Here is a 57671-nt window from a genome sequence, read left to right as displayed (position 1 = left end):
GATGAATTTATCGGTGTTGGCAAACCTGGCGTCGGCGCCTGCCGCGCCGGCAGGCGTAGGGGTAACCACCACCGCGCTTACCAATAATACCACGCTGAAATGGGAAGCGCCTAAAACCGGCAGAAAACCCGCAGGCTATTATATCCTGATGCGCGAAACCACCAGCCCGTTTTGGGAGAAGAAGATCTTTGTAACCGGCAATGAAGCTACGTTAGACTACTCGAAAGATAATTATTTTTTTGCCGTGCAATCGGTAGATGCCGAAGGGCATGAGAGCCTGCCGGTATTTCCGAAACCGGTGAGATGAGTTGTGAGTGGTGAGTTTTGAGTTGTGAGTAATGAATGAGGTCTTTAACTCAAAACTCACAACTCATTACTCAAAACTACTTTTAGTAGTGAGGTCTTTAAACTCAAAACTCACCACTCAAAACTACTTCACGCTCTTCCGCTGCACAATAAAAAATCCGGCAACAAATACCACCGCAAATACCGCCAGGCTAACAAACACATCCTGGGTAAAAATATCAATCGCCATTTTATTGGGATCAAAACCTTTGGTATGCGGTATCATGCTTTTAAGGGCAAGCATAGGATGGGCATAGGGGATCAGGTAAGCATATTCCCAGTTAACACCGACACTAATAACGCCGATAATAAAACAGACGAAGCCAATCCCCATCGGCTTTAAAAAGTCTGACCAAAGCAGACTCAGTAAAAACTGGATGGACAGGATGCCCAAGGCTGAAAGGAACAATTTAAAATAGATCTGGAACAGCGTTAATTCCATGTGGGTCCCGGCAAATTTGAGTTCGGGTTTTAGCAATCCCAATAAATTGCCGAAGCCTATAGTAAACAATGCAAATAACAGCAGCGATATAAAAACCAGCAGCAAAGCATAAGCAAACTTGGCCGAGTAAACCGACCATTTTGCGATTGGCAGGCTGAACAGGGTTTTCCAGGTATCGGCCTTATGTTCGATGGCGTTTACCGAATAGCCTATAAATATTACAAACATCGGCAGTAATAAAGCGCCCATGATATTTAGCACAGCGCCGGCAAACTGCATCCACAACATTAAGCCAGGTAAATGTGCCAGTTTGCTGCTATGGGTATAAAAGCCCAGGCTTATTAACGTTATCAGGATTAACGGCAACAATATGGCCGACCAAAAGCCTAACGTTTTGCGGCTCTTGTAAAATTCTGACCGGAGGGATAGTAAGAAGCCTTTCATTTTGCCGCGGTTTGGGTAATGTCTAAAAATAGTTTCTCAAGGTCCTTCTGTACTTTGTGTATGCTGTAAACGGTGTAGCCGTGCTGGTTAAGCAAAGCATTGATCTCGCCCGTTTTTTCTTTTGATTGATAGATCACCGAAATAGCATCCTCATTAATATCGGCAACCGTATAACTGTTTTTGGTAAGCAGGTTGGCGGCGTCAACAATGTTGCTGGTTTCAATGTATACCAATGGCTGGCTTATAGCTTCAAGGTCCTTTACATCACCCTGAAAAAGCAGTTCGCCATTGTTAATGATACCTACGTGGGTAGCCATGCGCTCAATCTCGGCCAGCAAATGGCTTGATATAAAAACAGTTTTATTGTGCTCTGCAACCAGTTTCTTTAGCAGTTGGCGGATCTCGATGATCCCGTTAGGATCAAGGCCGTTGGTGGGTTCGTCAAGGATCAGCAATTTAGGATCAGACAATAACGCTAACGCGATACCCAGTCGCTGTTTCATCCCCAGCGAATATTTACCGGCTTTTTTGCCTGCTGCAGTAGTTAACTGCACCAGTTCAAGCATTTCATCAACACGTTTTGGTGATACCTGTAAAAGGATGGCCCGGTTCAATAAATTTTCTTTACCGGTGAGGTGGGCGTAAATGGCGGGCTGCTCAATAAGCGAACCTACCTGCGATAATATTTCTTTGCGGTGCGCCCGGAAATCCAGGCCGAATATTTTGATGCTGCCTTCGTGCGATTGCAGCAGGTTAAGCAGTAATTTAATAGTAGTGGTTTTCCCGGCGCCGTTAGGGCCAAGAAAACCATATATACTTCCTTCCGGAACTTGTAGTGATAGTGATTTAACAACCGTTTGGTTGCCAAAGTTAAAGGTTAAACCCTCGGTTTGTATTACCATACGTCGGGTTTGCTGATGGAGCAAACGGTTTTTACTAAATTAACACCTTTAAAAAACAAAGAAGTTGCGTGTACTGCAGAGGCAGCGGTATTTTCGGTTTCGTGCTTTTTTTGTTCAAACTGATAACTGACGCCCATAATTAATGCAAACATTACCGGAGCAAGTAACAGTATAAAGGGATTGGTATTGGTGAACAGCTTTTTCATTGTGATTGTTTTTTTTTTGATGCAACAAAGGAATATTATTTTTTTTTCCTGCTAAAAACAATTATACCAACCCCCCTAATTTCTAGATGAACGCCCGTTTATATTCAACGGTTGGTTCGTCGGGTTAAAATGCCCGTTCATCGATAAAATGCGCGCCTGTATATAAATAATGCAGCGCCGTAAATCAAAATACTAATTTTGAGGTGATGAAAAAAATCTGGCAAATAATAGCACATATAGTTATTTGGACAAGTATTATTCTGTTTTTTTTATTTGTTGTGCACAACAATACCAAAATGAGCACGCAGAGCATGCTGGTTATCATTGTGCTTTTTGGTGCAATCAATATCAGCCTTTTCTATCTCAATTACCTTTTTTTTATACCGCAGTTTTTAAATAAAAAGCGTTATGGTGCTTATATTTTTATAGTTATAGTCACGATGGTGATTTATGGCGTTGGTAAATATGGCATAGGGCTATTGTTTAAACAGGATGTCTTGACCCATATGGCCGGGCCAAACGAGACAAAGCGGGTTGTAATAGGCTTTTGGTCATATTTTACAAGTACACTGTTTAACAGCGGCATATTTATATGCCTGAGTGTGTTGTTAAAGTTTAGCGTAGATTGGTTTTTAAATGAACGTATCCAGCGCGACCTGGAGAACCAGCGCCTTACCGCCGAGCTTGCCTTTTTAAAATCACAGATCAATCCGCACTTTTTATTTAACTCATTAAACAGCATTTACTCCCTGGCCTACCAGCATTCAGAAAACACGCCGGGGGCCATCCTCAAGTTATCAGAAATAATGCGGTATATGCTGTATGAGTGTAATGACAATAAGGTTGATCTGTCAAAGGAGCTTCAATACCTGCAAAATTATATCGACCTGCAAAAAATACGGTTTGGCAATAATGCTTATATTGATTTTAAGGTTGATGGCGAGATAACCGATCAGCAAATAGTGCCTTTGCTGCTTATCGCCTTTATTGAAAATGCGTTTAAACACGGTATAGCCAATGATTCCCTGTCGCCCATCACCTTGTTTGTTAATGTAAATCAGCAGCATTTACAGTTCTATATCCGAAACAAAAAGCACCGCAATAATCGTGATCCGTTAGGCGGTATAGGCTTAAACAATGTTAAACGCAGGCTTGACCTGTTATATCCCGGAAAATATAATTTAGATATCCGTGATGAAACAGATACCTATACTTGCGAATTATCCTTAGTTTTATAGCATGATAAGATGCCTTATAGTTGATGATGAGCCTTTGGCGCTACATATACTGGAAGACTATATATCCAAAGTGCCTTTTATGGAGTTAGTTAAGTCGACCACTAACCCTATTGAAGCCTTAACACTGGTACAGGATGGTAATATTGACCTGGTGTTTCTTGATGTGCAAATGCCCGAACTTACCGGCATCCAATTTTTGCGCATAGCCAATGGTAAAACCAAAGTTATTTTAACCACAGCCTATCCGCAATACGCGTTAGAGGGTTATGAGCTTGACGTGGTTGACTACCTGCTTAAACCTATCGCTTTCGACCGTTTTTTTAAGGCCGCGCAAAAGGCACAGGGCATTATTCAGCCGGCAAAGGTTGCGGCGCCCGAACCTGTGCAGGTACAACAACAGCAAAATGATTTTTTAAGCGATTTTATCTTCGTTAAAAGCGAGCATAAGATCCAGAAGGTTTATCTGCACCAGATCCTGTTTATTGAAGGATTAAAAGATTATATCTCTATTTTCACTACTGCCGAGCGGATTATCACCCTGCAAAACATGAAGAAGATGGAGGATACCCTGCCCGAGAAGCATTTTATCCGCGTGCATAAATCATACATTGTGGCACTTAATAAAATTGACAGTATTGAACGCAGCCGCATCCGCATTGGCGATAAAATTATCCCGGTAGGCGATACTTACCGCGATGATTTCTTTAAGATCATTGACGGGAAAAACGTTTAGCCCCAGGCCCCTTCCAACAGGCGGAGGAGTTGATAAGCAAACGGGTAAATAAAAAAAGGGGTGTCATTTCGAAACGAGGTACGAGTGAGAAATCTTATACACGCGAAAAATGTGGAACTATAACTTCTAGTATATATAACAACCAATTCTGAAAAGACAGTTTTGTATATAGGTGTCACTAACGATTTGAGTAGGAGACTGTATGAGCACACTGAAAATAAAGGAAATCCAAAAACGTTTGCAGGTAAATTTTCTGTTATAATTTAGTTTACTTTGAGCATTTTAGCCATATAAATTATGCTATAGGTCGCGAAAAGCAACTGAAAAAATTGCGTAGAGAAAAGAAAAATGCTTTGATTGATTCTTTTAACCCTGATTGGAAATTTTTAAATGCCGAGGTAAGCGGATAGATTGCATAGCATATAAGATTTCTCACTCGTACCTCGTTTCGAAATGACATCTTGGTTAAGGTTCTTATATCTTAACCGGCCTAACCTTATACCCTTTTAACCTCAACTGATTAATTAAACCGTATTGCCCCACCAAATGCGGGGCGCCAACTGCTATAATAGTTGATGGTTCTTTTAAAGCCAGCAGTAATAAGGTTGCTTTTTCATGGTGATTTAGGTTCGGTTTGATCAGGCTTGGTTTAATGCTTTTTTTATCCTGTTCTCGGCTTCTTTAACCAGTTCGTCAACGCTACCGGTTCCGGGCTCAATTGGCTCCAGTACCTCCCATGTCATTTTGGTAAAGGTATTAAGCGGGTATGAGCCGTACCTGATCATTTTCCAGGAATTATTTATGGCGATGGGCACCAGCAGCGCGTCCGGGCATTTTTTCAGAATAATGGCAATACCGCCCGCCTGGAAGGATTTAACCTTGCCGTCTTTAGAGCGGGTGCCCTCGGGAAAAATCACCGCCGACCATCTATTCTCTTTCATGCGGGTACCCAATTTGCCCATTTCCATTAACGACTGGCGCGGATCATTACGGTCAATATTAGCGCCGCCGCCATATTTTAAATTGTAAGAGATGGAGGGGATACCCTTTGTCAGCTCAATTTTCGAGATGAACTTAGCATGGTATTTGCGGAGATAATAAATAAGCGGTGGTATATCCAACAGGCTCTGATGGTTGGCCATGAATATCATGGGGCGTCCTTCCGGAAGATTTTGTTTATTGATAAACGTAACCGTATTACCCAATAAATAAACAGTACGGGTAAGGCAAAGGTTTAAAATATCAACTACATTTTTATGTGCTTTGTATCCAAAAAGGTTATAGCTTATCCACTGGATCGGCTGAAAAATAATCAACACCAAAAAAAAGGCGGCGATGGCAAATGGCGATAAAATGTAGCCCAGAAATTTTCTCATGCGTTAGTAAATGCCCCGAAATTAAAAATATTTTAACAATTACAACGGCAACCGGTTTTCAAGCAGCAGTAATTTTACTTTTAAAACTGCCGTTACGGTAACCGCATCGGTAATTTGGCCGGCACATACCATTTGATAAACTTCCTCAAAAGGTAATCGTTTAACAACCAGCTGCTCGGTGTCCTCAGGTTCAGATTCAAACTGTTCAAGGCCGGTAGCTACATAAATGAAACAAAGCTCATCGGTTACAGAGTTGCTTAAGTGCAATTGCTGTATTTCCGTCCAGTTGGTGGCGGTTAGCCCGGTTTCTTCCAGCAACTCGCGTTTTGCGGCGTCAAGCGGGGCTTCGGCCAGCGGCCCGCCGCCTTCCGGGATCTCCCAGCTGTATTGGTTTAACACAAAACGATATTGCCCCACCAGGTAGGTGTTCCTGTCGGCATCCAGCGGAATAATGCCAATAGCCCTGTTTTTAAAATGCACTTTGCCATAAATACCTGGATTTCCCGACGGATTGGTAACCTGGTACTCGGTTAAGTTGATCCATGAATTATCGTAAACGGCGCGTGATGATGTTATCTGCCAGGGATTTTCTTCGGGATGTTGCATATCGTAATAACTTTTTAACGTTGCGGGTTAAACCTGTTTCGTTCTCCTTAACAAATTTTTGCGGACAATAACTTGAAGGCAATAAAAAGAGCGATAGTTTAGCTATCGCTCTGAGTAAAAATCAAATCAGGTCTTTAATTATAATCCAAAGGCTGCTTTCACCTTGTCTACATAGTCCAGTTTTTCCCAGGTAAACAATTCAACTTCACGGGTAATAACAGTGCCGTCATGATGCGTAAAGCTTTTGGTTACAACTTGACTTGGTTTACCAAAGTGGCCGTAAGCTGCGGTTTCGCTATAAATAGGATTACGCAGTTTAAAGCGTGTTTCAATAGCATATGGGGTCATGTTAAAAATGGCCTCTACTTTTTTAGCTATCTCGCCATCGTTTAAGTTAACTTTTCCGGTTCCGTAAGTGTTGATGTAGATACCCATAGGCTGGGCAACACCAATAGCGTATGACACCTGTACCAACACTTCACTGCAAACACCGGCCGCAACCAGGTTTTTAGCAACGTGGCGGGTAGCGTAAGCAGCAGAGCGGTCAACCTTTGAGGGGTCTTTACCAGAAAACGCGCCGCCACCGTGTGCGCCCTTACCGCCGTAAGTATCCACAATGATTTTACGGCCGGTTAAACCGGTATCGCCATGCGGGCCGCCGATAACAAATTTACCGGTTGGGTTAATATGGTATTTAATATCGCTATTAAAGAAGTGTGCGTATTTTGGATATTTAGCTTTTACGCGTGGTATTAATATACCGACGATGTCTTTGCTGATCTTGTCCAGCATCGCTTTTTCTTCATCAAAATCATCGTGCTGGGTTGAAATTACAATGGCATCAATGCGGGTTGGCACGTTGTTGTCATCATATTCTAACGTAACCTGCGATTTTGCATCAGGGCGCAAATATTTAATGTCGGTGCTCTCGCGGCGGATGGCTGCAAGCTCAATTAATAAAGCATGGGCAATATCCAATGCCAATGGCATATAGTTGTCGGTTTCGCTGGTAGCATAACCAAACATCATACCCTGGTCGCCGGCGCCCTGCTCTTCTTTCGACTGGCGGTCGACACCCTGGTTAATATCCGGCGACTGTTCATGTATGGCTGATAACACACTGCATGAACTTCCGTCAAACATGTACTCGCCTTTGGTATAACCAATTTTATTAATAACCTCGCGGGCTATTTTTTGCACATCAAGATAGGCTTGTGATTTTACTTCGCCTGCCAAAAAAACCTGGCCGGTGGTTACTAATGTTTCACAGGCAACTTTCGATTCAGGGTCATGAGCCAAAAAATTGTCAATTAAGGCATCCGATATTTGATCGGCAACTTTATCCGGGTGTCCTTCTGATACGGACTCTGATGTAAATAAATACGGCATTTTTTTTAATGATTTTACGTAAGATAGTATAGAATAATTTAGCTTAACGTTGTAAAGAAGCAGGGTTTTAGCACTTTTTTACGTGGTTGCAATCCGGCCGTAATGTGTCACGGCAACTAAATCAGTCCACTACTGTGCGCCAAAAATAAAACAATTTTTACAAAGCCGAAAATACATTTACTTTTGACAGCTAAAAATATATTGTTGAAACGGAAAACGTTATTTATAATAAACCCGATATCCGGCGGTAAAAAGAAGGATGGGGTGCCTGAATTGATCAATGCCTGTTTTAAAGGCGATGCTACAACCATATTTACCAATGGGGTGTCGCACGCCAGTGAAGTAGCGGCCGGCGCAGTTGATGATTATGACTTGATTGTTGCGGTTGGGGGCGACGGTACGGTTAATGAAATAGCATCGGCGCTGGTGGGGAGTAAAGCTGTCCTGGGCATCGTCCCGTGTGGGTCTGGTAACGGTTTATCGCGTTTTTTGGGTATCCCGATGGATATTAAAGAAGCAATTGAAAATCTTAACGAGGGTAAAGTGGCTGTTATTGATTCTGCGCGGGCAAATGGCAAGCCTTTTTTTAATATGGCCGGGATGGGTTTTGATGCCCATATCAGCGAAGTGTTTTCGCACGGAAAGAAGCGTGGCTTTATAACCTATATCAAATCGTCGTTACAGGAAATCTTTAAGTATGAGCCGCAGGCTTATCATATTGAAATTGATGGCACCAGTTATGAGCGTAAGGCTTTTATGCTGAGTTTTGCCAACTCTTCGCAATATGGAAACAATGCGCATGTGTCGCCACAAGCCTCAGTACAGGATGGCTTACTGGATGTTTGTGTTATAAAGCCTTTTCCATTATACCGGTTTATAGAACTTGGGATCCGTATGTTTACAAAAACCACAAACAAATCCCGTTTTGTTGAAATTATTCGTGGTAAACACATTGTGATCAGGCGAAACAGCCCGGGGCCAATGCATTTAGACGGCGAGCCTGAAATGGCTGGCACCGAAATAGAAATTAATATCTTACCCCAATCCTTAAACGTAATTGTTGGTAAAGATTTTAAGTAAGGAAACATAAACTTAACATTGGACACCTGCAATCATATTGAAAACAATGTCAAAGAAAAATAAAAGTTTTACGGGGATAATGTACTCTACCGATCCCGGCTTTAAGCCCGATGATAACAGCGGCGTTGCTGCTAATACTTTGCCTCCGCAACAACAAAACCTGCGAATATTTCTTGACCGTAAAGGTGGAGGTAAATTGGTTACAGCCATAGCCGGCTTTGCCGGCGCCGTTGCTGATCTGGAAGCGCTGGGTAAAAAATTAAAGACCAAATGCGGCGTAGGGGGTACTGTTAAAGATGGCGAAATACTTATACAGGGGGATTTTAGAGATAAAATCTTACTCTTATTACAAGCCGACGGCTATAAGGCAAAAAAGGCCGGCGGATAATAAATTATTATAATATTAAGGCAATTGTAAGATTTTGAAAAAAGATTGATCTGCTGCGGATTAAAATAAATGTTTATTAACAAGTGTCTTATTATCAGTTAATTAATGAATATAGCGGACTTGTATTCCGACTGTTTTTTGTTTGTTTAAATCCGCGATAAATAAAAAAAAAAGGATCAATTGCTTGTTTTGACACACAAACCTGCTAATATTGCGTTACCATTTATAAATAATACCCCAGACAGCACCCTGACATGTAATAAGGTAGATTTGAAATCTCCATGTTATACAAACTGGTTGTTGTTATATAATATTGTTTAACATCGATATGAAAAACCGGCCCCTATTTGAAGCTACAGGTAACCTGTGTAGCAGCAAAGAAAATTATAACAACATAATTACAGAATTATAACAGTATAATTACACAACTTTTACAGCCTAATGCTTGCTATTATAAAAAATAATAAGTTTTATTGTAAAAAATTGTTGTAACAAGTAATGATTTTGAGTTTGAAACGTTTAATACCGTTACCAAAAACTGAACATTAAATAATTGTTAAAGAATAATAAAAGTCTTTTTTTATTTAGGTAAAATTCTATTTTTGTTATCCGCTTAAAAAACGCATATAATTAACTAACTAAAAATAAACAAAAACTAAAAACTAAAATTTAAAGTAATGGCAAACGCACCAACAAAACCAACTACCGTTAAAAAAGAAAGCTCAAGTGCATCTGGCATGTTTGCGACCTTGACTATCCCACTTTGTATTCTAACAACAATATTGATTTTCATTTTCATATTAGCTGATCCTAGCCACTACAAAGGTGGTGATGTTGCAGCCGGAGAACCTGAGGATGTATTTGGTATCGTACACAGAGGCGGATACCTGGTGCCTTTGGTAATGGCTTACGTATTAATGGTAATTGTATTCTCTATAGAGCGTTTTATTGTAATCGGTAAAGCATCTGGTACTGCAAGCATTGACACTTTTGTTAGAAAAGTACAAGGCTTTTTAACTGCAGGTAACATTGATGCTGCTTCAGCTGAGTGTGATAAACAAAAAGGTTCTGTAGCTAACGTTATAAAATCAGGTTTAAAAAAATACCGCGAAATGGAGTTAGAGACAACTTTAGACGTTGATCAAAAAACTTTAGCTATCCAGAAAGATATCGAAGAAGCTACCGCTTTGGAAATGCCTATGTTGGAGCAAAATTTAACCATTATCGCTACTTTGGTATCAATTGGTACATTAACAGGTTTGTTAGGTACGGTAATCGGTATGATCAAGGCCTTCCACGAATTAGCAGGATCTGGCGCTAACACAGCAGCATTATCATCAGCTATCTCTGAAGCATTGGTTAACACTGCGTTAGGTATCAGTACTTCAGCGATATCAATCGTAATGTACAACGTATTTACTTCAAAAATCGATGGCTTAACTTACGCTATTGACGAAACAGGTTTCAGCATTGTATCTACATTTGCTGCAACCCATAAAAATAAATAAATTTTAGTGTTAATATTCAGGCCCCGATAAGGTTGGGGCCTGAAATTAATTATTTAATAACACTATATATTTAATCAAAGATTATGGCTAGAGTAAAAGTTCCGAGGAAGAGTACAGCAATTGACATGACCGCCATGTGCGACGTTGCCTTCTTGCTGCTAACCTTCTTTATATTATCTGCAAAACCAAAGACTGAGGATCCGGTTCATGCCGACATCCCTGCTTCAACTACTATACAAGCCCTGCCAGAGAATGATTTTTCAAGTTTGCTGGTTGCCCAGGGAAAAGTTTTTTTTAGTGTGGAAGGCGCCGAAATACGCGTTGAAACGCTAAAGGGAATGGCTGATCAGTATAAAATTTCATTTACACCGGAAGAGATCAAAGCATTTTCAAGTTTGGAAAATGTTGGTGTGTCAATTACCTATTTAAAACAATATTTAAATATGACACCCAAAGAAAGATCAACTGTAGCGCAACCTGGTGTACCGGTAGATACTACTGACAACAATGAATTGTTCTGGTGGGTTAAAAACGCCCGTAAGGCTGATAAGCTTGTTCATAACAAAGAGCTTAGAATAGCTATTAAAGGCGACAGCAAGGAGGAGTATCCTACCATTGCAAAAATTATTAAAACACTGCAGAAGCAGAAAGTTAACAAGTTTGGTTTAATCACATCGTTGAAAACGGTGACAAAATAAAAAATTATGGCAGAATTAGATACCTCCGGCGGGGGTAAAAAAGGCGGCGGTAAGGTTAGGAGTAAAAAAGCATCAACGCGGGTGGATTTAACCGCGATGGTGGATTTGGCCTTCTTGCTCATCACCTTCTTTATCCTTACCACTACGCTGCAAAAGCCAAAAGCAATGGATTTAACCATGCCGGATAAGGATGATAACCACAACCAGTTACCTGTACCTGAAACCAGGACAATGACCGTGTTGCTGGGTAAAAATAACAAAGTAGAGTGGTACATGGGCTTACCCACTAAACCATTAACCGCACCTACAGTTACCGGTTTCGGTAAAACAGGTATCCGTGAATCATTATTTGAAAAAGGTAAAGAGGTTATGGCGAGATCAGGTAAAGAAATGATTGTGCTGATAAAACCGAGCGACAAGTCGACCTATTCAGATATGGTTTCTATGATGGATGAGTTAAACATTGTTGGTAACCAACAGCGTGCGATTGTTGACATTAGCCCTATGGAAGTTGATCTCCTGAAAAGAGATAATATTTATTAATAAAAATTAACGTAAAATTTAAAGCTTCAAATAATGCTGGGATCTAAATTAGACATATTAAAGCAGGAATGGATCGACGTTGTTTTTAGCGACAGAAACAAAGCTTATGGTGCGTACGAGTTAAGAAAGAAAAACGGGGGTAGAACCAGCCGTGCTTTTCTATACGGTGCAGCATTCTTCATATTTGTTATATCGTTACCAACAATCATCAATAAACTTGAAGGGTTTATTCCGAAGGCACCCGTAAAGGTGAAGATCACCGACGTGGTACTTACACCGCCGCCGGTTGATGCGAAGAAATTACCGCCGCCGCCGCCGCCCGAACCACCTAAACCAAAAGTGGATCAGGTTAAATTCCCTCCTCCGATTGTAAAACCGGATAACGAGGTGAAAGAAGAGCCGCCTACACAAAAGGACTTAAAGACAGCCGACCCCGGCCAGAAAGATCAGAAAGGTGATCCTACTGCCGACGTAAGGATAGACGAGCCCGTAGGTAACTCTGACGTTAAACAGGTTACAGAAGACGAAAACAAGATCTTTAGCCAGGTAGAAAAACAACCGGAGTTTCCGGGAGGTTTGGATGCTTTTGGTAAATACCTGGGTAACAACATTAAGTTCCCTGCTGTTGACAGGGAGAACGGCGTAAGCGGTAAAGTTATCTGTACTTTCGTTGTTGAAAGAGACGGTAGCTTAACCGATATTAAAGCCGTGCGCGGCCCAAGCCAAACCATGATGGACGAAGCCATCCGTGTTTTGAAAAAATCACCAAAGTGGAAGCCAGGCATCCAGAATAATCGCCCGGTTCGTGTATCATACACCGTACCTATTAACTTCCAGTTAGGGGAAGAGCAATAGTATGTCACCAGGTTTTCATAATAAGCAGAAATCGCCCCAAAGGCGGTTTCTGCCTATTTTAAGAGCAGCGGTATTCTTCGCTGCCGGTGTCACCGTCATTTTATGGGATAAAGTATTACCAGATTATGGCTATAAAAAAATATTATTTGGCTGCCTGCTTATTGTCTATGCTATTGTGCGATTGACGCTTTTGTTAAGAAAAGAAGATAATGAAGAATAAGTTTGGATTGATTATTGCAGCCTGGGTAGCCTTTGCCGGCTTGCAATCCTGCAAACAAAAGGATACAAAAGCCACAGCCGAGGATACAGTTAACTCAGGCACCGTAAAATTTGCGGCAGACGAGTCGTTTCAGCCCATCGTTGATGAAGAGGCTTATGTTTTTAAACAGTTAAATACAAAAGCTAATCCTCAGATTTTATACCGGTCAGAAAACAGCGTTTTAAGAATGTTGTTGAATGATAGTGTACGATTTGCTGTTTTATCAAGGCTGTTAAAGCCTGACGAAGTTAAGATCTTAAAAGATCGCACACTACCGCCTGTTATTAACCGGTTTGCGGTTGACGCAGTGACATTTATAGTAAACCAGTCATCGGCTGATACCCTTATGACGGTAAACGAAATTAAAAAAATGTTAAACGGGCAGACTAAAACGGGTACGGATATCGTTTTTGATAATCCAAACTCAAGCCTGGTAAGATATTTGAAAGAGTTTTCAGGAAATAAAGACTTTAAACTAAAGAACATTTTTGCTGTCAAAACCAATAAAGAAGTAATAAGGTATATTAGCCAGCATCCACAGGCCATAGGTATAACCGGCTTTAACTGGCTTAATGATCCGGATGATGATTATGCCGATGCGGTTAAGAAAGTTAAAATAGTAGCCGTAAAGGACGAAAGCAGTAAGGATGCCCCTAACCAATACTTTAAACCATCACAAACAACATTAGCATTGAAACAATATCCTTTCGCAAGGAATTTGTATCTGGTGAATTGTAGCGGTAAACTTGGGCTTGCTTCGGGTTTTGCTTATTTTATGTTGGGAGAACGGGGGCAAAGGGTAATATTAAGGTCGGGCATATTGCCTGATTCAATACCCCAAAGAGAGATTAACATTAAACACAACTATTAAACATATATCTAACTAAAATTATAACAAGCATGAAAATGATCAGTAAAATAGCTAAGGTAGCATTCGGGCTGGTATTTATCGGATCAGCAGTTTTTGGGCAAAGTCTTGCTGACGCTAAGAAAGCTATTGATGCCGAGCAATATCAGAAAGCAAAGGGAATGCTTAAAAACCTAACGGTTACACAGCCAACCAACGATGAAAATCTTTTTTTCCTTGGCTGGGTATATTTAATTCAGGATTATCCTGATTCTGCAAAAACTGCCTTTACCAAAGGTATAGCGGTTGATGCAAAATCAGCTTTAAACTATGTGGGCCTTGGTGCTGTTGCACTTTCAGCAAACGATAATTCAGGTGCCACTTCAAACTTTAATACGGCGCTTTCACTTGCCGGTAAAAAAGACGATCAACCTTATTTATATATTGGTAAGGCCTATTTATTAGATGCTAAGGACGGAAAGTTCCCGCCTGCCAAAGCTAATGCCGCTATTGATGCATTAACTAAGGCTAAAACGGTAAATCCTAAAGATGCAGAGGTACAAGTTGTATTGGGTAACGCTTACCGTTCGCAGTTAAACAGTAACTCGGCTTATGATGCCTATCAGGCAGCTTTGGCCCTTGACCCAAAATCGCCGGCAGCAAACGTAGCAACCGGTGTATTGTGGAGATATGCGGATAATTTTGAAGATTCAGAAAAACAATTCCAGGCAGCTATAGCTATCGATCCAAATTATGGACCGGCTTACCGCGAATTGGCTGAAACTCAAAAAACCGAGGCTCAGTCTAACATTAAAGTGGCCTCAGTTAAAATTAAAGAAGCGGTTGGAAACTATAAAAAGTTTTTAAGCTTAACTGACGAGTCAGTAGAGTCATTATTACGCTACGCGGATTTCCTGGTAAACGCAGGTGATTACGTAACCTTGCAGGAAGTTGCCACCAAATTATCAAAAGATGCTTCGGTTAATGAGCGTATATATCGTTATTTAGGTTATGCGGCTTATGAAAATAAAGATTACCCGGCGGGTTTATCTGCGTTGAATAACTGGTTTGCCAAAGCAACACCTGCCCGTATTTTACCACGTGATTATGCCTATTTAGGCCGCTTGCAAGTTGCAACAGGCGATACGGTAAAAGGCGTTGCAAATCTTAAAAAATCAGCAGAGCTGGATTCTTCAAAAGCAGAAGATACTTACAGAGAAATAGCTACGATGTATAGTGGCAAGAAAAAATGGCTTGATGCGGCAAAAGCTTATGACGAATTGATTAGCAAGACTCATGGTAAGCCACTTTTGTTGGAGCATTTTTATGAAGGATACTATTATTACTATTCTTTCAATTCTAAAAATCCTGATTCTACTTTATTGGTGAAAGCCGATTCTGCAATGAGCTATGTTATCAAGATAGCTACAAAACCTATCCCGGAAACATTTTTAACCCGCGGCAGGATTGCAGATTTAAGGGATAATCCTGATTTGAGTAAAATGCAGGGTTATGCCAAGCCATTTTATGATAAATATATTGAAGTGGTAACTGCACTGGGAGATGCTGCTACAGCCGCTCAAAAAAGAGGTTTGGCAGAGGCTTACGCTTACGAAGGCAACTACGCGGTGTATCATGATAAAGACGATGCAAAGGCACAGGAAGCCTTTACAAAAGCTAAAGAAATAGATCCGAACAACAAACAGGCGGCATTTTATTTCGATAAGAAAAACGGACCGGCTACGCCGACACCGCCGGCAACACCAGCCAAACCAAAAAAGACCGGGACTAAATAAGTTCACAGCTAAATAACATTTAATAAAAAAGGCCTCAATTGAGGCCTTTTTTATTAATCCGTCATTTGTATATTTGCACCCATGGAAGTACAAAGTTTACCGGTTAATTATTTGCCTATCATTTTTCAAATGATAGTAGCTATAGGTTTTGTGGTGGGTACCATGTTTGTAACACACAAAATAGGCCCCAAGCGCGTAACTAAAGATAAATTAACACCATTTGAGTCGGGTATTGAAGTTATAGGTAACGCCCGCACACCCATCTCAATTAAATATTTTTTGGTGGCTATCCTGTTTGTCCTGTTTGATGTTGAGGTGATATTTATGTATCCCTGGGCAGTGAATTTTAAGGAGTTGGGCATGAATGGTATGCTGGAAATGTTCATTTTTATGGGTACCCTGCTGTTGGGCTTTATTTATATCATAAAAAAAGGCGCTTTAAACTGGGATTAGTGCCAATATTGTAATATTAAGCTCTTTTAAAGCTTTAACGATAACCCCGCGTTTAAGCTTAACAATTAACTGATTTTTAACGTAGCTTGTAACTACAAGCTGATTTGTTTAGAATTATTCTAAATATATTTCCGGGCGTTATAGTGTATCAAATACAAGGTTTTTATCATAAATTTGCGCTGTCTATCTACCTTTTTGGATAGAGATTTGTAGTAATAGATTTCATGAGTGATATTCAAATAGTTGGTGCTCCTGCCGGTGTAGAGGGATCAGGATTTTTTGCTACTTCGCTGGATAAAGCGGTAGGGTTAGCCCGTGCAAATTCATTATGGCCATTGCCTTTTGCAACATCATGCTGCGGTATTGAGTTTATGGCCACCATGGCTTCGCATTATGATTTATCAAGATTTGGTGCAGAGCGTTTAAGCTTTTCGCCACGCCAGGCAGATCTGTTGATGGTTATGGGTACCATAGCCAAGAAAATGGGGCCGGTGCTGCGCCAGGTTTACCTGCAAATGGCCGAGCCGCGCTGGGTAATGGCTGTTGGCGCCTGTGCGTCAAGTGGTGGTATATTTGATACCTATTCTGTTTTACAGGGCATAGATGAAATTATACCGGTTGATGTTTACGTACCGGGATGCCCGCCAAGGCCGGAAGCTATCATTGACGGCTTTATGCATATCCAGGAATTGGTTAAGACAGAATCATTACGCAGGCGCAACGAGCCTGAGTACCAAAAACTATTAGCTTCATACGGAATTCAGTAATGGGTAAAATAACTAACGAAGAGCTTTTAAAAAGCATCAATAGTAAATTTGAAGGACAAGTAACTGTAGCAGGTGAGCCTTATGGTTTGTTAACTATAGAAACCAGCCCCGAAAACATCATAGCGCTTTTAAGCTTTATAAAAACAGACCCTGCACTGCAATTTATCTATTTAACCGATATTACCGCGGTACACTATCCTGAACAGGAAAAAACTATAGGTGTAATTTATCATATCCACAGCCTGGTAAATAATGTGCGTATACGTATAAAAGTGTTTATTGACGGCGATAACTGCCATATCCCTACAGCTACAACTTTATGGGAGGGCGCTAACTGGATGGAACGCGAAACTTATGACCTTTTTGGGGTGATATTTGACGGCCACCCTGATTTACGCAGAATATTAAATGTTGACGACATGACGGCTTTCCCGATGAGAAAAGAGTTCCCGCTGGAAGACCCTAACCGTGTTGATAAAAAAGATTATTTTTTCGGAAGATAGCAAATGCAGAACCATCCCGTATATACAGATAACGATCCGCAGAGCGAAAATTCAACCCTGAATTTGGGCCCGACCCACCCGGCAACGCACGGTGTATTCCAAAACGTACTGCAATTAGATGGCGAACGAATTGTTAGCGGGGTATCCACCATTGGTTACATTCACCGCGCTTTCGAGAAAATTGCCGAACACCGCCCGTTTTACCAGATCACACCGTTAACAGACCGTTTAAATTATTGCTCATCGCCCATCAATAACATGGGCTGGCACATGACGGTTGAAAAACTATTAGGCATCACCACCCCAAAGCGTGTGGATTACCTGCGTGTAATTGTGATGGAGCTGGCCCGGATTTCGGACCATATTATCTGTAACGGTGTATTGGGTGTTGATACCGGCGCATTTACAGGTTTCCTGTACATGATGGAGTATCGCGAAGCCATATATGAAATTTATGAAGAAGTTTGCGGCTCACGCCTTACTACCAACATCGGTCGGATAGGTGGTTTTGAGCGTAACTTCAATACCATAGCTTTTGACAAGTTGCGCAAGTTTTTAAAAGACTTCCCGCCGGTGTTAAAAGAATTTGAATCATTATTTAACCGTAACCGCATCTTTGTTGATCGTACCCGGGACGTAGCGGCAGTTACTGCCGAGGAAGCATTAGCCTATAGCTGGAGCGGCCCGCTATTACGCGCTGCCGGCGTTGATTATGACGTTAGGGCTATGAACCCGTACTCATCATACGAAGATTTTGACTTTGAAGTACCCGTTGGCGACAATGGTGATGTTTACAGCCGCTTCCTGGTACGTAACGAAGAAATGAAACAAAGCCTGCGCATAATTGAGCAAGCCTTGGTAAAGCTGGAAAAAGAACCAACCGACATTTTCCACGCTGATGTGCCCGAATTTTATCTGCCTCCAAAAGAAGAGGTTTATAATAACATGGAAGCGCTGATCTATCACTTCAAAATTGTGATGGGCGAGATCCCTACCCCCAATACCGAAGTATATCACTCGGTTGAGGGTGCTAACGGCGAGTTGGGTTTTTACCTGATCAATGATGGTGGCCGCTCGCCATACCGTTTGCATTTCCGCAGGCCAAGTTTTATTAATTATCAGATGTACGCCCCGATGAGTAAGGGCATGTTATTGTCTGACGCGATTATTAACATGAGTAGTTTAAACGTTATAGCCGGAGAATTAGATGCTTAGAGTTGAAGATACCGAACAAGTTCCGGTTGAGTTTTCAGCCGCGCTAATAGCTCAGTTTGCTGATGTGGTAAGCCGTTATCCCGAAGGGAAACAAAAATCGGCCCTTTTACCAATTTTGCACCTGGTACAAGCCGAATTTGGCTGGACCAGCCCGCAGGCAATGGATAAAGTTGCCGAATATCTACAACTGCAGCCCATCGAAGTTTATGAGGTGGCCTCATTTTACAGCATGTACTTTTTGCGCCCACAGGGTAAATATGTGTTAGAAGTTTGCCGTACCGGGCCATGCTGCCTGGTAGGTGCCGAAAAAATAATGGACCATATTGAGCAGCAACTGGGTGTTAAGGAAGGCGAAGTTACTGCTGACGGCTTGTTTAGCTGGCGCGGGGTTGAGTGTTTAGCCGCCTGCGGTTTTGCGCCTGTGCTGCAAATAGGCCCTGAATATACTTTTTACGAAAAGCTAACCAATGAATCTGTAGATCAATTAATAGCAGATTTAAAGGCCAGGGGAAAATAAATTACAGATGGAATGGACAATGCAAATTTGATAATTGGAGATTCATTATTTGCATTAGGTTTAATTTTAGTATTTGTAACAGGCGGATTAAAAGAGAATGGGATTATACTGGTGCCGCTGCTGGTAGTAGCATTTGCCAGCTGTGTGGTAAGACATATTAATTATTATAACGAAACCGGGAGATATTTTTAAGCTGATGACACCAAGAACGATGATGATAATAAGGGATGTAATGTATACAATACTGGTAGTATTGTTATTATTACCGTTAAGCCCTGTACCATTATCACTTACCGTACGGATACTGATAGCCGTTTTGGCTATTGCTACACGGGTTTGGCAGCACATTAACTATTACAAAGCAACCGGTAAAATATACTAAGGATGGGACGCAAATTACTATTAGAACATATTAACGTACCCGGCATCAATACTTTTGATGTTTATCGCCAAAAAGGCGGCTATGCATCGGTAGAGAAAGCTTTAAAGACACTTACGCCCGATGAAGTGGTGGAAGAAGTTAAAAAATCGGGCTTGCGTGGCCGTGGTGGCGCGGGTTTTCCTACCGGGATGAAATGGGGCTTTCTGGCTAAGCCTGAAGGTGTTGCCCGTTACCTGGTTTGTAACGCTGATGAGTCTGAACCCGGGACATTTAAAGACCGTTACCTGATGACCCATATCCCTCACTTATTGATTGAGGGGATGATTGTAGGTAGTTATGCCCTGGGTGCAAAAACATCCTATATCTACGTTCGCGGCGAAATGATGCCACAGATCAGGATCCTTGAAAGGGCAATCGCCGAAGCTAAAGCTGCCGGTTTCCTTGGAAAAAATATATTGGGCAGCGGTTATGACCTGGAGCTGTACGTACAACCTGGTGGTGGTGCCTACATCTGCGGCGAAGAAACCGCACTTTTAGAATCACTGGAAGGCAAACGTGGTAACCCGCGTATTAAACCGCCATTCCCGGCTATCGCCGGTTTATATGGCTGCCCAACGGTAGTTAATAACGTGGAGTCAATTGCTGCTGTGGTGCCTATCATTAACGAAGGCGGCGAAGAGTATGCTAAAATAGGTATCGGCCGTAGTACCGGTACCAAATTAATATCAGCAGGCGGTAACGTGGCTAAACCGGGCGTTTATGAAATTGACCTTGGCCTGCCGGTTGAAGAATTTTTATACAGCGACGAATATTGCGGTGGTATAGCCAATGGCAAACGCTTAAAAGCGGTTGTTGCGGGTGGTTCATCGGTGCCAATTTTACCGGCTAACCTTTTCTTTAAAACAGCAGCCGGCGATGCACGCCTGATGAGCTATGAGTCTTTATCAGAGGGTGGATTTGTTAGCGGCAGTATGATGGGATCGGGTGGTTTTATTGCTTTTGATGAAGATCAGTGTATTGTTAGAAATACCTGGAACTTTGCCCGTTTTTATCACCACGAAAGCTGCGGACAATGTTCGCCCTGCCGCGAAGGTACCGGCTGGATGGAGAAAGTATTGCACCGTTTAGAGAACGGTCATGGCAGCATGAGCGATATGGACCTGTTGGTTGATGTAGCTAAAAAGATTGAAGGCAATACCATTTGTCCGCTGGGTGATGCGGCAGCCTGGCCGGTGGCCAGCGCAATACGCCATTTCAGGGACGAGTTTGAGTGGCACGTGTCGCATCCGAATGATGCAATGACAAGGAATTACGGAATAGCACATTATGCTGATCCGTTGCCTGCGCCGGTGGCCGGTTAATTAAAAAGTAAAAATTCAAAATTTGAATGATAAGCCGTATGATATTAAGCACTGATGCTACCAGTTTTCGAAAGAAATTGTGCTCTTTATCTCAGCAGCTAAATATGAAAGAATATACTTTTCGATTTTTGACCAGCTTCTAAGACTTCGATTGGAGCAAATATAGTTGAGGCGAAAGCAGGAAGCTCGCCTAAGGATTTTAGGAATTTTTATACAATAGCCCTAAAGTCAGCAAACGAAACCAAATATTGGCTTTGTTTAGTAAGATACAGTACTGATTGAAGAAAAAGATCAGATCAATAAATTAATAACAGAGGCGGATGAGCTTTCAAAGATCATCGCTTCAATAATAATTAGTTTAAAAAGTAATTTAAGTTAGTCACTTCAATAAGCAGTTTTGACTTTTGAATTTTTAATTTTGACTTAATAATGAAGGTTACAATAGACGGAATATCAGTAGAAGTACCAGACGGAACATCCATCCTAAACGCCGCAAGGATAATAGGTGGTGATATTGTGCCGCCTGCTATGTGCTATTATTCTAAACTGGCCGGTAGTGGTGGTAAATGCCGTACCTGTTTGGTAAAAGTTAGCAAAGGATCAGAAAAAGACCCGCGCCCTATGCCTAAACTGGTGGCGTCATGCCGTACCAACGTAATGGACGGTATGGAAGTGCAAAACATTACCTCGCCCGAAGTGATCGAGGCGCGTAAAGGCATAGTGGAGATGTTATTGATTAACCACCCGTTGGATTGCCCTGTTTGCGACCAGGCAGGCGAATGCCACCTGCAGGACCTGGCTTTTGAGCATGGTGTTGCTAAAACCCGTTACGAGTTTGACCGCCGTACGTTTAACCGTATAGATATTGGCGATAAGATCCAGTTGCACATGACACGTTGCATCCTTTGTTACCGTTGTGTATATGTTGCCGATCAGATCACCGACCACCGGATCCACGGTATCCTGAACAGGGGCGACCTCTCTGAAATATCAACTTATATCCAGGCTGCTGTTGACAATGATTTCTCAGGCAACGTTATTGATGTTTGCCCGGTAGGTGCGTTAACTGATAGGACCTTCCGCTTTAAAAACCGGGTTTGGTTTACCAAACCGGTTGAGGCTCACCGCGATTGCGACCACGAAAAGTGTAATGGCAAGGTAACTCTTTGGTATAAAGGCGATGACGTTTTACGCGTTACGGCACGTAAAGATGTTTATGGCGAGGTGGAAGAGTTTATTTGCAATACCTGCCGTTTTGAGAAAAAGAGAACTGCCGACTGGATTATTGAAGGCCCGCGCAAAGTATCGCACCACTCTGTAATCAGCTCAAATCATTATGATTTTACGCCGCTGCCGGTTGTTAAAACTAACCCGATGCTGCAGGAAGCCAACAAAGAACAATTTGAACGCGAAACACGCTTATAATGGAATTAGCAGAAATAGGAATTAAATTTGCGCTGGTAACTATCATTTTTGCCATAAGTTTGGTAATAGCAATGTACTCTACCTATGCCGAACGTAAAATAGCGGCGTTTTTTCAGGACAGGATCGGTCCTAACCGAGCCGGCCCCTGGGGTATTTTACAACCCCTTGCCGACGGCGGTAAAATGTTTTTAAAAGAAGAGATCATCCCAACTAATGCCAGCGGTTTCCTGTTTATAGTAGGCCCTTCATTGGCAATTATGACCGCCTGTATAGGTTCGGCGGTTATCCCCTGGGGGCAAAAGCTGGTCATCGGCTCGCACGTTATTGATCTGCAGGTTGCAGACATCAATGTGGGGATTCTTTACATATTCGGGGTGGTATCATTAGGCGTTTATGGCGTAATGATAGGCGGCTGGGCATCCAACAATAAATACTCTTTATTGGGTGCTATCCGCGCTGCCTCACAAAATATCAGTTATGAAATTTCAATGGGTCTATCCATCATAGCTTTACTATTGGTTACCGGTACCTTAAGCTTACGCCAGATTGCCGAACAGCAGCATAGCTGGCACTGGAATATTATATACCAGCCTGTTGGCTTTATCCTGTTCCTGGTTTGTGCTTTTGCCGAAACTAACCGCACACCGTTTGACTTGCCTGAGTGCGAAACCGAGCTTGTTGGTGGTTACCATACCGAATATTCATCCATGAAGCTGGGCTTTTACCTGTTTGCCGAATATATTAACATGTTTATTTCGTCGGCAGTAATGGTTACACTTTACTGGGGGGCTTATAACTATCCGTTTATGGATTGGATGGCCGCTCATATCGGTACCAATGGTGCGGTGATACTGGGTGTTGTTTTAATGTTTGCGAAGATATTTTTATTTATATTCTTCTTTATGTGGGTACGCTGGACAATCCCGCGTTTCCGTTATGACCAATTAATGGACCTGGGTTGGAAAGTTCTAATCCCGCTGGCCATTGCCAATATTGTTGTCACCGGTATTGTTATTACTTTAATTAACAGATAAGATGGAACCGCTAAGTAATAAAAGAAAAGTAGTTGAAAATAAGCCCCTGAATTTTTTAGAGCGCGCTTATCTGCCCGCAATTTTGCAGGGTTTGGCAATTACCATGAAACACTTTTTCAGAAAGCCGGTTACGATCAGCTATCCGGAAGAGAAGCGTGAGTTTTCTGAAAACTTCCGCGGCATGCACTCACTTAAGCGTGATGAGAACGGTAAGGAGCGTTGCACCGCCTGCGGTTTGTGCGCACTATCATGCCCCGCAGAAGCGATCACGATGACCGCTGCGGAGCGTCAGCCGGGAGAAGAGAACCTTTATCGCGAAGAAAAATATGCTGCAGTTTACGAGATTAATATGCTGCGTTGCATTTTTTGCGGTTTATGTGAAGAGGCCTGCCCTAAAGAAGCTATCTATTTAGATGGCGACATAGTGCCGTCTGATTATTTAAGAAAAGATTTTATATACGGCAAAGACAAATTAGTTGAGGCGCCGTTAAATCAATAAAGAAGTTTTATACCTTTGCCCAACTCTTTTTTAGGGGGCAAAATGTTTTGTAATAGTTAACCATGAATACATTTTACTTCATTGCGTTTTTGTCCGTATTCTTTTCCATTTTGGTAATTACTGCCAAAAATCCGGTGCATAGCATACTTTACCTGATATTAACGTTCTTCACGTTCACTATTCACTATATTTTATTGAACGCGCAGTTTCTGGCGATTGTTAACTTTATTGTGTACATGGGTGCCATACTGGTACTCTTTTTATACACGCTGATGTTAATGAATTTAAATAAGGAATCTGAACAGCCCAAATCAAACCTGATAAAAATTGCCGCGGTAATTGGCGGCGGTTGTTTTTTGGTGACTATAGTGGCATCATTAAGAGCGTTAGGGGCATCAAGCCCGGTGGTACTTAAAGATCCGGGCCTGGGCCTGGTGAAAAATTTAGGAAAAACATTGTTTAACGAATATTTACTGCCGTTTGAGGTATCATCGGTATTGCTGTTATCGGCAATGGTTGGTGCCGTATTACTGGCTACTAAAGATCCAAAAACAACATAATTATGGTAGCTACACTACAATCAATCCCGCTTAACGCTTACATATTGTTAAGCTCGGTTATATTCTCAATAGGGGTTATCGGGGTATTGGTACGCCGTAATGCCATCGTGATATTTATGTCGGTTGAGCTGATGCTTAACGCGGTAAACCTGTTGTTAACGGCATTTTCAGTTTACCTGGGCGATGCGAGCGGACAGGTTTTTGTGTTTTTTATTATGGCGCTGGCCGCCGCCGAAGTAGCAATCGGCCTGGCTATCATCGTCATGATCTATCGCAATACCAACTCGATAGATATTAATGTGCTGAACAGATTGAAATGGTAGATTGATTTCGGATTTCGAATGTTCGATTTCGGATTTGAATTAATTAAATAATAAAGAAAAACGTACAACGTACAGCGTAAAACGTACGACTTAACAAAATGGATAAATACATCTGGCTTATTCCTTTATTACCGTTAGCCGGTTTCGTTATTAACGGCCTTGGCCGCAATACACTTTCAAAAAGCGCCGTAGGCTTCATTGGCAGCTTCCTGGTGCTGCTGTCATTCGGGCTTAGCGTTGGTGCATTTTTACAAATCAAATCAACCGGGCATCCTATTAATGTCGATCTGTTTACGTGGTTCGCTGTGGGTAAGCTGCAGGTTAATTTTGCTTTTTTGGTTGATCAGTTGAGTTCGATCATGTTGCTGATCATCACCGGAGTAGGCTTCCTGATCCACCTGTACTCCATAGGCTATATGCATGATGATGAAGGCTTTGGTAAGTTCTTTTCTTATCTTAACCTGTTTGTGTTCTTTATGCTTTTATTGGTATTAGGATCAAACTACCTGGTTATGTTTATTGGCTGGGAAGGCGTGGGGCTTTGCTCTTACCTGTTGATCGGTTTCTGGTACACCAACCCAAGTTATGCTGATGCCGCCAAAAAGGCCTTCATTATGAACCGTATCGGTGACCTTGGCTTTTTAATCGGCATATTCCTGATTTTCAATACTTTTGATAGTATCGCTTACGCGGATGTATTTAAACGTGCCGCTTACGTACATGATGCACCGTTTGTATTGATAACATTAATGTTATTTGTTGGCGCGGTAGGTAAATCGGCACAATTACCGTTGTTTACCTGGCTGCCTGACGCAATGGCCGGCCCAACCCCGGTATCGGCATTAATACACGCTGCCACCATGGTTACTGCAGGTATCTATATGATTGCGCGCTCAAATATCCTGTTTACTATGGCCCCCGAGACTATGGAGGTTATTGCTGTTATAGGTTTATTAACGGCAGCATTTGCAGCATTGATAGCCTTAACGCAAACTGATATCAAGAAGGTACTGGCTTATTCAACCGTATCACAACTGGGCTATATGTTTTTAGGCTTAGGCGTTGGCGCTTATACCGGGGCATTCTTTCACCTGTTAACACACGCTTTCTTTAAAGCCTTATTATTCCTGGGTGCGGGTTCTGTAATCCATGCCATGGGCGGCGAGCAGGATATGCGCAAAATGGGCGGGTTAAGCGGCAAGATCAAAATTACTTTTGTTACCATGCTTATTGGTACCATCGCTATTGCAGGTATCCCGCCATTTTCAGGGTTCTTTTCAAAGGATGAAATTTTGGCTGCAGCCTATGCGCACAGCACGGTATTTTATGTAGTGGGTGTTATTACCGCTATGTTAACCTCTTTCTACATGTTCAGGATGATGTACCTTACTTTCTGGGGCAAATTCCGCGGTACGCATGAGCAGGAACATCATTTACATGAGTCGCCGCTAAGCATTACGGCTCCGCTGATCGTGTTGGCCATATTGTCGGCAGTTGGCGGTGCCATTGGCGTGCCTGCTGTTATGGGCGGCCATCATGAACTGGGTGCTTACCTTGCGCCGGTTTTTGAAGCATCGCATAAAATATTGGGCGAGCATGAGTTAAGCGCAGGTACAGAATGGGCTTTAATGGGCACATCAGTATTAGGTGCATTGATCGCTATGGTTTATGCCTATATAAAATATGTTAAAAACGCCAGGGTTCCTGTTGAGGATGCCGGAGAGCGCTCTATACTCACCAGCCTGTCATACAACAAGTTTTATATTGATGAGATCTATGATTTCCTGATCCGTAAGCCATTGGATGCGTTATCCGGGTTTTTCTACAATGTGGTGGAACGTTTGGGTATTGACGGATTAGTGAACGGGATAGGTAAGGGTACAATTGAATCAAGCAAGGGCCTGCGTTTGCTTCAAACGGGTAATGTCGGGTTTTACATATTTATGATGGTTGCTGGCATTGTTGCCATTTTACTATATAGTTTAAAATTGTTTACAATATAAAATGACGGTTAGTATATTAATATTTTTGCCGGTAATTGCGGCGCTTGCTGTGCTTCTTTTTAAGAACGAAACAGCTAAACACGCTGCGCTTTTTTTCTCTGTTATTGAACTGGCAATTGCAGGCGTTTTTTTAGCAAACTTTATACCTGATGCCAGCTCGCAGTTTGGCGTTGACGTTCCCTGGATACCCAAATTAGGTATTTACTTTAGCGCCGGTATTGATGGTATAAGTATGATAATGGTACTGCTTACTACGGTGCTGGTACCGCTGATTATTTTAACTACGTATAAACATCAATATAAAAATGCCAATGCTTTTTACGCGTTAATATTATTTATGCAGGCCGGCATGCTGGTTGTTTTTACCGCGCTGGATGGTTTCCTGTTTTATGTAGGCTGGGAAGCTGCTTTGATACCAATTTACTTTATCTGCTCACTTTGGGGCGGCGAAAACCGGATCCGTATCACCATCAAATTTTTCATCTATACCTTTGCCGGTTCGTTATTTATGCTGCTGGGCATCATATTTTTATATATCCAGTCGCCGGCTCAAACTTATGATATCCGGAATTTTTACGATAGCGGCCAAACCATAGCGCGCCACCAGGGGATTATATTCTGGGCGTTCTTCCTGGCGTTTGCTATTAAGATGCCGTTGTTCCCGTTCCATACCTGGCAACCGGACACTTATACCGAAGCACCTAACGCCGGTACCATGATGCTATCGGGCATTATGTTAAAAATGGGGGTTTATGGTGTTATCAGGTGGTTGATCCCTATTACACCAATGGCCATGATCACCTGGCAAAACGTAGCTATTATACTTTCTGTAATAGGTATTGTTTACGCATCGGTAATTGCATTTACCCAAACAGACGGTAAGCGCCTGGTGGCTTATTCATCCATAGCACACGTTGGCTTGATATCCGCCGGTATTTTTGCCTGGAACACGCAGGGTGTACAGGGCAGCATGATACAAATGCTTAGCCACGGTATTAATGTTGTTGGTATGTTCTTTATCTGGGACATCATCAGCACCAGGTTGGGTACACGCAACATCAGCCAGTTAGGCGGCATTGCAAAAGTGGCCCCGCAGTTTTCAATCGCTTTTTTAATTATCGTGCTGGGCACGGTTGCCCTGCCGTTAACCAACGGTTTTATTGGCGAGTTTTTATTATTAAACAGTGTTTATCAATATAACATCTGGATTGCTGCTGTCGCGGGCTTAACCATTATTTTTGGCGCCGTATATATGCTGCGCATGTACAAAAATGTAATGCAGGGCCCAACCAATGAATTAACTGCTGTATTTGCAGATATCCATGGGTCAGAAAAAATAGCATTGGGCATTATCTGTTTGTTAATAATTGGTTTAGGTATATATCCGCAGCCTATACTACACATATCTGCTGCCGCGGTTGAGAATTTGGTACACACTGCAAAATTATCAGGTAAGTTTTAATCATGAATACGCTAATAATCATATCTGTTTTACCTATAGTGCTTTTGTATTTAGGTCTGTATAAAATGCAAAAAGTTTTGTTGCCGGTAACCATCGTTGGGTTACTTGTTGCATTAGGTTTAGCAATAAACGAGTGGAACACCGGCGCAGTGCCCATATATCATGACATGATGCTGTTCAACAATTTCTCGGTTGCATTTTCATCAGTTGCCATTATATCAACTATCCTGATACTTCTGCTGTCAAAAGGCTATTTCGAAAAAATAAGCAGTCACATTGCCGAGTACTACGCCATTATTTTGTTCTCCCTGGCGGGGATCATCGTCATGGTGTCTTACTATAACCTTACCATGTTGTTTATCGGCATCGAGATCATGTCGGTAAGCTTGTACATATTGGCCGGTATTAAAAAGAATGACTTTGCTTCAAACGAAGCTGCCCTGAAATACTTTTTAATGGGTGCCTTTTCGACCGGCTTTTTGCTGTTCGGTTTTACTTTAATTTATGGCTCAACAGGTTCATTCAGTTTGTTTGGTATCCAGAAATGGGTATTAGATCATCCTACCATTTCGCCCATGCTGTGCACCGGCGTAATATTGGTGATAGTGGGCCTGTGCTTTAAAGTGGGTGTAGCGCCTTTTCACTTCTGGACACCTGATGTATACGAAGGCTCGCCATCCTTGATAACTGCGTTCATGTCGACAGTTTCAAAAACTGCCAGCTTTGCTGCTTTTTTACGCTTGTTTATTACCTGTTTCCCGCTGTTAACCAATATCTGGGCGCCGGGACTTATCATAATCGCCATCATCACCCTGTTCATCGGTAATATCACAGCGCTTTACCAGCAAAGCTTTAAGCGCATGCTGGCTTACTCAAGTATCTCGCATGCGGGCTATTTGTTATTTGCAATATTAGCCCTGGGCGCAAGTTCTGCGAATACGATATTCATGTATGCAACCGCTTATTCGGTTGCGTCAATCGCAGCTTTTGGCGCTTTAATATTGGTACAGCAAGAAACCAACAGCGACAGTTTTGACAGCTTTAACGGCCTTGGCAAAAAGAACCCGTTTTTGGCTTTTGTGTTAACCGTAGCTATGCTATCATTAGCGGGTATACCACTTACTGCAGGCTTTATAGGTAAGTTCTTTGCTTTTAATATAGTGCTGGGCCAGTACCATATTGCATTGGCTGTTATTGCGGTGATAAATGCTATTATCAGCATATTCTATTACTTCAGGGTTATTGTTGCGATGTATTTCCGCAGCGCAGACCGCAATCAGATTGCAGTATCACCCTATTATGTTTTTGTATTGGGTTTTGCTGCTTTGGCTACCATCGTTATAGGCGTATATCCGCAATTGATAAACGGGCTCATTTAATGAGCTGTCTTAATCTCAAAAGTTTAATTTAATATTTGTAGTTTTACAAATATAGTGAATGGAAAATTTTTGGGAACACCTGCAAAATTTAACGGACGCTCAATCCATTTTAAGTAAGGGAGGGTTTTACTTCCTGCTTATTGTAGTTTTTGCTGAAACGGGTCTTTTTTTCGGTTTTTTTTTACCGGGTGATTATTTATTATTCATGGCGGGCTTGTTATGCTCATCCGGGATGATCGATGTATCACTGAGTACCCTCTTGCTTTCAATAATAGCGGCAGGTATTTTAGGCAACTACACCGGTTACTGGTTTGGTTACCGAACGGGGCCGGTGCTATTCAGTAAAAACGATTCACTGTTCTTTAAAAAACGTTACATCGTCATAGCAGAAGAATTTTATGCCAAGTATGGTGGCATGGCATTAGTTTTAGGCAGATTTTTCCCTATTATAAGAACTTTTGCCCCTATCTTTGCAGGTGTGGTAAAGGTAGACTTTAAAAAGTTTACTATTTATAATTTGGCAGGGAGCATAGCCTGGGTAAACACATTTGTTTTATCAGGCTATTTTTTGGGTAGAAGGTACCCGCAGTTAAAAGATTACCTGCAATATGTGGTAATAGGATTAATAATAATTACAACAATTCCGCTTGTTTTTGCTTTCTTAAAAAAGCGATTAATTAAAAGCGACTAATAACAATAATAATATAAATGAGTACACAACATCCATGGCACCAGGTTTCACCGGGTGATAACGTTCCTGAAGTAGTAAATGCAATTATTGAGATCCCAAAAGGTTCAAAAGCAAAGTATGAAATTGATAAAGATTCGGGCTTGCTAAAACTTGACCGCGTATTGTTTTCATCCGTAATGTATCCGGCTAATTATGGTTTTATACCACAAACTTATTGCGATGATAAAGATCCGTTAGACATATTGGTACTTTGCTCAATTGATGTTTTCCCGATGTCGATAATTGAAGCCAAGGTTATCGGCGTAATGCATATGGTTGATAATGGTGAGCAGGATGATAAAATTATTGCGGTAGCAAACAACGATATGTCAGTAAATTATATCAATGATTTAAATGAACTGCCACCGCACGCCATGAAAGAAATAGTGCGTTTTTTTAAAGATTACAAGGCACTTGAAGACAAAAAGGTTACTATCGAGCATATGCTGGGCAAAAAATATGCCCACAAAGTAATTAATGAAAGTTTAGAACTATATAAGTCTACTTTTCCTGTTTACCAATAATTAATTGATGGACCCAGATATTACCGTTAACGGATACTATATACTACTTACCTTTTTCCTGGTTCTTTTAAATGGATTTTTTGTGGCCGCGGAATTTGCACTGGTACGTGTGCGCGGTTCGCAAATCGAGTTAAAAGCCAAGTCAGGCAGCCGTATTGCTAAAGTAACCCGTGGTATCATGGCCAATTTAGATGGCTACCTGGCGGCTACGCAACTGGGCATAACCATAGCTTCGCTTGGATTGGGTGTTATAGGCGAAGGTGTTTTTAGCAATGTGGTTTTACACGGCTTCCGTTCTATCGGGGTGGCTATAACTTCCAGCGGTATTATTACCGCAAGCCATGTTATCGCCTTTATAATTATAACTATATTAAGCATAGTTTTTGGCGAACTGGCACCTAAAACGCTTGCTATTCAACGGTCGGTACGTACGGCACTGGCAGTATCTGCGCCTTTACGGATCTTTTTTATTGTTTTCAGACCCATTATTTGGGTACTGAACAGGCTGGCCAATTTATTATTGAAGCTGATAGGCATAAACATTATTCCCGGTCATGAGGCGCACCATAGTTCGGAAGAGTTACAATACCTGTTAGAACAGGGTAAAGAAACGGGCGCTATCGACTCGAACGAGCACGAATTGATCCAAAATGTATTTGAGTTTAATGAGCGCGTGGTTAAAAATATCATGGTGCCCCGTACCAAAATATCCGGGATTGAGGTAAGTACCGGTAAAGACGAACTGCTTAATATCCTGATAACCGAAGGCTATTCGCGCCTGCCCGTTTATGACGAGGTTATAGATAAGATTGTAGGCATTGTACACGCCAAAGATATTTTGCCTTTACTGGCCCATAACGAGGAGATCATTTTAAAAGACATTATCCGCAAACCATACTTTATCCCCGAAACCAAAAAGATCAATGATCTGATGGCCGAGCTGCAGCAAAAACGTATCCAGATAGCCATCGTGTCCGACGAGTTTGGCGGTACGGCAGGTATGGTAACCCTGGAAGATATTGTGGAAGAACTGGTAGGTGAGATCCAGGACGAATATGATGAAGAAAAACCAATTGTTGAAGCACTGAACGACCGTGAATTTATTGTAAACGCGCTTGCGCCGATATACGACGTAAACGGCCACCTGCCGCATGATTTGCCAGAGGACGGAGATTTTGATACGGTATCAGGCTGGCTGGGTGATATCTTTGGTAAGATCCCTGACGTGGGCGAGCAGAAAGAATCAAACGGATACAACATTACGGTACTGAAAAAATCCGATCAGAATATTGAATCGGTTAAGCTGGAGTTATTGCTAAATGAAGAAGATACAGTAGATTTACATTAATCTGTCTGCTAATGCATCTTTTTTACACGCCGGACATAGCACCCTCACACCCCCAATACTTTCTTAGTGAAGAAGAAAGCAAACATGCCATCCGGGTTTTACGCCTGGAAGCCGGTGCCGAGGTACAGCTGATAGATGGCTGCGGCGGTTTATATACTGCCCAAATCAAAGACGCGCACCCTAAAAGAACGATCCTGCAGATAACCAATGTGGTAACTGGTTACAACAAACGGAATCATTACCTGCATATTGCCATCGCCCCGACAAAGAACCTGGACAGGCTGGAATGGTTCCTTGAAAAAGCTACCGAGATCGGCATTGACGAAATATCCCTGATCATCTGCCAGCGGTCTGAACGTAAAGAAGCTAAAACCGAACGTTTAACCAAGATCATAACAGCCGCCATAAAGCAATCGCTTAAAGCATATCACCCCGTTTTAAATGAGCCAACTGCCCTGAACAAATTTTTGGCGCAACCGTTTGACGGGCAGAAATACATTGCCCATTGCGAGCCTGGCGAAAAAACAAGCCTGAGTGCCCATTTGCAAAAGCAGGGCAGGTATCTGATATTAATTGGCCCCGAAGGCGATTTTTCGCCTGCCGAAATTGATGCCGCTTTGCATAATGGATATAAAGCCATAACTTTAGGTGAAAGCAGGCTGCGCACCGAGACCGCCGGCCTGGAAGCTTGCTTTGAAGTGAACTTTTTAAACAGGTAAATGAAGAAGACCGTCCTTATGTTTTGCGCAGGCGTTTTGCTGCTGATCGTAAGCAGCTTTAATGCGCCGACCTATAAAATGGCCAAGCTCAAATATAGCGGTGGGGGCGATTGGTATGGCGACCGCACGGCCCTGCCCAATTTGATCAAATTTTGCAATCAAAACTTAAAAACCAATTTCCAGGCTGATGATGACATTGTTGAGCCGGGAAGCGCCCAGTTGTTTAACTATCCGTTTGTTTTTATGACCGGGCATGGTAATGTTATTTTCTCAGACCAGGAAGCCGGCAACCTGCGCAAGTATTTAACCGGCGGGGGCTTTTTGCATATTGATGATAATTATGGGCTGGATAAATTTATCCGCCCGCAAATGAAAAAAGTATTCCCTGAACTTGATTTTGTGGAATTGCCGGTTAATTATCCAATCTACCGTCAAAAATATCCGTTTCCCAACGGCCTCCCTAAGATCCATGAGCATGATGGTAAGCGCCCGCAAGGGTTTGGGCTGATATATAAGGGCCGCCTGGTTTGTTTTTACACCTATGAGTGCGATCTGGGCAATGGTTGGGAGGATTATGGAACCTATGCCGGCGATACCCAGGAAAATCGCTTAAAAGCGCTTAAAATGGGTGCTAATCTTATTCAATACATCTTCACGCAATAATATTATGTACCAGTTAAAGATAAACGGCAAGTTTGACTATACTCTTAATAAGAATGGTGACGGCGTAACGTTAAATGATGAACAGATAACTGCTGATATCAAACAGCTCAGCCCGTCTGCCTGGCATATTATTGATCAGTTAAGATCATACAACGCCGAGGTTATAGCGTTTGACAAAGCATCAAAAACGGCGCAGATCAGGGTGAACAATAATATCTACAACATCAGCGCAAAAGATCAGTTTGATCTATTGCTTGAAAAAATGGGCCTGACCGGTTTATCGGGTTCCAAAATAAGTGAGCTTAAGGCGCCTATGCCCGGTATGGTATTAAAAGTTTTTGTTACAGAAGGCATGGCTATACAAAAAGGCGACAGCCTGTTTATCCTTGAAGCCATGAAGATGGAGAACATTATCAAATCGCCGGTTAATACCGAAATCAGATCGATCAAAATAAAGCCCGGGGATAAGGTGGAAAAAGGGCAGATCCTGTTGCAGTTTACATAAAAAAAGAGCGGCCTGAATTATTTTCAGGCCGCTCTTTTTTTATGTAGCTGGTATCAGCTTATTTAGCTTTCTTAACGCTAAAGTGTGGTTTGCCTCCGGGGTGTATTTCAGGTGCACCAACTAAATCCATTGCGCAACGGAAACCAACTTCGGCACTTGCATCGTCCTCATTCATAAAACGGCGGGTTGCAGGGTTTAGCCAGTAAGCCAGGTCATTCCATGAACCGCCTTTGTACACTTTAGAATGGTTGCTCACCAACGTAGTTGTACCATATAAACTGGTGTTTACTGTATCAAGGAAACCGCGGGCATCTGCATTGTAAGCTTTGCCGGCCAAAGGATCTTTAGACGGAGCTGCCGGTGTGGCAGCCGCTGTTTGCGAAGCGATTAACTCGGCATAAGTCATTTTTTTTGCCGATTTCGCCGGATCTTTGATTGGGCGGCCATATTTGTCTTTAGCATATTTGCCGGTAGCCGGGTCAGCTAAGCGTTTGTCAGTAAACTCATTACCACGGAAAGGGTTAAAGTCATCCACATCTTCGAAGCTCATTTGGCGGTAGGTATCCTGTACCCACTCATTAACGTTACCTGCCATATTATACAAACCAAAATCATTTGGCTGGTATGAACGTGTAGGAGCGGTGATAAAGGCTTTATCATTTAAGTAACCGCCAACACCGCCGTTGTCACCGGCGCCACGTTTAAAGTTAGCCAGGATAAGGCCACGGGTGGCTTTTTTTGCAGAGCGCACACCTAAGCCGTTCCACGGATATATTTTACCGTCGGTTATGTTTTCAAACTGGGTATTACCGGCAAGCGCCAGCGCAGCGTATTCCCATTCGGCCTCGGTAGGTAAGCGGTAGGCCGGTTTTAAAATTCCATCTTCAACAGTTACCGGTCTGACAGCTTTCTTACTGCCGGCAGCAGGTTTTCCATTTAAATCAGCGGTCATTTTTTTACCGTCTATACCTGCACCTCTAAATTGATTGTTTAGATACATATCTGTATTAAACGGTACTTTTTGCGCATTGGCAGCCGCTGCGCCTGCTGTAGCTTTTGCAGCGCGGGGGTTAATAATTTTACCCTGACTTTGTAAAATAAATTCGTTCATCCGGTCGGTACGCCAAACACAATAATCCTGTGCCTGGTCCCAGGTAACACCTACTACAGGATAATCCTGGAAAGCAGGGTGACGCAGGTAGTTACTTACATAAGGCTCATTATAGGATAAAGGCCTGCGCCATACCAGGGTATCAGGCAGTGCGTTATAATACAATTCGTGATCTGTAGGGAATGTCGCACTAATCCAGTGTAAGTAATCCAGCCAATCCTGGTTAGCTACTTCTGTCTCATCCATATAAAAAGCAGGGATAGTTACCCTTTTGCGCACATTGTTATACTCAAAGTTAATATCCTGGTCTGCACTGCCGCCTAATACAAATGTACCGCCTTCAATTGCTACCAGTCCCGGTCCCGGTGCCGGGTGGGTTTGTCTGAATTTTTGGTAACCATATTTTTTATCATTATACGGTATACCGGTTTTCTGCGACTTTGGGTGCTTGTTAAAAAAACAACTGCTCAACAACGTTGCAATCACCAGCACTATAGCAGTGTTAGTAAAAAGTATTTTCATATTTTTACAATTATATATACGGGTAAATTTATAAATTTTTTTAATTAAAATACTAAAGTTAATCGGGTGTTGAATAAACAATTTAGCACGTTTGATCTTTTAACGTAAAAACTAATATTTGTGTTACGTATAAGGTAACTTTTAATTTAAAAAACTTGTACAGCCTTGTAACCAAAACACATAATTAGCCTATATTTATCCAATTAATAAAACCGACCGGACAATGAAGTTCTATTACAGTAAGATCTCTGTTATATATTTAATAATCTTATCGCCTTTATTTGCCCTTGCTCAAACCAGTACAAACGGTAGTAATAATTCAAAATCAATACCCACTGCAGTACCCTTTTTAAATATATCACCCGATTCACGTTCAGGATCAATGGGAGAGGCCGGCGTGGCTTTATCGCCGGATGTAAATGCAAACTTCTGGAACCCGTCAAAACTTGCTTTTTTAGACAGCGCCAGTAACAGCGTAGCTTTATCCTACAGCCCATGGTTGCGCCACCTGGTGCCTGACGTTAGTTTATCCTACTTAAGTTTCGCGCATAAGCTGGATAACAGGAATACTATAGGAGCGTCATTGCGTTATTTTAACTTGGGTTCTATCCAGCTGGTTGATGCCAATCAAAACGACCAGGGTACCTATCGTCCCAGCGAATTCTCAATCGACGGATCATTTGCCCGTAAGTTCGGCAATAATTTCTCACTTGGTTTAACTTTGCGATATATCCATTCAAACCTGTCCAACCAGTCATTTGCGTCAGGCTCAAGCCAGCAAACCAAAGCCGGTAACGCGGTAGCTGCCGACGTATCTATGTACCATACCAATACCTATCAGCAATTTGGCAAGGACGCTACTTTAAGTTACGGGATCAATATCTCAAACATAGGCTCAAAGGTTAGCTACTCGGACGTTGGGCCCTCCTACTTTTTACCAACCAACTTAAAAATAGGCGCTGCCAATACGTTAAACATCGATGAGTTTAACCAGTTAACGTTTACGCTGGACCTGAACAAACTATTGGTGCCGACACCGCCCATCAGAGATGCCAACGGCAATATCATTAAAGGGAAAGATGATAATATCTCTGTTCCGGCTGCACTTTTCGGGTCGTTTGCTGATGCGCCGGGCGGTTTTAGTGAGGAGATAAAAGAGGTTACTTTTTCGCCTGGTATCGAGTATGTGTATGATCAGCAGTTTGCTATACGCGGAGGCTACTTTTATGAAAATGCCGCTAAAGGCGGGCGCCAATACCTTACGCTTGGTTTAGGGCTTAAATATGATATTTATAAGTTTGACTTTTCATACCTGGCTGCCAGCCAGCAAAACAGCCCGCTGGCCAACACCTTAAGATTCACCTTGTCATTAAACTTCGGAGCTAAAAAATAATGGGGAAAATAAGAGTAGGTTTTGGCTTTGATGTCCATCAATTAAAAGAGCACCATCCGTTTGTTTTAGGGGGCGTAGACCTGGAACACCATGCCGGGGCCTTTGGCCACTCGGATGCCGACGTGTTGCTGCACGCCATTTGCGATGCTTTACTGGGCGCCGCCAACCTGCGCGATATAGGGTTCCATTTTTCAAACACAGACGACCGCTGGAAAGGTATCAGCAGTTTAAAGCTATTACAACATGTAATGGTATTACTGCGCGAAAAAGGCTGGGAGATAGGCAATATCGACGCCATGGTATGCCTGGAAGCACCCAAGATCAATCCGCATATCCCTGCCATGAAAATCCATATAGCGGCTGCTGCGGGCATCACCGAGGATGATATCTCGATCAAAGCTACCACCAACGAAAAACTTGGCTTTATAGGCCGCGAAGAAGGCGTTGTTGCTTACGCGGTTTGTTTGATAGAGAAGATCGCAGAGATCAGGCCGGTCCTTTAGCAAAAACACCCCGTTTTTATTGTGAAGTGATCCACATTTAAATGCGGATCACCCGGATCGCATTTTCGGGCTAACTTATTGCAAATAAATAGTTTAAGCTTTTTGGTGGATCACTTTGAATCACCCTTATTCGTCAGTATCCTTAAGTATATTCGTTAATTAATCTATTGATCGTCAACTAATTAAAAATCGGTCTTTTTTTCCGCTTTTTTAATGGGTGGATCACCTTTTGCACTGACAATAAGCCCGCACGCCAGCTATTGACTAACAGCGACCTTGATAAGACTATCCCAAATAATTTATATATTTTTCGTCAAAGCTTCCGTCAGCATACAGATCAATTAACCCATAGCCCGGCGCTGTTTCGCGCTTGTTGCCTTCCCACCAGGCGCCGCTTACCGCGCCATTGCAAATGTAGGTTACGTTGTTATAGACAACTTTATCGCGCAGGTGGATGTGCCCGCTTAAGCAAAGCTTTACACTGGGGTGTTTATAAAAAAGATTGATGATTTTAGCGGTATCTGTATGCATATCGCCGCCCAGCATTTGCCATTTGTTAACGATATTATCTTCTATCATCAGCACAGCGGTAAGAATAGGGATATGCGATAGTACCAATACGGGCATCTTCGGGTCGGTTGATTGTAATTCGTTCTCCAGCCAGGCAAATTGCTCGTCGCCCAGCTTACCTATGTACCAGGTATTGTCTATGTCCAGGTGCACGCTATCCAACAGGATGAACTTCCAGCCGTTTTGCGTAAAACTGTAATAAGGCTTACTTAACTGTAACTGATCAAGCGAATATTGCTTGCCGTAGGCAGACTGCCCCTTGTTGTTCTCATACCACCAGATATCATGATTGCCCAAGCAATAATGCGTTGGTATGCTGCACTCGTTTTTCAGGATGCTTTTGGTTAACTGCCACTGCCGGTCTATAGCGTTGATATTTTCTTTATTCATATCAAATACGATATCACCGCCGTTTAAAATCAGATCAGGTTTGGGGTTTTGCTGCTGCAGGTGATGAAGGCATTTAACATATTTAGCCGGTGCGCCAAACTCATCTTTCAAATGCACATCTGTAAGGTGTGCCAGCCGCAACACCGGCTTTGCTTTAGCCGCACTCATACCCATACCCAGGCCTGGTACCAGTAAAAGGCCGCCGATGTTTTTTAATGCTGATCTTCTTTCCATGGTTATATCTTAGCTACTTATAATACCAACCTGTTTCGCCCGTGATAGTTAGTGCGGCAAATAGCCGGCAAATAAATTCGGACTAAAGATAAGGGCATTGCATTAGTTTATTGCTAATAAATGGTTATGGTTGTTATAAGTTATTGGTTATTAGTATGATGATGCAGTATTTATATTTAGGAGATATAATTTCCTATTTATCATTAATATTTCTAATTAGAATAATAATTTAACCATAGTGATCTTTTTACTATACGTAATGACCTTATTTTAAAGTTTAATTTTTGCGATAATGGTAAAATAAAGGCGTGGCAGATACGGATATGGCAAAAATAAAGTGTAATTAAATTTATATGGTAATAGTGTTTTGTTTTAACGCGTGGCGCATGAATGTTGCAGATGTCGAGATATGAAAAAAACATTTATGATTTATTTATTGCCCGCTATTGTTGGCGTGGCCGGATTAGCAGGTTGTCAATTACAAGGTGTTTCGCCGACAACAAAAACTAATGAGGATACCTCTATATACCACGAAACCTTTGTTACCAGCGATCAAACGGTTATGACTTCGGTTAACAATACAACGCTTACAATGGTTTATAATGAAGACATCAGCCTTATTTTCGGCGCAATTGGTTACGATCAGTCGTACGCAGTGCACCTGTACGAGGACTTTAACAGCTCATTACTTCATGGGTTTGATTATACAACTGTTAATGCGGGTGGCGATGTAACCTTTAATTGGGTGGATAATAACCTGAACAATGTAACGTTGAAAACCGTTACGGACACTACCATCAACGGTAAAGCCATGGTTAAAGTAAATGTAAAAAGGCCGTTTACGTTTGTTAAAACTTATGCTGATGTGCAATCGGCACTTGATGAGCAGCAAATCCTTTTAAACCGGACCGCCGATAAGGTCAATTTCTCATCGAATATATATTTCGGTTCTAATTTTCAGAACTATACCACCAGTGCCAAAATAGTTTATAAATCTCAAACAGTAAAATAACTTATCAGCATTTTATCGGGAAATATCCCGGAAGCTCCCGGTCGAAAGTCCGGGAGTTTTTTTTGATTTCCGCTATGGTTTTGTTACGGCGTTGTTAGCGCTGATTATGGAGATTGCAATCCACAAGTATAATCCGGATTATATTAAGCAAAATACCTATACAACAAATAAGCTATCAATACTACAACCAGCGAACCTACCACAAGGTACATAGGCTTGGTTTTCTTTTGGCCGATGTTGACGCCCACATTACCGGTACGCTTCAAAACACCCCAGCTGCTTAGTTCGCCTTTTAACGCTTTACGTAATGATTTAAACAGGATATAGTACATCAGCTGGCGCCATACAAAACGCTGCGGAATGATGTACACCAGCTTTTTGTAATCCTCTTTCTCCATCCAGAAGGCAATAACGCCTACAATAAAATCTATCAGCACAAATACCACGTAATAGATCAGGATCTTGCCCGGTTTATCACCAAACAGGCCCAGGATCATAAACAGGTCGGCCAGCGGCGAGAACAGCGGTAATATGATCTGGAAGATGAGGATGTTAGGCATACCTACCATCCCGAAGAACTTGTATTTTTTGTTAAACAGCGCACTACGGTTTTTCCAGAAACTCTGCATCACCCCGAAACTCCAGCGGAAACGTTGTTTCAGCAGGGCGTTCAATGTTTCGGGCGCTTCGGTATAAGCGATAGCCTCGGCGCAGTTCCTGATGATGTATCCTTTTTTAAGGATGCGCATGGTAAGGTCGCAGTCTTCGGCCAGGGTATCCGTAGTAAAGCCACCGGCCTGGAACACCGCCGACTTACGGAAAGCGCCGATTGCGCCCGGCACTACGGTTATACTGTTAATCAGATCAAACGCGCGCCTGTCCATATTTTGGGCGGTAATGTATTCAATTGCCTGCCAGCGGGTGATGATATTGGTATCATTACCAACCTTAACGGTGCCGGCCACTGCGCCAATTTCTTCATCACTGAAATAGGTCATCAGGTGATAAATGGCATCATCTTTAAGCTGGGTATCCGCATCAATACAAACCACAAAATCAAAACGGGCGTGGGTTATGCCAAAATTTAATGCCGAAGCTTTGCCGCCGTTTGCCTTGGTTAATACCATTACCCGCGGATGGGCACCATAAGCCGCATAAACCAGGTCATACGTCTTGTCTTTTGATCCGTCGTCAATAAAAATTATCTCAAAGTCTTTATAATCGGTTTTTAATAAGCTTTCAATAGTTTTCAGGGCGGTAACCTCTTCATTATACGCGGGTACAATGATGCTTACAGGTTGAAGTTTCATGTTTTCAACCCTCAGGCGGTAGCGTTTAAAGCTGGTGTTTTCTGCATACTGTCTTACGGCCAGGATGCCTATCAGCACAATACGGCCGATGGCCAAAAATATAGCCGACAGGAACAAGTACAACAGGAACCAGTTGCCATAAAAGTACCCCACAACAAATACATCATATAAAGATCCAAAAATCCCACCTTCGTGTTTTACCGGGGGCATCAGGTCGTCTTTGGTTTTGTCCAGTATATCGGCAATGGTGGTAAACTGGTAGCCGTGGGTTTTAAAATAATGGATGATCTCGGGCAGTGCTTTTACAGTTTCCTCGCGGGTATCGCCGCCGGCGTCATGTAATAGCAGCATGGAGCCGTTTTTTGCCTGCCTGATGGTGCGGGCCACAATGCTGTCTTTGGTTACGCCGGGCTGCCAGTCCCACGGGTCAATTGATTCGCCAATGTTAATATAGCTTTGCTTGCGGCTTTCGGCCACCGGTATTACCTCTGCCAGGGTTTGGGGTTCGGCATCGGCATTAAAAGGCGGGCGGAATAAGATGGTGCTATGGCCGGTAACAGATTCAATGAGCTTACGGGTTGCATTAAGCTCCAGGTTTACACGCTCAAGGCTAACGGTTGATATATCAGGGTGAAAAAAAGTATGGTTACCAATTTCAAAGCCGTCCTCATATTCGCGGCGGAGGATCTGCATGTTTTTTTCGCCCATTGATCCTACCACAAAAAATGCAGCAGGTACTTTCTCACGTTTTAATATATCCAGTATCCGCGGGGTAAAGTCAGGGTCAGGGCCATCATCAAACGTTAAAACTATTTTGCCCGGCTTATAACCATATTTCCTGATCACGTATTTTGTGGGCAGTTTAATATAGCTTTGGTTGGTAATGACATAGTTTACTGTATCCAGCTTAATATCAATCTGGCCCCTTACCGGCGTGGTTATCAGGTCAAGCACTTCGCCGTCGCCCTCGTAGTTTATCTTATTATTTAACCCAACGTAGGTTAGGCGCTTAACATCAACGCCTGTTTTCCGCAGCGAGTCAATAGCCAGGTTTTTTTGGAAGAAGGTCCACATACGCGGGTCCTCACCACCCAGTCGCCACAGGGCAACGCCACCGGTATCCCAATCATCCGCCATGCGGATAATATTAAAATTGGTGGCCGCGTCTGTAAAGTATACAGTATGTTCTAAACCATCCTGTCCGTTATAAGTATAATGTAAGTTGGCCGATACCGGGTCGTAAATTATCTTGCTCTGGTTCTCATGGGCGGTACTGATGGCAGTTTGATAGCCAACAGGTTTACCGACGCTGTTTTCGGGCCAGTCAACCCCGCCGCCAAAAACGGTTAAAATAACCTTCTCACTCGGGATCTTCGCGCATACCTCATCCAGGATCTGTTCAACCCAGTGCTGGTTTGAAATGTCGCCGGCATTACTATCCTCGGTATGCTGGTTAATGGCCATCACAAACAGATAATCATTAAAACGCTGCAGGCGCTTTAAATCATATTGCTCATCATCAGGTATTACGTTTTGGGTTACCAGGAAGCCTACGGGATGTAAGGTATCATAAAGCTCCTGCAGAAATTTAATATAGTCGGGCGCGTTCCTGTTCTTAATATTATCAAAATCAAGATTTACACCCTGGAACTGGTATTTGTTTAACTGGTTAACAATGCTGTTTATGAAAGTGGTGCGCAGCTTTTTGCTTTTTATAATCCGGTAAATATCCCGGGTATCAAAATCGCCGGTAGCGTTGTTGTAATTAACGTAGTTAGAGATCGTTATCAGTACCGGTTTTTTGTATTTTTTGTTAAGATTCACAAGGCCGGTATCAATTTTAGCGTCAATGGTGTCGGCATTGGGTTTAATTAAAAAGCCCTCGCTGACCACCATGTCCAGGCGGGCAATATGGTCAACCAGCGAGTTATAGGCCTGTGGTTCCCAGGCCCGGTAAAAACCGGCGTTAATGCGGTCTTTATTGTTGGGATGTTTTAAGCGGTATAAACTACGGGTACGTTCCAGCTTCTGGATCTGATCCTTATCAATTTTAAAGTCTTTAAACTGTTTGGATACTTTAAGCTGTTCAAGCTCTTCTTTGGTTAGTTTTTTTGGCGCCGGATTTAAATTGGGCAGGCTTGGGTATTGTTGCGAGGTTATGGTGATTACAGACCCTAAAACGCTGCCTGCCAAAACAATTAATAATATGCGGCTTAGCCACTTAAAACGGTTCCACCTACCGGGGGTGTCAGTTTGAAAAACCTGCTTGTCGGCCATTAATTAAAAAAAATTAGTATGATAGTTAGGTTGGGTTTACTTAAAGTTTTTTTCGGGATCGATATTTGAAAAATCAACTCCGCATTTGCAGTTCTCACCACAGCCTTTTTTGGCAAATAAATTTCTATACATCAGCCTGCCGATATAAAATACAGCAGCTGCAAATAGTAAGATAATAAGTATTGCCTGGATATTCATGGTCACAAAATTAATACATTTTATTAACAAACGTATATTAAGTAACATCTGATATCAGGGTTATGTTTTTTTACATTAGCCGGAGATTAACGGCGCGGGCGATTGGCTAAAACTCTCCCTTATTTCTGCCGCCGGCATTTTCAATCCTATGCTATTAAGATGTAATCTGTCAGTTAAATTTTCATTAGCCTCTTACTAAATAGCTTTAGTACTTTAAAAATCCATATATTAACCTTACCTTTGCGCCAAATTTTAAAGGCATTTCATGCAAAAAATAAGAAATATTGCGATCATCGCACACGTTGACCACGGCAAGACTACTTTGGTTGATAAAATTCTGCACAGTTGTGCAATCTTCCGTGAAGGCCAGGAAACTGGTGAATTGATATTGGATAATAATGACCTGGAACGTGAGCGTGGTATTACCATCGTATCAAAAAACGTTTCGGTAATGTATAAAGATGTTAAGATCAACATCATTGATACACCTGGTCACGCCGACTTTGGCGGCGAGGTTGAGCGTGTATTAAAAATGGCCGACGGCGTATTGTTACTTTGCGATGCTTTTGAAGGCGCTATGCCTCAAACCCGCTTTGTAACCCAAAAAGCTTTGGCATTGGGCCTAAAACCTATTGTGGTTGTAAATAAGGTTGATAAAGAAAACTGTCGTCCTGAAGAGGTTTATGAGCAAATTTTTGAGTTGTTCTTTAACCTTGAGGCTACAGAAGACCAGTTGGATTTCCCGGTAATCTACGGTTCATCAAAACAGGGATGGATGAGTACTGATTACAAGAAACCAACCGAAGATATATTCCCGTTGATGGACGCGATATTAGCAAACATCCAGCCGCCGCCAATTAGCGAGGGTACTTTGCAAATGCAGATCACATCGTTAGATTATTCTTCGTTCGTTGGTCGTATCGCTATCGGCCGTGTTGCCCGCGGTACTATCAAAGAAAACATGCCGGTATCATTGGTAAAACGCGATGGTACTATCCAAAAAACAAGAATAAAAGAACTATATACTTTTGAAGGCTTAGGTAAGGTTAAAGCTACCGAAGTTAGCGCCGGCGATATTTGCGCAGTTGTAGGTATTGAAGGTTTTGATATTGGCGATACCATTGCCGATTTTGATAAACCGGAGCAATTGGAAGTTATCCATATTGATGAGCCTACCATGAACATGTTGTTCACCATCAATACCTCACCATTTTTTGGTAAAGAAGGTAAATTTGTAACCTCGCGCCACTTACGTGACCGTTTGTACAAAGAGATGGAAAAAAACCTGGCGTTAAAGGTTGTTGAGACCGAATCGCCTGACTCTTACTTAGTTTATGGTCGTGGTATTCTTCACTTATCCGTATTGATCGAGACCATGCGTCGCGAAGGATATGAGTTACAAGTGGGCCAGCCGCAGGTAATTGTTAAAGAAATTGATGGTGTTAAATGCGAGCCGGTAGAAACCCTGATCGTTGATGTACCGGGTGATGTTGCAGGTAAAGTTATTGAATTGGTAACCCAACGTAAAGGCGACCTGTTGGTAATGGAGCCTAAAGGCGACTTACAACACCTGGAGTTTGATATCCCTGCACGTGGTATTATTGGTTTACGTAACAACGTATTAACCGCAACCGGTGGCGAGGCTATTATGGCTCACCGCTTTAAAGCTTATGAGCCGTGGAAAGGTCCTATCCCCGGCCGCTCAAACGGTGTATTGGTATCAATGGATACCGGTAAAACTACTGCGTTTGCTATTGATAAATTACAGGACCGTGGCCGTTTTCACATTGATCCGGGAGTTGATGTTTATGAAGGCCAGGTATTGGGCGAGCACATCCGCGACAATGATTTGGTTATTAACTTAACTAAAGGCAAGCAGTTAACCAACATGCGCGCATCTGGTAGCGATACCAACGTACGTATTGCGCCTGCTATTAAATTCTCATTAGAAGAATCAATGGAGTATATCCAGGCTGATGAATACATTGAGGTTACCCCTCAAAGTATCCGTATGCGTAAAATATACCTGAATGAAAATGAGCGTAGAATTAACGCCAAAAAGTTTCAGTCGTAAATAGCGATTACAAACATACCAGTAACAAAAAGGGCTCCGTAATTGCGGAGCCTTTTTTGTTGCCGGTGGCCTGTACCGGTTTTTTATAGATATAGGTATTCTTAATTTAATGTTAATTAATAGTTAATCACAGGTTATAAAAAGGCTTTTTAAATGCGTTTAGTCGCTATTATTCGGGGTGGATTACCTTTTTTGTAACTAAAAGGAAATTTTTATTTGGTTTTTTAAATGCCGTTTTTATATATTTGATTAACTTAACAGTTTAACCTAATCTTAAAACACATGAGAAATTTTACAAAAAGCGGCCTGCTTTCTGCATTGGCCGTGAGCGCACTTCTGGCGCCTTCCTGCAAAAAAGCAAACCAGGCAAACCTTAACAGTAGCTTAAATCAGACAACTCAGCAAACCCAGTTTATCAGGGGGCAAAAAGATCAAAGTTTAAATTCAAGCCTTGTTGCTTATTGGCCTATGGATGGTAATGGCACAGATCTTTCCGGTAACGGCCATACAGCTACCATTACTGGTGCTGTATCTGCAACAACAGATCATTTCGGTAACACAGGCCGCGCCCTGTATTTTAACAATAGCCCTACTACCGGCAGTTTTATGACTGTTTTGGACGCCGCTGATTTGCGACTTTACAATACAGATTACACTATAAATGCCTGGGTTAATTTAGATATCTATAATGCAAGCTATGGCTCACAAGTGCTGTCTAAGTTAGACAGCAGCCCCAGTGGCTGGGGCTGTAGTATTACAGGCAATATATATGGCTACGGCCCTGGCCGTAGCTACTTTGGTATAGGTGCACATGGCTTAGGTAATGCCGTAAGCCACGGAACTGTAAGTACCGGTAGCTGGCATATGGTGTCATATGTATACCATAACAGTACTTATAATATGGACATGTATATAGATGGTGTGCTCGATACTGTCCGTAATACGGGAGTGCCAACTAGTTATTCAACTACTAATTTGACTATTGGTTATGCCGGCGCGTCATCCAGCTATTATTTCACAGGTGCTATGGATGAAATAAGAGTATATTCCAAAGCACTAACCGCTTCTAATATTTCTGATTTGTATACTGCACCTAACCCAACCGGGCTACTTGCTTATTGGTCGTTTGATGGCAACGCCAATGATGTTTCAGGCAACGGCAATAATGGCACAGCATATAACGTTACCTCGACAACCGACCGTAATGGAGTAAGCGGTAATGCGTACGCTTTCAATGGAACAAGTAGTTATGTTACTGTTCCGGATAATGTAGCTTTACGGTTAAATAATACTGACTACACCCTCAATGCCTGGGTTAGAGTAAATAGCTATGGTTCATCCGGAATGCAAATGATAGCCAAGCGTTCGTCAACCGCAACAGGTTATGGCTGGAGCCTGACAACATCCGGCTATGATTTTTTTGGCCCGGGTGGGGGTACAACCAGCTCAACAGGTACAACATTTGTCAGTGCAAGCGCAACCAATTGGCACATGATTACAGTAACCTATCAATATTCAACGGGGACACTCACTCATTATGTGGATGGGGTCGCAGCCGGAAGCTACTCATCGGGGTTCCCAACACCAAGCGCTACAACTACTGATCCTTTAGTTATCGGAAGAGATAATATCGGTCCAAATTATTTCTTCAACGGAGCAATAGATGATGTAAGAATTTATAACAAATTGCTTACCACGACAGAAATCACCGCTTTGAAAAACACACTTTATTAAACAATACTTAAATTGTTAAGTAAAAAAGAGCCGCACAATGCGGCTCTTTTTTTGTTTGGCTGTAACCGGTATATTTGCGTTTTAATAAAGTGATGAAGAGATATTTTTTGGCCTGTTTAATCTTGCTTGCGGGCTTATTTTTTAATTCCTGTAAAAAAGAGGTAAGATCAAGCCAGATATGCCTGCACGAATCATCAATTGATTATTTAAAAAGATGGGCCGTTGAGGCAACCGAAACGGATGTCCGTGACGCTGATGGCAAACTAATTAGTCACCATATAACCCACCCAAGCGGCTACTTCCAGATCAATGGCGACTTTACTTACAATTTGTTTAGTGATGACGCCCCGGTAAACGGCAAATGGAACATTAACAGGGACTGTGAATTTGTGCTTAACCCAACTACCGCTAAAGAACGCAGGTTTTCGGTTATCCGGCTGTCGGATGATTCATTGACCCTGAAGCAAACCGTTGGGCATACTACCATTCTGCAACGCTATACGGCGTTTAAATGCCCCACACTGGCCAGTCTGCAATTTAGATGGGATAATGTTTTTACACTTGAGGCGCCTTATGGCCCTGATACGGTTTTTAAAGCAATTTATTTAAAACAGCCGGGCTATTTTAAACTAAACCCCGACGCAAGTTATAATTTAGTAATGGGCCCGGTAAATGGCATGCCGCCACCACCGCCGTTAAACGGTACCTGGGGTATCGCCCAACCCGGTTGCCTGATTGTACTGGATAAACGGAAGGTAAACGAGCGGTACTTCGAGGTGCAAAAGTTAACTAAGGACTCGCTGGTGATATGGCGAAAAGATACCATAGCCAAAATAAACTATCTGCAGCATTATATGAAGCATAAATAGTTGTAATGACAGGAAAAGTTCTATTTTAGCTGCATAATCTAACCTTAAAATGAAAAACATTGCCTTATTGTGTGTTACAGCTATTCTGTTAAGTATGGGTAGTTCGTGTAAAAAGTTTGATCCTGTTAAGGCAACTACACCCCCCATCCCGACACCCACCATTGATAGTTTAAAAACAGGACTGATAGCCTATTATGCTTTTAATAACAATTCAACCACCAGTGCAGTTGATTCATCAGGTAATGGCAACACGGCAACAGCCGATAGCATTAAATTAACGGCTGACAGATCAGGTAATCCGCATTCGGCTTATTTATTTAATGGAACAAGCAGTTTTTTAATGGTTAAAGATAACCCGGCGTTACGATTAAGCAATACGGATTTTACGATAAACACATGGGTTAATTTAACACATTACAACACCTCTTCGGGTTCTTTCGTGCTTTCAAAAAGGGGCACGGGGTCTGCTAACGGCTGGGGTTCATCTATCACCGGATTTGCTGTAAACGGCACTAATATTTTGGGCGCACCCTTTTTTAACGTATCCGGCGGAACCGACCCGGCGGCGGTAGGTATAAATAGCATCCAGTTAAATAAATGGTACATGCTAACCACGGTATACAATGTGCAAAAACAGCAGATAAGCCTTTATATCAATGGTGTTTTAAATAGTGTGACCGGGCAGATACCTACACCAAATGCCAGCACGGCGGCTGATTTGTATATCGGCAGTGATAACCGTAACACGGGCAGTAACGGATATTATCTTTACGGCGCGCTTGACGAAATACGTTTGTACAGCCGCGCTTTAAGCCTTAATGACATCCAAAAATTATACGTTTACGCAAAATAGGTGAACGGTAATTTACCCGATTGTTAAACAAGGATTTTTACACCTGTGCAAAAAAGAATTAACTTAGCCGGATGAAAGGTAATGACCGCCTGTACCCCAGTATATTTAATCCGCGTTATGTGGTGCTTACCCAATTAAGGGATGCAACTGTTAAGAAAATTGAAGAGCTTACTGCTAATAATAAGAACCAGGTTTTAATAGATTTTGGCTGTGGCGATATGCCATATAAACCGGTTATTGAACCTCACGTTGGTAAATACCTGGGTGTCGACCTGGAAATGAACCCCCGGGCCGACCATCATATCGGTTTTGACAGTAAAACCACCCTGCCTGATAATTATGCCGATATCATCCTGTCCAACCAGGTGTTGGAGCATGTTGATTCGCCGGAAGGCTATCTGCAGGAAGCCTGGCGCCTGTTAAAGCCCGGCGGCTCTATGATCCTGACCACGCATGGCTACTGGCTGTATCACCCCACACCAAATGATTACTGGCGCTGGACGGGCGCCGGATTAAAAAAGACCGTTGAAAAAGAAGCTTTCACGCTAGCCTCATTTACCGGTGTGCTGGGCCTTACCGCAAGCGGGCTGCAATTGTTCCAGGATGGGATATTGTTTAAATTACCGCGGTTTTTGGTTCCGGTATGGTCTGTCATCATGCAGGGTATCATTAATTTGTTTGATAAACTGCACTCGCAGGCGCAGCGCGACCGCGACGGTGCTTTGTATATTGTGGTTGCCCAAAAACCACTATAATGAATATTTAAGTACCTTTGTGGACGACTAAAATCAAATCTATTCCCCGTATTATAAATGGAAGAAAAAATAGACCGTGAAAACGTAGTATCATATTATGACGAGCACGTTAAGTACAAACTAAACGACTATATTATTGTCAATCCGCGGATTGAATTTGGCTGGAAAACCATTATGCGTTTTGCGCCCGAAGCACCGTTACGCATTTTAGAAGTAGGCTGCGGTATGGGCAGCATTTGTAACCGTATGCATAAGCAGTGGCCAAATGCACATGTTACCGGTATTGATATCAGTACCATGTCTATCCAGATAGCGCAAAAGCTGTTCGCGGATGATAAGCTTGATTTTAGAGAAACCATATTAACCCCCGAAACATTTAAAGACGAACAGTTTGACCTGATTGTTTTTATGGATGTTTACGAACATATAGCTGTTGAGGACAGGCCCGCGGTACACGCCGCGCTGGCAAAAATATTAAGGAACAAAGGTAAAATTGTACTTACTGTGCCCACACCGCATAACCTTAAATGGTGCCTGGTTAACCGCCCCGAAACTATGCAGCCGGTGGATGAGCATATTACGTTTAGTGTAATAGGCAAGCTGGCAGAGGATACAGGTACCGAGGTGATCCTTTATCACCAGAAAGATGTTTGGCACACGGCCGATTATACGCACATAGTGCTTGAAAAGAACGACGATTTTTTAACCGCGTTTTTTACACCAAAACCGGTAACCGCGGCCCAAAGGACAGAAAGGATAATCGGTAAAGCAAAAGCCAGGTTAGGCAGTTATTTCCGTAAGGCTTTTGTTCGCCGCAAATTAGGATAAACATGGATAGCGGCTACACCTTGTGCATTATAAAGCCTAATAAATCCTCTTTTTCTGAAACGTTTGTACAGGCGCATATCGACCTGCTGGCCGGCAATAAGCTGGTATTGTATGGTGGTGCGTTCCCTGTTTATGATAATGAGGATAAGCCGCTTATCAAATCAAAATGGGGGCTTTTAAGCTATTTGTTCCAGAAAAAAGTTTTAAAGCGTAAACGCATAGCTGTCAGAACCAACGCCCTGAAATGCTACCTGGTTGAAAAACACGTTGATGCCGTATTTGCTGAATATGGCATGGTAGGCGCAATGGTAACCCAGGCCTGCAAACAAGCCAATGTTCCGCTGGTCATTCATTACCATGGTGCCGACGTATATAACCGCAGCACTGTTTCGGAGTATAAGGATCTTTACCGGGATGCGTTTAATTATGCCAGCGCTTTTATTTCCGTATCGGCGGATATGGTTGAAAAATTAAAGGAAATGGGCGCCCCTGCTGATAAGATCTACAACGCTTCATGCGGGGTTGACACTGAAGATTTCCCGCTGGCAGATATTTCAAATTCGCCCCGTAATTTTTTAGCGATAGGACGGTTTGTAGAAAAAAAGTCGCCTTCATCAGTGGTAAAGGCATTTAAAATTGTGGCCGATAAATTCCCCGACGCCAAATTATGGATGGTTGGAGACGGCCCGCTGTTTGAGGAAACAAAAAAACTGGTTGGCAATTTAAATCTGCAATCGCAGGTAACCCTGGCGGGGGTCTTGAATAAGACACAGATTAAAGAGCTGATAAAAAACATGCGCGCCTATGTGCAGCATTCGGTAACTGCTGCTGATGGCGACAGGGAAGGTACCCCGGTATCGGTACTTGAGGCATCCTCATCAGGGCTGCCGGTAGTGTCAACACGCCATGCCGGTATAAAAGAAGCGGTTATTGACGGTGTTACCGGCTTTTTAACCGCCGAACATGATATAGACGGTATGGCGCAGGGAATGATTAAATTAGCCGGGTCGCCCGGGCTGGCAGTTAAATTAGGCAAAGCCGGACGCGGGCATATAATGCTCAACTACCATATCAAATCGCGTATAGCTTTGCTTGACAGTATCATACAAAAAAGCATTAAATGAATTTATTAAAGAAACAGGGGTTTTATAACAGCATTATCTTGTATGCCGGTACCGCGCTTGGTTTCTTTAATCTGGTAGTTTTATTTCAGCGGATTTTAACGCTCGAAGAAATAGGTTTTTTTGCCATTATGAATACTATTACGCTGCTGTATGCGCAAATTGCATCGGTAGGTATAAATAATATTATATTTAAATATCTCCCCGATTTTCGCAGTGATGATAAAAAGCATGGTGGCTTTGTAACCTTTGTAATTGCGTGGTGTGTTATCAGCTTCGTTTTATTTACCCTTGTCTTTCTGTTTTTCCAGAATTCAATTATAAGGCATTACAGCCATAAACCGGGATCTGAACTGCTGGTCCGGTATTTTTATTATTTAATCCCGTTGTCCTTCTTAACCATGGTTTATACGGTGATAGAGAGCCTGGCTATTACGGTTTTTAAAAACGTGCTGTCCTCATTCTTACGCGAGGTGCTATTGCGTGTATTTACGCTGGTAAGTGTATTATTAATAGAAGCGGCACTTATTACCTATCACGATTTTTTATCCATATACCTGGCCGCCAATATAGCCATGATAGCTATCCTGTTATTTTACGTGTACCGCGGGCGCGATTTTAAACTGGGCCGGATATCGCCGCAAATTGTAAGTCAGAAAAAAGAATTTGTTAAATATGGTTTTTATACTCTTTTAAGCAGTACCTCGGCAGCGTTGATACTAAACCTTGATAACATAATGTTAATGGCGTTAAGCGTAAAAAATGAACTGCCGATAATTGCCATTTATACCACATTTTTTGCCATAGCCCTAGCTATAAGCTTACCTGCCAAGGCATTGAACCGTACATCATTACAAATTATAGCGCAGGCCTGGTCTGATAACGATTTGCCTAAAATTGGCAAGATCTATTATAAAACATCGGTAATGCAAATGTTAATAGGATCGTTATTATTTATCGGGATTGTCGTAAACAGGAATTTTCTGATTAACGTGTTGCTGCATAAACATAAAGATGAGTTTACCACCTATTTTAATGTATTTATTGTAGTGGGCCTTGGGTTTTTAACAGACATTACCGGCGGGGTAAACGGCTATATCATTAACTTATCCAAACATTATAAGTTTACCACCTACTTTATTGTCGGGTCGGTGTTTTTTTGCGTAGCCGCAAACTGGCTGCTTATCCCGCGGATAGGGATGATGGGCGCCGCCATAGCTTATTTCATGACCATGTTTATCCTTAATTTTTTATACTGGATCTATGTAAAACTGAAATTTGGCCTGCAGCCTTTTGGCAGGACACATGTATCGATTATCATTATCAGTATAATTACTTTATTAACCGGTTTATATTTACCGCTGGGGCATGATATATATATAGACCTGATCTTACGGTCGGCAGTGGTTGCAGTTATTTATTTATCATTGGCCTATCTGCTTAAAATATCTGATGATGTAAACCAGTTAATTGATAGTGTTTTTAAATTTACCAGGAAATAACAACGATGCAGGAAGTTAACAGTAGCGAAAATCTTAAAACAGCCTATGATCATTATTATGAAAATAATGATGAAACCTGGCGCATGCTGGGCGCCAAATATAAGGTTGAGCATATTTTAGCCGTTTGTAAAGGATATACTTTTGATAAAGTGCTGGAAGTTGGTGCAGGCGACGGCGTAATTTTAAAGCTGCTGGCCGAACGCGGTTTTGCGCCCGAGTTACACGCGGTTGAGCTGTCTGCAAGCGGAGTGGAGCGGATAAAAGAAAGAAACATAGCCGCCATAAAATCTGTACAGGAGTTTGACGGCTATCATTTACCGTTTGAAGATGACAGCATGGACCTGATCATCCTTACCCATGTATTGGAGCATGTTGAGCATGAGCGGTTACTGCTGCGCGAACTGAAACGTGTTGCCAAAATGGTACTGATTGAAGTGCCCCGCGATTACCGGGCAGGGGTGGACAGCCGCATTAAACATTTCCTGGCTTACGGGCATATTAATGTTTATACGCCAACCTCACTCCGTTATTTGTTGCTGACGGAAGGATTTGAAGTGGTAAAGGATCTGACGGATACCATAGCGCCCGAAGTAACCAGGTTCTATACATTCAATACCCTGAAAAAGCCCAGGAATTTTTTAACTTCTTTTAAAATAGACCTGGAACACTCGATAAAAAAGCTCGCGGCTGCTATATTTGGTAAAAAGGTAGAAGAACAATTTGCTAATTATTATACCGTTCTGTGTAGAAAAGCAGACCATCAACCAGAGATATTTTAATGCAGAACCTTGCGCCCATAGCCCTGTTTGTCTATAACCGCCCCGACCATACGCGCCGTACCCTGGCCTCGCTGCAGCAGAACCTGTTAGCTGCCGACTCGGCGTTATTTGTGTTTTCTGACGGGCCGAAAACGGCTGCTGACGTTGCAAAAGTTGACGAGGTGAGGGCATTAATTGACGGGCTTACCGGTTTTAAATCGGTTAAACTGATTGCCCGTAAGGAAAACATGGGGCTTGCCAATTCAATCATAATGGGGGTAAGCCAGTTGGTGAGCGAGTTTGGAAAGATCATTGTATTTGAGGACGACCTGATCTCGTCGCCCTATACCCTGCAGTATTTTAACGAAGGGCTAACCCGGTATCAAAACGATGATGCAGTAATGCATATCGGCGCCTACATGTATGAGCTGGATGATAAATCCCTGCCCGATACTTTTTTTTACCGCATAGCCACCAGCTGGGGCTGGGCCACCTGGGCGCGTGCCTGGCGCGATTTTGAACCGGATATTGACAAATTGATGGCGCAGTTTGACCTGGAAAAGAAATATGATTTTTCGATAGAATATACCATGAACTTCTGGAAGCAAATGGAGGAGTTTAAGGCCGGCAGAAACAATTCGTGGGCCATCCGGTGGTATGCGTCGATTTTCTTAAAAGGAGGGCTTACGCTCAATCCTGCGCGCTCACTGGTGCATAACATAGGGCATGATGGTACCGGGGTGCATTCAAATATCGAAAACATGTACGGGGTTAGCGTGGCCCAACAGCCGGTAATCCAATTCCCGGAGGAAATCAAAGAGAACGCCCAGGCGCACCAGGCCATTAAGCGCTTTCTGAAAAACCGCAAGGGTACGCTCATGCAAAGGGGCATGCGCCTGTTTAAGCAATGGAAAATAAAGCGCGGGGCTAAGAACTAGCGCCTACTTTACTGCAACCGGAACCAGCTTATAACTTTCTTTAATAACCGCTTCATTTACCGCTTTAACCCGGTCTGTCTCCATTTTCTCAACGGCGCGATCATAAGTCAATACGCCGTTTACTTCGTGTTCCACATCGGTAGTTTGCGTATAGATAGCTACGCTCAGGCCCCGGTACTTCATCAGTTGTTCTACCTGGTTTAGTAAAAGCACATACCTGTCGGTTAACCGTGTTTTGGTTGGTTCATAGGCATAGGCATCGTTTTCTACCGGCCACATGTGGCCCCTCACAAACAAGCCAACACCGCCAAATTCGCCCAAGGAGGCCGCACGGTGCTCGTCCGGTTTTGAAGCCCCGTTGGGGCCCACATAAATATGCGTATCCACATAATCACCATTCCCCGGATCGCCATAGGCTTTTTGATAGTCAGGGTTGTTGTTGAACCCGGAGTTGCCGTTTACCAGCCTTGACGGATCGTACTGTTTAACCCAATCGGTTATATTTTTAACATCAAATGCGCCCCAGTTTTCATTAAAAGGTACCCAGGTGATGATAGAAGGCGAATTATAATGGTCATCTATAATGGCTTTTAATTCTTTCCTGAATTCCTTGCGGGTTTTTAGGGTATCTTCATTCTGGTACCAAATGGCTGGCATATCCTGCCAAACCAACAGGCCTAATTTATCAGCCCAGTAATAAAACCGCTGCGGCTCGGTCTTCATGTGTTTCCTGATGAGGTTATAGCCTGCGTTTTTAGTGAACTGGATATCAAATTTAAGCGCTTCTTCTGTTGGGGCTGTTAAAATGCCATCGGGCCAGTAACCCTGATCAAGCAAGCCGAGCTGCATAATAAACCTGCCGTTGATTAATGGCCGGTTAACACCATTAACCCTGCCTAATTTAATATCGCGCATGCCAAAATAGCTTTTTACCTCGTCTGCAACGCCGCCATGTGTATCTGCCAGGCTGATCTTCAGATCATACAAAAAAGGCTCATCAGGCGACCAGAGTTTAGGCGCCTTTAGCGGTAAGTAAAAATAAGTACCGCCGACCGATTCGGTTTCTGAAACTACCTTATTCCCATCCAGAGCTACGGCGGTCACTTTTCCACCGCCGCTGGTGTTCACCAATACTTTTAAGCGGCTGTTGGCCAAATCGGGCAGCAGCCGGATATTCTGTATGTAGTTTTTATTAACAGGCTCCAGCCATACGGTTTGCCATATACCTGAGCAAAAAGTATAATCGCCACGCGGGCCGCTTTTGCCCGACGGCACGCGGCCGTCATTTAAATCCTGCACCGCTACCACAAGTGTATTTTTACCGTTTATTAAATATGGGGTAATGTTGAAACTAAAGCCATCATAGCTTCCTTCGTGATAGCCTGCCTTATGGCCGTTAACAAATAAAGTGGCATGATGGGCAACGCCATCAAAATGAATGATGACCTGTTTGTTTTTCCAGTCGGCGGGGATCTCTACGCTACGGCGGTACCACATATTAATTTCCTGGCCACGCTGTATGCCGGATAATACAGACTCAGGGCAATAGGGCACCCGGATTTTTTCTGTCACATTATCAAAAGTGATCGATTTTTCCGGAGCGAGCGCGTCAGCCGTGTTTTTACCGCCACGGTAATCCCATTGGCCGTTTAAGCATAGCCAATCCCGGCGCTGCAACTGCGGCCTTGGATAGTCAGGGAAAGGGACGGCGGCGGTCATAGCAGCCCTGGTCCATGCCGTAGGTAGCTTAGCTTCCTGGGCAAACAGATCAGAACAGATCATAAAGAAGAACAGGAATAACAGTTTGGCCCGATTGGTATTCATAATATATTGGTCTTTTAAAACGTATTATAAATTGATAAGCCGGAGACGCAAAACATTTTGCCCCGCGGTTGTTATTTCGTTGCCTTCAGCACAATGTAGGGCGACAGCGCCTTACTCTCAAACGGAACCAGCTTAGTTACAACCTTACCGGCAAACCACAGGCTTTTAACAAATGCTTTTGCCAGGGCAGATTGCGTGCCCTTGTTTTCCAACCACATCGAAAATTTACCGTAGTAATATGATTCTACTTCGGTTAAACCCAATTGCCTGCAACAGTCGGCAAGCAGAGCAGGGTCCATGCATTCAATATAGTGTTTATTGTAATTCTCCAGGTCAAATTTACGCTGCACCCAGCCATTGATGCTTTTAAAATTGGGCAGGGTTATAAATAGCGTGCCGCCGGTTTTTAAAAACGGCAGGTGCGTTTCAATAATCGCTTTGGTGTCTTTAAAATGTTCTATCAGGCCAAAGGACAATACCATATCATATTGTTCAACTGGCTTATACGTAAACAGATCGGCTTCAATTACTTTAATGTCGTCTTGTTTTAAACCGTTTTTTTCCAGTAATTCGTTTATCAGTCCCGGGTGGATAAAATAATCAAACAGGGTGGTGTCCATGTTCTCATATTTTTTCAGGTAGATAGCGTAATAACCGGGGAAACCGCCCAGCTCGATAGCTGTTTGTGCACCTTTTTGCGCTTTGATCTTTCCCAGTATATCACCAAAAATATAATCACGCTTAATGTTGAATATCAGGCCCAGTCTTGATTCCCAAAATGCTTTCCAAAAAGAACGGTCGGTTAAGTTATTATCCATTAATGCTGTAGCCTGATTTTTATAATTTATCTTTTGGTGCTAATATCCTG

63 protein-coding genes (2 of these 63 cut by a window edge) are annotated in these 57671 nt (G+C 42.5%); 49 read left to right on the top strand and 14 right to left on the bottom strand.

What is annotated here, in order from left to right:
* On the top strand, positions 1-307 hold the end of the coding sequence (locus LJ658_RS10215) for a M20/M25/M40 family metallo-hydrolase (protein WP_230546401.1). Its footprint begins 1070 nt before the window's first position; only the last 307 of its 1377 coding nucleotides appear in the window; the start codon falls outside the window, past its left edge; the stop codon is at positions 305-307.
* A 123-nt stretch (positions 308-430) separates the two neighbouring features.
* Here LJ658_RS10215 and LJ658_RS10210 read toward each other — a convergent pair whose 3' ends face one another.
* The 3 genes from LJ658_RS10210 to LJ658_RS10200 are packed head-to-tail and all read right to left on the bottom strand — an operon-like array spanning position 431 to position 2339.
* Positions 431-1231, bottom strand: a complete 801-nt coding sequence (locus LJ658_RS10210; RefSeq protein WP_230546400.1) for an ABC transporter permease — start codon at positions 1229-1231, stop codon at positions 431-433.
* Positions 1228-2133 carry an ABC transporter ATP-binding protein gene (locus LJ658_RS10205; protein WP_230546399.1) on the bottom strand — a complete coding sequence of 302 codons (906 nt, stop codon included), beginning with the start codon at positions 2131-2133 and terminating at the stop codon, positions 1228-1230. Before LJ658_RS10205 ends, LJ658_RS10210 begins: the two co-directional genes overlap by 4 nt.
* On the bottom strand, positions 2127-2339 hold the full coding sequence (locus LJ658_RS10200; protein ID WP_230546398.1) for a hypothetical protein: 213 nt from the start codon (positions 2337-2339) through the stop codon (positions 2127-2129). The genes LJ658_RS10205 and LJ658_RS10200 overlap by 7 nt, the downstream gene beginning before the upstream one ends.
* 296 nt (positions 2340-2635) lie before the next feature.
* On the opposite strand from LJ658_RS10200, the gene LJ658_RS10195 reads away from it, so the two are divergent.
* The 3 genes from LJ658_RS10195 to LJ658_RS10185 all read left to right on the top strand — a co-directional run bounded on the left by LJ658_RS10195 (position 2636) and on the right by LJ658_RS10185 (position 4577).
* A complete protein-coding gene (locus LJ658_RS10195; RefSeq protein WP_230546397.1) occupies positions 2636-3577 on the top strand; it encodes a sensor histidine kinase in 942 nt (313 codons plus the stop codon).
* 1 nt (position 3578) lies between these two features.
* Positions 3579-4310 carry a LytTR family DNA-binding domain-containing protein gene (locus LJ658_RS10190; protein WP_230546396.1) on the top strand — a complete coding sequence of 244 codons (732 nt, stop codon included), beginning with the start codon at positions 3579-3581 and terminating at the stop codon, positions 4308-4310.
* A 162-nt stretch (positions 4311-4472) separates the two neighbouring features.
* Positions 4473-4577 (top strand): GIY-YIG nuclease family protein, encoded by a 105-nt coding sequence (locus tag LJ658_RS10185; protein ID WP_370632956.1) that lies wholly within the window; start codon positions 4473-4475, stop codon positions 4575-4577.
* Between the two features lie 207 nt (positions 4578-4784).
* Here LJ658_RS10185 and LJ658_RS20555 read toward each other — a convergent pair whose 3' ends face one another.
* The 4 genes from LJ658_RS20555 to metK form a co-directional block, all read right to left on the bottom strand.
* Positions 4785-4904, bottom strand: coding sequence for a TraB/GumN family protein (locus LJ658_RS20555; RefSeq protein ID WP_370632963.1), 120 nt, complete (start codon positions 4902-4904; stop codon positions 4785-4787).
* 44 nt (positions 4905-4948) lie between these two features.
* A complete protein-coding gene (locus tag LJ658_RS10180) occupies positions 4949-5686 on the bottom strand; it encodes a 1-acyl-sn-glycerol-3-phosphate acyltransferase (protein ID WP_230546395.1) in 738 nt (245 codons plus the stop codon).
* A 39-nt stretch (positions 5687-5725) separates the two neighbouring features.
* Positions 5726-6292, bottom strand: coding sequence for an NUDIX hydrolase (locus LJ658_RS10175; protein ID WP_230546394.1), 567 nt, complete (start codon positions 6290-6292; stop codon positions 5726-5728).
* Positions 6293-6430: 138 nt separating this feature from the next.
* On the bottom strand, positions 6431-7681 hold the full coding sequence (gene metK / locus LJ658_RS10170; RefSeq protein WP_230546393.1) for a methionine adenosyltransferase: 1251 nt from the start codon (positions 7679-7681) through the stop codon (positions 6431-6433).
* Positions 7682-7885: 204 nt separating this feature from the next.
* On the opposite strand from metK, the gene LJ658_RS10165 reads away from it, so the two are divergent.
* From LJ658_RS10165 to LJ658_RS10015, 32 genes are all read left to right on the top strand, one after another.
* A complete protein-coding gene (locus LJ658_RS10165) occupies positions 7886-8761 on the top strand; it encodes a diacylglycerol kinase family protein (protein WP_230546392.1) in 876 nt (291 codons plus the stop codon).
* A 46-nt stretch (positions 8762-8807) separates the two neighbouring features.
* Positions 8808-9149, top strand: coding sequence for a translation initiation factor (locus LJ658_RS10160; protein ID WP_230546391.1), 342 nt, complete (start codon positions 8808-8810; stop codon positions 9147-9149).
* Positions 9150-9826: 677 nt separating this feature from the next.
* Positions 9827-10657 (top strand): MotA/TolQ/ExbB proton channel family protein, encoded by an 831-nt coding sequence (locus LJ658_RS10155; RefSeq protein WP_230546390.1) that lies wholly within the window; start codon positions 9827-9829, stop codon positions 10655-10657.
* Positions 10658-10740: 83 nt separating this feature from the next.
* Positions 10741-11355 carry a biopolymer transporter ExbD gene (locus LJ658_RS10150; protein WP_230546389.1) on the top strand — a complete coding sequence of 205 codons (615 nt, stop codon included), beginning with the start codon at positions 10741-10743 and terminating at the stop codon, positions 11353-11355.
* A gap of 6 nt (positions 11356-11361) precedes the next feature.
* Entirely contained in the window at positions 11362-11898 is a 537-nt protein-coding gene (locus LJ658_RS10145; RefSeq protein ID WP_230546388.1) for a biopolymer transporter ExbD, read from the top strand.
* A 33-nt stretch (positions 11899-11931) separates the two neighbouring features.
* Positions 11932-12753: an energy transducer TonB gene (locus tag LJ658_RS10140; protein ID WP_230546387.1), complete on the top strand. Its 822-nt coding sequence runs from the start codon at positions 11932-11934 to the stop codon at positions 12751-12753.
* A gap of 1 nt (position 12754) precedes the next feature.
* Positions 12755-12973, top strand: coding sequence for a hypothetical protein (locus LJ658_RS10135; RefSeq protein ID WP_230546386.1), 219 nt, complete (start codon positions 12755-12757; stop codon positions 12971-12973).
* Positions 12963-13883: a PstS family phosphate ABC transporter substrate-binding protein gene (locus LJ658_RS10130; RefSeq protein ID WP_230546385.1), complete on the top strand. Its 921-nt coding sequence runs from the start codon at positions 12963-12965 to the stop codon at positions 13881-13883. Before LJ658_RS10135 ends, LJ658_RS10130 begins: the two co-directional genes overlap by 11 nt.
* Before the next feature lie 29 nt (positions 13884-13912).
* Positions 13913-15655 carry a tetratricopeptide repeat protein gene (locus LJ658_RS10125; protein WP_230546384.1) on the top strand — a complete coding sequence of 581 codons (1743 nt, stop codon included), beginning with the start codon at positions 13913-13915 and terminating at the stop codon, positions 15653-15655.
* An 81-nt stretch (positions 15656-15736) separates the two neighbouring features.
* The gene (locus LJ658_RS10120; RefSeq protein ID WP_230546383.1) at positions 15737-16108 is read left to right on the top strand and encodes an NADH-quinone oxidoreductase subunit A; all 372 of its coding nucleotides are present in this window, start codon (positions 15737-15739) and stop codon (positions 16106-16108) included.
* A 224-nt stretch (positions 16109-16332) separates the two neighbouring features.
* Positions 16333-16875: an NADH-quinone oxidoreductase subunit B gene (locus tag LJ658_RS10115; protein ID WP_230546382.1), complete on the top strand. Its 543-nt coding sequence runs from the start codon at positions 16333-16335 to the stop codon at positions 16873-16875.
* Complete coding sequence (locus tag LJ658_RS10110) at positions 16875-17378, top strand: NADH-quinone oxidoreductase subunit C (RefSeq protein ID WP_230546381.1); 504 nt, start codon at positions 16875-16877, stop codon at positions 17376-17378. The genes LJ658_RS10115 and LJ658_RS10110 overlap by 1 nt, the downstream gene beginning before the upstream one ends.
* A gap of 3 nt (positions 17379-17381) precedes the next feature.
* On the top strand, positions 17382-18593 hold the full coding sequence (locus tag LJ658_RS10105) for an NADH-quinone oxidoreductase subunit D (protein ID WP_230546380.1): 1212 nt from the start codon (positions 17382-17384) through the stop codon (positions 18591-18593).
* On the top strand, positions 18586-19110 hold the full coding sequence (gene nuoE / locus LJ658_RS10100) for an NAD(P)H-dependent oxidoreductase subunit E (protein WP_230546379.1): 525 nt from the start codon (positions 18586-18588) through the stop codon (positions 19108-19110). The genes LJ658_RS10105 and nuoE overlap by 8 nt, the downstream gene beginning before the upstream one ends.
* A gap of 12 nt (positions 19111-19122) precedes the next feature.
* Positions 19123-19302 carry a hypothetical protein gene (locus LJ658_RS10095; protein WP_230546378.1) on the top strand — a complete coding sequence of 60 codons (180 nt, stop codon included), beginning with the start codon at positions 19123-19125 and terminating at the stop codon, positions 19300-19302.
* Positions 19303-19306: 4 nt separating this feature from the next.
* A complete protein-coding gene (locus tag LJ658_RS10090) occupies positions 19307-19492 on the top strand; it encodes a hypothetical protein (protein ID WP_230546377.1) in 186 nt (61 codons plus the stop codon).
* Positions 19493-19494: 2 nt separating this feature from the next.
* Positions 19495-20853 carry an NADH-quinone oxidoreductase subunit NuoF gene (gene nuoF / locus LJ658_RS10085; protein WP_230546376.1) on the top strand — a complete coding sequence of 453 codons (1359 nt, stop codon included), beginning with the start codon at positions 19495-19497 and terminating at the stop codon, positions 20851-20853.
* Positions 20854-21003: 150 nt separating this feature from the next.
* On the top strand, positions 21004-21135 hold the full coding sequence (locus LJ658_RS20550; RefSeq protein WP_370632962.1) for a four helix bundle protein: 132 nt from the start codon (positions 21004-21006) through the stop codon (positions 21133-21135).
* Positions 21136-21282: 147 nt separating this feature from the next.
* The gene (locus tag LJ658_RS10080) at positions 21283-22278 is read left to right on the top strand and encodes a 2Fe-2S iron-sulfur cluster-binding protein (RefSeq protein ID WP_230546375.1); all 996 of its coding nucleotides are present in this window, start codon (positions 21283-21285) and stop codon (positions 22276-22278) included.
* The gene (nuoH, locus tag LJ658_RS10075) at positions 22278-23312 is read left to right on the top strand and encodes an NADH-quinone oxidoreductase subunit NuoH (protein ID WP_230546374.1); all 1035 of its coding nucleotides are present in this window, start codon (positions 22278-22280) and stop codon (positions 23310-23312) included. The genes LJ658_RS10080 and nuoH overlap by 1 nt, the downstream gene beginning before the upstream one ends.
* Before the next feature lies 1 nt (position 23313).
* The gene (locus LJ658_RS10070) at positions 23314-23811 is read left to right on the top strand and encodes an NADH-quinone oxidoreductase subunit I (RefSeq protein ID WP_230546373.1); all 498 of its coding nucleotides are present in this window, start codon (positions 23314-23316) and stop codon (positions 23809-23811) included.
* 62 nt (positions 23812-23873) lie between these two features.
* Positions 23874-24371, top strand: coding sequence for an NADH-quinone oxidoreductase subunit J (locus LJ658_RS10065; RefSeq protein WP_230546372.1), 498 nt, complete (start codon positions 23874-23876; stop codon positions 24369-24371).
* A 2-nt stretch (positions 24372-24373) separates the two neighbouring features.
* Complete coding sequence (gene nuoK / locus LJ658_RS10060; RefSeq protein WP_230546371.1) at positions 24374-24694, top strand: NADH-quinone oxidoreductase subunit NuoK; 321 nt, start codon at positions 24374-24376, stop codon at positions 24692-24694.
* 98 nt (positions 24695-24792) lie between these two features.
* Positions 24793-26697, top strand: a complete 1905-nt coding sequence (nuoL, locus tag LJ658_RS10055) for an NADH-quinone oxidoreductase subunit L (RefSeq protein WP_230546370.1) — start codon at positions 24793-24795, stop codon at positions 26695-26697.
* Between the two features lies 1 nt (position 26698).
* Positions 26699-28159 (top strand): NuoM family protein, encoded by a 1461-nt coding sequence (locus LJ658_RS10050; RefSeq protein WP_230546369.1) that lies wholly within the window; start codon positions 26699-26701, stop codon positions 28157-28159.
* Between the two features lie 2 nt (positions 28160-28161).
* Positions 28162-29538, top strand: a complete 1377-nt coding sequence (locus tag LJ658_RS10045) for an NADH-quinone oxidoreductase subunit N (RefSeq protein WP_230546368.1) — start codon at positions 28162-28164, stop codon at positions 29536-29538.
* Positions 29539-29596: 58 nt separating this feature from the next.
* Positions 29597-30229, top strand: a complete 633-nt coding sequence (locus LJ658_RS10040) for a DedA family protein (RefSeq protein WP_230546367.1) — start codon at positions 29597-29599, stop codon at positions 30227-30229.
* Between the two features lie 17 nt (positions 30230-30246).
* A complete protein-coding gene (locus LJ658_RS10035) occupies positions 30247-30792 on the top strand; it encodes an inorganic diphosphatase (RefSeq protein WP_230546366.1) in 546 nt (181 codons plus the stop codon).
* A 7-nt stretch (positions 30793-30799) separates the two neighbouring features.
* The gene (locus LJ658_RS10030; protein WP_230546365.1) at positions 30800-32140 is read left to right on the top strand and encodes a hemolysin family protein; all 1341 of its coding nucleotides are present in this window, start codon (positions 30800-30802) and stop codon (positions 32138-32140) included.
* A gap of 11 nt (positions 32141-32151) precedes the next feature.
* Positions 32152-32859: a 16S rRNA (uracil(1498)-N(3))-methyltransferase gene (locus LJ658_RS10025; RefSeq protein WP_230546364.1), complete on the top strand. Its 708-nt coding sequence runs from the start codon at positions 32152-32154 to the stop codon at positions 32857-32859.
* Positions 32860-33522: a DUF4159 domain-containing protein gene (locus LJ658_RS10020; RefSeq protein ID WP_230546363.1), complete on the top strand. Its 663-nt coding sequence runs from the start codon at positions 32860-32862 to the stop codon at positions 33520-33522. It abuts the gene before it with no gap.
* Positions 33523-33526: 4 nt separating this feature from the next.
* A complete protein-coding gene (locus tag LJ658_RS10015; protein ID WP_230546362.1) occupies positions 33527-34027 on the top strand; it encodes an acetyl-CoA carboxylase biotin carboxyl carrier protein subunit in 501 nt (166 codons plus the stop codon).
* Between the two features lie 58 nt (positions 34028-34085).
* On the opposite strand, the gene LJ658_RS10010 is transcribed toward LJ658_RS10015, so the two are convergent.
* Positions 34086-35660: an SUMF1/EgtB/PvdO family nonheme iron enzyme gene (locus LJ658_RS10010; RefSeq protein WP_230546361.1), complete on the bottom strand. Its 1575-nt coding sequence runs from the start codon at positions 35658-35660 to the stop codon at positions 34086-34088.
* 223 nt (positions 35661-35883) lie between these two features.
* Here LJ658_RS10010 and porV point away from each other — a divergent pair, with 223 nt between their 5' ends.
* Positions 35884-37053, top strand: coding sequence for a type IX secretion system outer membrane channel protein PorV (gene porV / locus LJ658_RS10005; RefSeq protein ID WP_230546360.1), 1170 nt, complete (start codon positions 35884-35886; stop codon positions 37051-37053).
* On the top strand, positions 37053-37556 hold the full coding sequence (gene ispF, locus LJ658_RS10000) for a 2-C-methyl-D-erythritol 2,4-cyclodiphosphate synthase (RefSeq protein ID WP_230546359.1): 504 nt from the start codon (positions 37053-37055) through the stop codon (positions 37554-37556). The genes porV and ispF overlap by 1 nt, the downstream gene beginning before the upstream one ends.
* A 285-nt stretch (positions 37557-37841) precedes the next feature.
* On the opposite strand, the gene LJ658_RS09995 is transcribed toward ispF, so the two are convergent.
* Entirely contained in the window at positions 37842-38750 is a 909-nt protein-coding gene (locus LJ658_RS09995; RefSeq protein ID WP_230546358.1) for a metallophosphoesterase, read from the bottom strand.
* A 409-nt stretch (positions 38751-39159) separates the two neighbouring features.
* Between LJ658_RS09995 and LJ658_RS09990 the strand changes: the two genes are divergently transcribed.
* The gene (locus tag LJ658_RS09990) at positions 39160-39762 is read left to right on the top strand and encodes a hypothetical protein (RefSeq protein ID WP_230546357.1); all 603 of its coding nucleotides are present in this window, start codon (positions 39160-39162) and stop codon (positions 39760-39762) included.
* Between the two features lie 143 nt (positions 39763-39905).
* On the opposite strand, the gene LJ658_RS09985 is transcribed toward LJ658_RS09990, so the two are convergent.
* Both LJ658_RS09985 and LJ658_RS09980 read right to left on the bottom strand, forming a co-directional pair.
* Positions 39906-43349: a glycosyltransferase gene (locus LJ658_RS09985; RefSeq protein WP_230546356.1), complete on the bottom strand. Its 3444-nt coding sequence runs from the start codon at positions 43347-43349 to the stop codon at positions 39906-39908.
* A gap of 36 nt (positions 43350-43385) precedes the next feature.
* Complete coding sequence (locus tag LJ658_RS09980) at positions 43386-43547, bottom strand: FeoB-associated Cys-rich membrane protein (RefSeq protein WP_230546355.1); 162 nt, start codon at positions 43545-43547, stop codon at positions 43386-43388.
* 265 nt (positions 43548-43812) lie between these two features.
* Between LJ658_RS09980 and typA the strand changes: the two genes are divergently transcribed.
* The 10 genes from typA to LJ658_RS09930 all read left to right on the top strand — a co-directional run bounded on the left by typA (position 43813) and on the right by LJ658_RS09930 (position 54979).
* Positions 43813-45621 carry a translational GTPase TypA gene (gene typA, locus LJ658_RS09975; protein WP_230546354.1) on the top strand — a complete coding sequence of 603 codons (1809 nt, stop codon included), beginning with the start codon at positions 43813-43815 and terminating at the stop codon, positions 45619-45621.
* 282 nt (positions 45622-45903) lie between these two features.
* Positions 45904-47355 (top strand): LamG domain-containing protein, encoded by a 1452-nt coding sequence (locus LJ658_RS09970; protein WP_230546353.1) that lies wholly within the window; start codon positions 45904-45906, stop codon positions 47353-47355.
* A 92-nt stretch (positions 47356-47447) separates the two neighbouring features.
* A complete protein-coding gene (locus LJ658_RS09965; protein WP_230546352.1) occupies positions 47448-48224 on the top strand; it encodes a hypothetical protein in 777 nt (258 codons plus the stop codon).
* Between the two features lie 49 nt (positions 48225-48273).
* On the top strand, positions 48274-49077 hold the full coding sequence (locus LJ658_RS09960) for a LamG domain-containing protein (RefSeq protein WP_230546351.1): 804 nt from the start codon (positions 48274-48276) through the stop codon (positions 49075-49077).
* Between the two features lie 71 nt (positions 49078-49148).
* Positions 49149-49832 (top strand): class I SAM-dependent methyltransferase, encoded by a 684-nt coding sequence (locus LJ658_RS09955; RefSeq protein ID WP_230546350.1) that lies wholly within the window; start codon positions 49149-49151, stop codon positions 49830-49832.
* Positions 49833-49889: 57 nt separating this feature from the next.
* Positions 49890-50660 carry a bifunctional 2-polyprenyl-6-hydroxyphenol methylase/3-demethylubiquinol 3-O-methyltransferase UbiG gene (locus LJ658_RS09950; RefSeq protein WP_230546349.1) on the top strand — a complete coding sequence of 257 codons (771 nt, stop codon included), beginning with the start codon at positions 49890-49892 and terminating at the stop codon, positions 50658-50660.
* 2 nt (positions 50661-50662) lie between these two features.
* Complete coding sequence (locus LJ658_RS09945; RefSeq protein WP_230546348.1) at positions 50663-51784, top strand: glycosyltransferase; 1122 nt, start codon at positions 50663-50665, stop codon at positions 51782-51784.
* Positions 51781-53283 (top strand): lipopolysaccharide biosynthesis protein, encoded by a 1503-nt coding sequence (locus LJ658_RS09940; protein WP_230546347.1) that lies wholly within the window; start codon positions 51781-51783, stop codon positions 53281-53283. Before LJ658_RS09945 ends, LJ658_RS09940 begins: the two co-directional genes overlap by 4 nt.
* Positions 53284-53288: 5 nt before the next feature.
* A complete protein-coding gene (locus LJ658_RS09935) occupies positions 53289-54062 on the top strand; it encodes a class I SAM-dependent methyltransferase (protein ID WP_230546346.1) in 774 nt (257 codons plus the stop codon).
* Positions 54062-54979, top strand: coding sequence for a glycosyltransferase (locus tag LJ658_RS09930; protein WP_230546345.1), 918 nt, complete (start codon positions 54062-54064; stop codon positions 54977-54979). Before LJ658_RS09935 ends, LJ658_RS09930 begins: the two co-directional genes overlap by 1 nt.
* A 3-nt stretch (positions 54980-54982) precedes the next feature.
* Here LJ658_RS09930 and LJ658_RS09925 read toward each other — a convergent pair whose 3' ends face one another.
* The 3 genes from LJ658_RS09925 to LJ658_RS09915 all read right to left on the bottom strand — a co-directional run.
* On the bottom strand, positions 54983-56803 hold the full coding sequence (locus LJ658_RS09925; RefSeq protein ID WP_230546344.1) for a glycoside hydrolase family 2 protein: 1821 nt from the start codon (positions 56801-56803) through the stop codon (positions 54983-54985).
* 71 nt (positions 56804-56874) lie between these two features.
* Entirely contained in the window at positions 56875-57621 is a 747-nt protein-coding gene (locus LJ658_RS09920) for a bifunctional 2-polyprenyl-6-hydroxyphenol methylase/3-demethylubiquinol 3-O-methyltransferase UbiG (protein WP_230546343.1), read from the bottom strand.
* A 19-nt stretch (positions 57622-57640) separates the two neighbouring features.
* Positions 57641-57671: the end of a serine acetyltransferase gene (locus LJ658_RS09915; protein WP_230546342.1), read on the bottom strand. The gene runs 473 nt beyond the window's last position; only the last 31 of its 504 coding nucleotides appear in the window; its start codon lies beyond the right edge, outside the window; the stop codon is at positions 57641-57643.

Source organism: Mucilaginibacter sp. UR6-11 (assembly GCF_020880695.1).
In the GTDB taxonomy this organism is placed as follows: Bacteria; Bacteroidota; Bacteroidia; order Sphingobacteriales; family Sphingobacteriaceae; genus Mucilaginibacter.
This window is presented reverse-complemented; position numbering and strand designations above follow the sequence as displayed.

Excerpts from the sequence above, each read along its gene's own strand:
- LJ658_RS10210 (WP_230546400.1), bottom strand. The coding sequence starts at position 1,231 with ATGAAAGGCTTCTTACTATCCCTCCGGTCAGAATTTTACAAGAGCCGC.
- LJ658_RS10205 (WP_230546399.1), bottom strand. The coding sequence starts at position 2,133 with ATGGTAATACAAACCGAGGGTTTAACCTTTAACTTTGGCAACCAAACG.
- LJ658_RS10200 (WP_230546398.1), bottom strand. The coding sequence starts at position 2,339 with ATGAAAAAGCTGTTCACCAATACCAATCCCTTTATACTGTTACTTGCT.
- LJ658_RS10195 (WP_230546397.1), top strand. The coding sequence starts at position 2,636 with ATGAGCACGCAGAGCATGCTGGTTATCATTGTGCTTTTTGGTGCAATC.
- LJ658_RS10190 (WP_230546396.1), top strand. The coding sequence starts at position 3,579 with ATGATAAGATGCCTTATAGTTGATGATGAGCCTTTGGCGCTACATATA.
- LJ658_RS10180 (WP_230546395.1), bottom strand. The coding sequence starts at position 5,686 with ATGAGAAAATTTCTGGGCTACATTTTATCGCCATTTGCCATCGCCGCC.
- LJ658_RS10175 (WP_230546394.1), bottom strand. The coding sequence starts at position 6,292 with ATGCAACATCCCGAAGAAAATCCCTGGCAGATAACATCATCACGCGCC.
- metK (WP_230546393.1), bottom strand. The coding sequence starts at position 7,681 with ATGCCGTATTTATTTACATCAGAGTCCGTATCAGAAGGACACCCGGAT.
- LJ658_RS10160 (WP_230546391.1), top strand. The coding sequence starts at position 8,808 with ATGTCAAAGAAAAATAAAAGTTTTACGGGGATAATGTACTCTACCGAT.
- LJ658_RS10155 (WP_230546390.1), top strand. The coding sequence starts at position 9,827 with ATGGCAAACGCACCAACAAAACCAACTACCGTTAAAAAAGAAAGCTCA.
- LJ658_RS10150 (WP_230546389.1), top strand. The coding sequence starts at position 10,741 with ATGGCTAGAGTAAAAGTTCCGAGGAAGAGTACAGCAATTGACATGACC.
- LJ658_RS10145 (WP_230546388.1), top strand. The coding sequence starts at position 11,362 with ATGGCAGAATTAGATACCTCCGGCGGGGGTAAAAAAGGCGGCGGTAAG.
- LJ658_RS10140 (WP_230546387.1), top strand. The coding sequence starts at position 11,932 with ATGCTGGGATCTAAATTAGACATATTAAAGCAGGAATGGATCGACGTT.
- LJ658_RS10135 (WP_230546386.1), top strand. The coding sequence starts at position 12,755 with ATGTCACCAGGTTTTCATAATAAGCAGAAATCGCCCCAAAGGCGGTTT.
- LJ658_RS10130 (WP_230546385.1), top strand. The coding sequence starts at position 12,963 with ATGAAGAATAAGTTTGGATTGATTATTGCAGCCTGGGTAGCCTTTGCC.
- LJ658_RS10125 (WP_230546384.1), top strand. The coding sequence starts at position 13,913 with ATGAAAATGATCAGTAAAATAGCTAAGGTAGCATTCGGGCTGGTATTT.
- LJ658_RS10120 (WP_230546383.1), top strand. The coding sequence starts at position 15,737 with ATGGAAGTACAAAGTTTACCGGTTAATTATTTGCCTATCATTTTTCAA.
- LJ658_RS10115 (WP_230546382.1), top strand. The coding sequence starts at position 16,333 with ATGAGTGATATTCAAATAGTTGGTGCTCCTGCCGGTGTAGAGGGATCA.
- LJ658_RS10110 (WP_230546381.1), top strand. The coding sequence starts at position 16,875 with ATGGGTAAAATAACTAACGAAGAGCTTTTAAAAAGCATCAATAGTAAA.
- LJ658_RS10105 (WP_230546380.1), top strand. The coding sequence starts at position 17,382 with ATGCAGAACCATCCCGTATATACAGATAACGATCCGCAGAGCGAAAAT.
- nuoE (WP_230546379.1), top strand. The coding sequence starts at position 18,586 with ATGCTTAGAGTTGAAGATACCGAACAAGTTCCGGTTGAGTTTTCAGCC.
- LJ658_RS10095 (WP_230546378.1), top strand. The coding sequence starts at position 19,123 with ATGGACAATGCAAATTTGATAATTGGAGATTCATTATTTGCATTAGGT.
- LJ658_RS10090 (WP_230546377.1), top strand. The coding sequence starts at position 19,307 with ATGACACCAAGAACGATGATGATAATAAGGGATGTAATGTATACAATA.
- nuoF (WP_230546376.1), top strand. The coding sequence starts at position 19,495 with ATGGGACGCAAATTACTATTAGAACATATTAACGTACCCGGCATCAAT.
- LJ658_RS10080 (WP_230546375.1), top strand. The coding sequence starts at position 21,283 with ATGAAGGTTACAATAGACGGAATATCAGTAGAAGTACCAGACGGAACA.
- nuoH (WP_230546374.1), top strand. The coding sequence starts at position 22,278 with ATGGAATTAGCAGAAATAGGAATTAAATTTGCGCTGGTAACTATCATT.
- LJ658_RS10070 (WP_230546373.1), top strand. The coding sequence starts at position 23,314 with ATGGAACCGCTAAGTAATAAAAGAAAAGTAGTTGAAAATAAGCCCCTG.
- LJ658_RS10065 (WP_230546372.1), top strand. The coding sequence starts at position 23,874 with ATGAATACATTTTACTTCATTGCGTTTTTGTCCGTATTCTTTTCCATT.
- nuoK (WP_230546371.1), top strand. The coding sequence starts at position 24,374 with ATGGTAGCTACACTACAATCAATCCCGCTTAACGCTTACATATTGTTA.
- nuoL (WP_230546370.1), top strand. The coding sequence starts at position 24,793 with ATGGATAAATACATCTGGCTTATTCCTTTATTACCGTTAGCCGGTTTC.
- LJ658_RS10050 (WP_230546369.1), top strand. The coding sequence starts at position 26,699 with ATGACGGTTAGTATATTAATATTTTTGCCGGTAATTGCGGCGCTTGCT.
- LJ658_RS10045 (WP_230546368.1), top strand. The coding sequence starts at position 28,162 with ATGAATACGCTAATAATCATATCTGTTTTACCTATAGTGCTTTTGTAT.
- LJ658_RS10040 (WP_230546367.1), top strand. The coding sequence starts at position 29,597 with ATGGAAAATTTTTGGGAACACCTGCAAAATTTAACGGACGCTCAATCC.
- LJ658_RS10035 (WP_230546366.1), top strand. The coding sequence starts at position 30,247 with ATGAGTACACAACATCCATGGCACCAGGTTTCACCGGGTGATAACGTT.
- LJ658_RS10030 (WP_230546365.1), top strand. The coding sequence starts at position 30,800 with ATGGACCCAGATATTACCGTTAACGGATACTATATACTACTTACCTTT.
- LJ658_RS10025 (WP_230546364.1), top strand. The coding sequence starts at position 32,152 with ATGCATCTTTTTTACACGCCGGACATAGCACCCTCACACCCCCAATAC.
- LJ658_RS10020 (WP_230546363.1), top strand. The coding sequence starts at position 32,860 with ATGAAGAAGACCGTCCTTATGTTTTGCGCAGGCGTTTTGCTGCTGATC.
- LJ658_RS10015 (WP_230546362.1), top strand. The coding sequence starts at position 33,527 with ATGTACCAGTTAAAGATAAACGGCAAGTTTGACTATACTCTTAATAAG.
- LJ658_RS10010 (WP_230546361.1), bottom strand. The coding sequence starts at position 35,660 with ATGAAAATACTTTTTACTAACACTGCTATAGTGCTGGTGATTGCAACG.
- porV (WP_230546360.1), top strand. The coding sequence starts at position 35,884 with ATGAAGTTCTATTACAGTAAGATCTCTGTTATATATTTAATAATCTTA.
- ispF (WP_230546359.1), top strand. The coding sequence starts at position 37,053 with ATGGGGAAAATAAGAGTAGGTTTTGGCTTTGATGTCCATCAATTAAAA.
- LJ658_RS09995 (WP_230546358.1), bottom strand. The coding sequence starts at position 38,750 with ATGGAAAGAAGATCAGCATTAAAAAACATCGGCGGCCTTTTACTGGTA.
- LJ658_RS09990 (WP_230546357.1), top strand. The coding sequence starts at position 39,160 with ATGAAAAAAACATTTATGATTTATTTATTGCCCGCTATTGTTGGCGTG.
- LJ658_RS09985 (WP_230546356.1), bottom strand. The coding sequence starts at position 43,349 with ATGGCCGACAAGCAGGTTTTTCAAACTGACACCCCCGGTAGGTGGAAC.
- LJ658_RS09980 (WP_230546355.1), bottom strand. The coding sequence starts at position 43,547 with ATGAATATCCAGGCAATACTTATTATCTTACTATTTGCAGCTGCTGTA.
- typA (WP_230546354.1), top strand. The coding sequence starts at position 43,813 with ATGCAAAAAATAAGAAATATTGCGATCATCGCACACGTTGACCACGGC.
- LJ658_RS09970 (WP_230546353.1), top strand. The coding sequence starts at position 45,904 with ATGAGAAATTTTACAAAAAGCGGCCTGCTTTCTGCATTGGCCGTGAGC.
- LJ658_RS09965 (WP_230546352.1), top strand. The coding sequence starts at position 47,448 with ATGAAGAGATATTTTTTGGCCTGTTTAATCTTGCTTGCGGGCTTATTT.
- LJ658_RS09960 (WP_230546351.1), top strand. The coding sequence starts at position 48,274 with ATGAAAAACATTGCCTTATTGTGTGTTACAGCTATTCTGTTAAGTATG.
- LJ658_RS09955 (WP_230546350.1), top strand. The coding sequence starts at position 49,149 with ATGAAAGGTAATGACCGCCTGTACCCCAGTATATTTAATCCGCGTTAT.
- LJ658_RS09950 (WP_230546349.1), top strand. The coding sequence starts at position 49,890 with ATGGAAGAAAAAATAGACCGTGAAAACGTAGTATCATATTATGACGAG.
- LJ658_RS09945 (WP_230546348.1), top strand. The coding sequence starts at position 50,663 with ATGGATAGCGGCTACACCTTGTGCATTATAAAGCCTAATAAATCCTCT.
- LJ658_RS09940 (WP_230546347.1), top strand. The coding sequence starts at position 51,781 with ATGAATTTATTAAAGAAACAGGGGTTTTATAACAGCATTATCTTGTAT.
- LJ658_RS09935 (WP_230546346.1), top strand. The coding sequence starts at position 53,289 with ATGCAGGAAGTTAACAGTAGCGAAAATCTTAAAACAGCCTATGATCAT.
- LJ658_RS09930 (WP_230546345.1), top strand. The coding sequence starts at position 54,062 with ATGCAGAACCTTGCGCCCATAGCCCTGTTTGTCTATAACCGCCCCGAC.
- LJ658_RS09925 (WP_230546344.1), bottom strand. The coding sequence starts at position 56,803 with ATGAATACCAATCGGGCCAAACTGTTATTCCTGTTCTTCTTTATGATC.
- LJ658_RS09920 (WP_230546343.1), bottom strand. The coding sequence starts at position 57,621 with ATGGATAATAACTTAACCGACCGTTCTTTTTGGAAAGCATTTTGGGAA.